The sequence below is a fragment of the bacterium SCSIO 12741 genome, from assembly GCA_024398055.1.
Taxonomy (GTDB): Bacteria; Bacteroidota; Bacteroidia; order Flavobacteriales_G; family Salibacteraceae; genus SCSIO-12741.
Genome location: CP073749.1, coordinates 1845490 through 1903160, shown reverse-complemented (window position 1 = coordinate 1903160; position 57671 = coordinate 1845490). Strand labels below are relative to the sequence as shown.

Here is a 57671-nt window from a genome sequence, read left to right as displayed (position 1 = left end):
TACAAATTGGAAATTTCACGAGCTGCCAAATCACCAAAATTCGGAGCCAGGTTCTTTTCAAAATCATCTGGAGCAAGTCCAATAAACTGGACGGGCTTACCAATTTTCTCCGCTATAACTTCCGCAATTTCTTCTCCGCTAAGCAAGTTTCCTCCAATAGGTAGGGTTTCACCGGCCAACTCGGGCTTATCTAATGCTGCCATTACAAACCGGGCAAGGTCAACGTGGCTGATCCATGGAATTTTTTGCCCATTCTTAACTGGGTAAGGTAAAATTCCCTGTTCCAATACAAGCGGAATGCTCCAGGGAGCAGCCAGATTATCGATATATACATCGGGTGCCACGGTAATTACTTTCAAACCGGAATCATCCAACAAACGCTTTACGGCGACTTTAATATCCAAAGCCAATAAACCCGTGTTTTCGAGCGGCAGATCAAAGCTGCTGTTGAAAACCACCAATCCTACATTTTGAGCCTGGGCTGCCTCAATAAAATTTTGAGCCATAACCTGGGCCTGCTCCAAATCAAAAACAAGTGGGAGGGTAAAAACCGCGATCTCCACTCCTTCAAGAGCCTGGTTCACGGCATCCAAATTTTCAAAACCTCCGGCTACATTTTTGATGCGATTATCCGACACTTCTTGTCGGGTAAGGGTAACGACCTGGTCGCCTTTTGAGGCTAACCCATCAGCGATTGGTCTTCCTTGAAAACCGGTTGCCCCTGATACGAATACTTTTCTGCTCATGATCTTAGTTTCAATATTTTGAGTTCAAAACTATGACCACACATTACTTTCTACAAGTACCTACAAATAAGTAGGGTACAAACTAAAAAGTTAGATTAATTGATTAACAATCAATTACAGAAAACAAATAAACGTTAAAGCCTTTTACCGCATTAGTCAACCTTGAGAAAACGATGCGTACCTGACTCCTCTGAGCTCGAATAATGAATCAAATACAACCCAGAAGGGAAGTTGGAAATATCCAGCTTCCGGGACTCAGGAAGAGTTTCATTAAACCAAGTTTTCCCATTAAGATCGATGATATGAATCATGACTTCAGAAAGATGGGAACTAAGGCTTATTTCAGTACTCGCCGGATTTGGAAAAATGCTAAGTCCACTATTCTCCTCATTCCAGGACATGGTGGAATTCACTTGCGAACCAACTCCTACTTTCCAAATTCCCCGACCATCTATTTGGGCATAAGTCACACCGTCGAAATGAAATAGGTCGAGTACCGCATCTTCGTCATTTACCGGGGCCTGTGTTCCAGGAATCAACTCCCATTCATCCTCCGCAGACTTGTATTTGTACAATCCGCGTGGAGACTCGTAAGCATTGTAGGTTACCAATGCACCTCCACTATTCCAAACTCCCCAAAGGCCGGAATAATTGCTTCCGCCTGAATTGGGCAGGCCTTTTTGCGTTACTTCCGTCCAATTGGCACCGTTGTCTGTGGAGACTTCCAAAATCCGCTTTGGAATAGGCAATCGAGTAGATCGATAATGGTAGAGGCTATTGCCCATTGCTGTCAAATAAGACAGATCCCAGGTTCCTCCCGTATAAGTCCAAGTTTTTCCCTGGTCGGTGGAAATGGCGTACCCTGTTTGCATATCCGCGATAAATGCACCGTTGGACTCCAAGAAACGCTCAACGAAATTGCCTCCCAATCCTCCGTAACCCAAGGAGACGTTGTTGCTAAAACTGGCTTCGGTATAGGTCTTGCCCTTATCCGTAGAATAGAAAATCTTGGGAGCTCTAAAACTGGAAATATTGTGAGAACCCACCAATTTCGTATTTCCAATATAAGCCACAGCGCTTGGGGTTTGGCTGGAGAATTGAGATTTGTTTCCTTCCTTGAAAGTCTTGCCATCATCACCCGATACGTAGAATTTATCTGCCCCCATGGCAAATAAGCTATCCGAAGTCAAGGCCAATCGCTCTGCACCAAAGGCTTGATTATTCACAGTGGAATCTTGCAAAATGGACCAGGCCGTTCCATTGAATTGGAAAACTCCAGAACCATTTGCGGCCAAAATATTTCCATTGGCCAACTTCACAAGACCCGAAGAGGATGCTACGGTTCCATGCTTTTTGATCAGCGTTCCTTCACCGTAATTATCAAACTCACAAACTCCATCGTCCGTACCCACCAGCAAATGGTTTTGATTGAAAATGGCCATGGTTCTGATTTTGGTGATCGATTGAATCTGGGTCCATGTTTTTCCCTGGTCCGTCGATTTCCAGAGACCTGCCAGGTTTACCGAAATCAAGTGGTTATCATTTACACGGATAAACTTGGTTCCGTAATCGGACCAGGAGGTGGATTTCAAATCAGCAGCCTGCCAGGTTGACCCATAATCGTCGGTGTACAATACCGGAAATCCATTGAGATTGCTGTAAACCAAAATGCGGCTCCCCACTTTAGCCATGTCTTGTGCTTCGGTGGTCAGGACAACTCCTCCTCCAACATCGGTTTGAGGTTCGCTGGTTACGTCAGTCCAAGTGGCTCCATTATCGTGGGAATAGCTGGTGGTTTTTCCTCTGCAGATCCAGATCGTATCTCCCCCAAGGTAACTGATTCCGTGAGTCGTGATAAATCCGGTGCCGCCGGTGGAAGTCCAGTCGTTGGTATTAAAATCAAATACATAGGGTTGAAACAGGGTACCACCGATCATGCTGTTTTTCGGCCCGGAAGAACTGGCTGTAGGTACGGCAATACTGGTAATAACCCCCGTTCCACCCGTAAAGGTATTCCCAAAATCATCGGATTGATAGATTCGGGCATCTTGATTGGTTCCCACAATGAGCTTGTTATTGGAGTATTCAATGGTTCGAGGGTCTGAATCAGCAGGAATTCCGTTGGTCAAATGCTCCCAAACGGCTCCACCATCGGTGGTGCGATAAAGTCCTTTGTTAAACCCAATGAGCGCCGTGTCTCCGGATGCCCAAATCGACCAGCATTGGCCCGCCGTGCTCATCAATCCACCGGTAAAAGTCATTTGCCCCCATGTCGGTTGCATCAGGGACGCCGCCACTACAATCAAAAACCACTTCTTCATTACGTTCATTTTTTTGAAAAGAATAGAACGACAAAGTTCCCCAGTAGCAGAGGGATTCCCAATAGGTCATCTGCACCATTTGGTGAAGCAGAAAATCGTGAATGGCCTGATGTAGCCGGGATTTCGAATCAGCACAACTTGTTCCGGTAGGCCTTTTGAATGGCTTCGGCCTTGTTGGACACTTCAAGCTTTTGGTAAATGTTTTCGATGTGGCGGCGGACCGTATTCGGGCTAATGATCAAATTGGATGCAATTTCTTTGTAGTTCAACCCTTTGGAAAGTTGACGAAGTACTTGCAATTCCCGCTCGGTCAAATCAAACTGTTCGGTGTCCTGATGAACCGATTCCGGATTCTGAATCATTTTCATGGCCTTGAGCGCAATACTTGGCGACAGCGCAGCGGCACCCGAAACGGCCTGTTTAATTCCATTAAAGATTTCCTGAGGGGAGCTTTCTTTTAGTAAATACCCCACCGCTCCAGATTGGATGGATTCATAGACCTTTTGATCCGTATCCAATACGGTAAGCATGATCACCTTGATATGCGGAAAACGCTGCGTTACCTCTTTGGAAGCTTCAATCCCATCCATTTCAGGCATTTGAATATCCATGAGAATGACATCCAAATTTGAATCTTGAGTCAATCGATCCAAAAGGTCTTTTCCATTCAAGGCATGAAAACTCACCTTAAACTCCTCAAACAAGGCCAATTTGCTCATGATAGAGTCGGCCAAAAATCCGTTGTCTTCTGCAAGGGCTATCCTAATCATGTATGAAAGGGTATTGTGATTTTAATGGTTGTTCCTTTTCCTTTTTTACTCGTGACGCTGAGCGAAGCGGCCACTTCAGTTGCCCGGTGGCGCATACCTCGCAAACCAGAACCATGGGTTTGAGTTGCGGCATCAAATCCCATTCCGTCATCGCTGATTTTGATTTGCATCTGATGGTCTGCCTCTTCTACCGAGACTTCTATTTGTCGGGCTTCGCTATACTTAATGGCATTGTTAATGGCCTCTTGAGCAATTCTAAAAAAATTGATGACCTGTGCCGAGTTCAATTCAAAATCAGATTTGCTTGCGTTGCGGTAGGTCAACTGAATCGGTGTTAATTGATTCGCCTGACTCACATATTGATCCACGCGCAACAAAAGCTCCGAAAAAAAGATGGACTGATCACTCACTGCCCAAATAGTTTCCCGTAACTGACTCATCGTTTCACGGGCAAAAGAATTGATCGCTTCCAATTGATTTTGGTCCCCCGCATTTCGGTAGAGCTCAACATCTATACTGGAAATAATATGGGTTAATCGGGCTCCAATGTTATCGTGTAGTTCACGTGAAATTCGAAGCCGCTCTTGAGAAATTTTCCGGTGTTCCTCCTCCTGCTTGAGAAGCTTTCGAGTCTTGAAATAACCATACAAAACATAAAACCCGAGAACCACCATCAATCCACCCAATCCAAGTAGAATTTGAAACCAGGTTTTCAGCCAAATGGGCTCAGCTCGATAAAAGTGGTAAGCATAGCTGTTTTTTGCCCCTGTCAACAGGTTCTTAATTTCAAACACAAGTTTCGAATCACCATAGTTCAAATCCAGTAAGAGAGGAACCCCATTTTCAAAATCAAACCGGTTTCCATTTAAGGTATAGGAAAGGTCAAATCGGTTTCTATCGGTGGTAATTATGGCTCGGGGAAGCAATTGAACCACGGATACATCATAGTTGAGCAGAGTAGAGGATTGAGGCGGTAAAAAGGTATCTTTTTGAAGCAGGTGCCATTGGGGCATCAACACTTCCTCTTCTTGCCCATTGCCGTTGTATTCGAAAACACCTTCAACCCCTGAAAATAGGATCAAAGAATCCTGGTAGTTGTACAAACCTCCCTGTGCATATTCGGTGATTGGAAACCCATTTTCAAGACCAAATTCTGTAAATACCGAATCCCGATAAAGCAAGGCTCCGGAAAGTCCTGTAATCCACAGATTATTTTGAAAGGACCGGATTTTTAGCAGTTGATTTTGGGGAGTAGGAACTTCCACCAGAGAATCCTGCTCCAGCCTGTACACACCTCCATCCAGGGAGGTAATCCACCAGGAATCCTGGTAAAAAGTCAAGTCTGAAAAAACCCGGGCATCCTTGTATTTTCTACTCTGGGGCACGAAATTCTGATCATACTCAACGATCCCAATGGTATTCGCCGACAAGTAGGAGGAATCGAGCTTAACCAGTTGCATGGAATAGTCTTTTTCATGGTACTTTTTGAAAGGGTAGCTGTTCTTGACCTTTCCCATCCGGTCTATCCGATGGATGGCATATTTGCTACATACCAGGTAATCCTGGCCATCTTCCAGAATTTGAACAATGGTGTTATCCAAGTATTCCTGCGAATTGAAATAAATGGGTTCAACCCGTCCATTTACATATTTGTAAAGCCCCTTTTTCGCTGTTCCAATCCAAACAAACTCATCGGTTTCCAAAAAGGAAAAACAAGTCAAATGGGCTGTAGCCTTCTCTATCGCGGTTGCCTCTGAATTTGTTGCGCCCAATTCGCGAATGCCGTGAGACGTGGTGTAATGAATCCTTCCATCAATCGAACCAATGGTCCAGCAAGGATTGAGCGAGCCATCAGGTAAACTTTCCTTGTAATAGTTATGGAGAATCATGTTTTTATGGAACTGGAGCAATCCATTTTCAGCCGTACCTACCCATAAATTTTGATAGCGATCCACCAAAATATTCTCTACCCGATCAGATTGGACGTGTACATTTTTAATCAGGTTTCCGTGGTGGTCCAACGCATATTCAATCAGCCCTTCGTGGGAGGCAACAAACACATGGTTTTCGTCAAACTGAACGACTCGGCCCGTTAGCGCATGGGAAGTTGCCAAAGTATCTTCCGGCCCCATGACATACTCATTGGTTATCACGTAAGCGCCCAACACGGCTGTATCCTGCCGTTCATTTATCCTCTCACTTTGCCCGTTTTCGATAGGACTGAGCTGATAATCGAGAAGTAAGGTGTCTTTAAAATCTCTGGATATGGTGAGAAACCCATGCTCCAACGCTTGGATATTACGGTAGTCTGGATAGGGAAAATCATACGATTCAACCTCCATCGAGTACACATTGATTTTGTACAAGTAGTTCAGCTGAAGCGCATAGATACAAGAGTCACGAAAGTGAAGATGAGTAACGTAGCCATTTTCGGTATTTGGCTTTCTCAACTTTGTGCCATCCCAATAGCGAATTCCGGTTTGGGTTCCAATCCAGATCTGGCCCAAAGAATCTTCAGCCAAAACCATTACCGTCGCTTGTTCCAATTCGGCAAAAGGCCTTAAATGAACGGATGGCTTGAGGTTTCTTTGGCCAAAAGCAAACAGGGGAAAAATCAGAGAAATTACCAGTAGAACTCTTCGCACCCTGCTAAATTAGGATAAAGAGAACCTGATTGTACCCAGGTTATCAATTTTGCTGGGGAAACATCGAAAGACCTTCCTTGGTTGAATTTTGGTTAATTTGGATCGAGTCTTCAAGCTGTCCTTTGCAACTTTGGCGGAAAGATCCCAATAATCATGGAGGAAAACGAAAAACCGAGGCTATCCAGATTGACGGCCATCATAACTCAGCTGCAATCGAAGAGAAACGTCACTGCTCAGTACCTGGCAGAAAGACATCAGGTTAGCATTCGTACGATTTACCGCGACATCCGGACCCTTGAAAAATCGGGAATTCCCATTGTATCCAAAGAAGGCAAAGGATATTCTCTGGTTGAGGGATATCACCTTCCTCCGGTACTCTTTACCGAAGACGAGGCCAACGCGCTCATTACCGTTGAACGACTCATCACCCAAAACAAGGACCAATCCTTGAGCGATAGCGTTTCCAGCGCGATGGACAAGATCAAGGCCATTTTGAAATATTCGCAGAAGGGCAATGCTGACTTACTTGCCAACCGAGTCTTTTTCGGAGAAAATCGGACCGAAGAAAAATCGAGTGACAACTTAATGCAAATTCAATCCGCCCTTATTCATTACAAGGTTCTAAAAATTGAATACCTCTCTTCCCAAGGCGCCTCCACTACCCGACTCATTGAGCCTTTTGGTATTTACAGCATCAATGGAAATTTTCTCTTCATTGCCTTCTGCCGGCTAAGAAACGATTTCCGGGTCTTTCGGATCGATTTTATAGAATCCATGGAGACATTGGATGAAACCTTTGAGCCGCATAACATGACCATGGAACGTTTTTTTGAAGAGTATATCAAAAACCAAAATCATTCCTGACACACCTCTGTCACTAGCTGCCATTAATCTTGCATCAAACATTACAAAAGCAAGAAAAAATGGAAATCGTAAAAATGGCAACCTTGGGACTTTCAGGAACCTTATTGGTATTTGTAGGCAGCATGCGTCTGTTCAATCCGATAAAGACTTACTTAAAAAATTCAGGTATCACCATCGACAACAACGTGGATCTTCTCAATGAAATGAGAGGAGTTAGTGCCGTTATGCTGGTAGGTGGATTGCTCCTGTTTCTCGGCATCCTTTTGCCTCAGCTCGCTCATTCGTCCTTTATGGTAGGTGCACTTATTTTCTTGGGATTTGCCGTGGGTAGAATATTTGGAATGATGACAGATGGTAGGCCCAATAAGCAAATTGTTCAGGGACTCGGCTTCGAGATAGTACTAGGTTCTGCCAATTTGGTTTGCTGGATTATGGTTGCGATGGGTTAATTAATTGGCTCTCATCACCACCGGTCCTCAATTTATGGGGAGTGCCGAATTTGTCCGTTAGCCGGGGCTCAACAGGAGATCTGAAGGAGGAATAAAATTGTACCTTCCGCTTGAACTCCGTTGGGAGCAATCAGGAAGTCAAAATAACACCCAATAAATTCGGCATTCCCCGTATGTCTAATCTGAAAGGTCCAATTTCTCAGGATATTGCCAACATGGTTCGTATCCTAAATGAACCCTTGCAATCGGATGAGTTGCATGTGTATGAGTTTAAGAATTCTGACCAGGACTTACTCTGCGCAATTCCACCTTTCCGATCGAAGTACTTTTCTATAGCCTTTGTGATCTCTGGAAATTTTCAGATTCAGATGGATTTAATGGACTACCATTTATCGAACAATGACGTGGCCATAATTACAGCGGATAGCCTGGTTCAGATTAAAAAGGTGAATACATTGGAAAAAATGGTGGTCATCAACTTTATGCCCGAACTATTCACCCGCTACCAGTTTCAAAACAAGGGCTTGAAAGTTTTAGAGTCGCTCGTCTTTAAAACTCCAAGCCACATCACCCTAAATAATAGCGAGACCGAAAGCCTCAATTGCATTGCCCTGGAACTGAAGAGACGAAACAAGGAGGACTTTAAAAATGCCTATAAGGCTGAAGTTACTTTTCATCTTTTTATGGCCATGGTTTATGAGCTGGCCAATACCGAGCAATGTCAGCAGAACTTTACGGGTAAAATCTCCCGATCTCAACACATCGCCTATGCCTTTTTAAAATCGGTCAAGCAAAATTGCCAAACCGAGCGTACCGTAGGTTTTTATGCCAAGGAGCTTTTTATTACACCTAATCACCTCAGCGAATCAGTAAAAAAGACGTTTGGAAAAAGTGCCATGAAGTTGATTAACGAAACCACAGTGTTGGCGCTTAAAATTCAATTCTCCAATCCCAATTTGACCATTGAGCAAATTGGATTTGAATTTTCCTTTAGTAGCCTACAGCACTTAAGCCTATTCTACAAAAAACACACAGGGCTTTCTCCCCGGCAATACCGCGATCAGTTGAATTCCTGAAAATCTATAAGCTAGCCCGTTTTCTGTATAACACCTAGGCCTTTGCCTCTATTCACCTTTGTATCGATAAACAATCGTTACTAAAAATTTAGAATCATGGCAAAGTTTGAACCCTTAAAGTTTGACGTAAAGAATCCCGAATCTACAATGAGAAGCATTTGGGAAGAATGGACTCCGCACGAAAGAATGAGTGCGAAAACTTTTGAATGGTGGTACGTAACCACTGTGGTACACGATGCAGAAGGCAACCCCTACTTTATGTTCCTTTCGGTATCAGGATTTAGAGGAAGCAATATTCAGCAAGGTCTTTTGGGAGAAGTTTTACCGATGGAGAAGGCAGTGATCGGACTTACTGCTACCATTACCGACTACAACCAAAAAAAGGTAAGAGTGCCGATGGGGCTTACCGTTATGGACATGCAGGATTATTATGATCCGGATGAGAACCGCATTACAGCCGATGATGGTAAAGGTGCTTCGGTGGATTGGAACTTCGATGAAGACACCATGCATTTGAAATTCACTTCCAACGATTCGGATTGGGACTTCACCCTAAGCAACTGTAGTGACGCATTGTGGCACAAAGACAAATTGGGTATTGAAGGATTTATCCAACAAGGTGCTGAAGACGATTTTAGCTATTACTACTCTCTTCCAAACTGTAATCTATCCGGAAAGTTGACCTTGAAAAATGAGGATACTTCCATCGAAAAGGTGTTGGATGTACACGGTCGTGCCTGGGTAGACAGACAATGGGGAGATTTTAGTACTCTATTCTGGGAATGGGCTTCCTTCCGTTTCAACAATGGTGCAACCATGCACTTATACAACTTCTTCAATGGTCATCAGGAAGGATTGTACCGCGATGCTGATGGAAACGTACAGTACTTCTCAGGAGTAAAGGTGATTCAAAATGGTTACGTACAGTCTGATGTGACCAAAACCTGGTGCTCTTGGGGATGGACCTACGAATTCCCAATCGAAATTGAGGGGTCGAAAACATTTACGGTGGAGCCTATGAACAAAAAAGAGTTCATGCAATTTCCAACTCTTAATGTACCGATTGAAGGTGGGTTGATTGAAGGCTATGGACTTTTCGAAGGAGCCGGTAAACTTATCAATGAGGAAACCGGTGAAGTGGTTGGAATCTCTGTGAACGAATCGGGAGATATTCGAGCCATGCAAAATGCACCCTACGGCCCGAATCAAAATTAGTGGGATAGAAACCCATGTGCGAAAGCCCGAGCAAAGTTATCCGCTCGGGCTTTTTTATACCGTGCCTTGGTGGTTGCTAAAAGTATGGCAACTCTTCTCGAGCCAGGATGAGCTCATCTATTAGGAAAGCACCTTAGTTTTGGATCGGGAAAAAGCGAATGCGGAAAACAATAACGCCATCCGGATCTGAGGCCAATAAGGCTTGAGCCTCGTCACTCCATGGATACATGGCCAAAGTTCTTCCATCGTAGTATTTGTTGGGACTATTTTCCGCCAGGTTCAACTCCATCAAAGGCGATCCCTGCAAGAGGTGCTCGGTGGAAAGAACCAAAGCATATTCGTTTTCTGAATCCAATTCAATAGACTGCTGAGGAAGCTCAAACATGTTCCCATCATTTAAGAGGGGCATTGCCGCGTCTCGCAGAGGTCTAACCTTTACAAATCGAGGGTCATTCATAAAATCATGGTAGAAATCCGGATTTTTAAAATAGGTGAAGGCTCCTTGCTCCGGCTTTATTCCCTCTAAGTTGGTTTCCAATACTGCAAAGGATCGTAGAGAACGGATCTCCAATTCTTTTAAAACTGCGCCAACCGCCGGAAAGTACTCTTGAAACACCTGTTCTTCCATTCCCTTAGTCACTTTGCCAACTGCAAAATCCATAAAACTGTTCGCTTCTAAGTTCAATTCTAATTTCATCTTTTTTCTGTTTTGGAATTATTTCGAGGACAATATTAGAAATGACTATTTCCGGGAACAAGCATTTCCGTAATTATTTTTAGAAATTTAGATTTCCGTAATTAAATTTGGACTCTCATTTTATCTTGAACATGCCGAAGCATTTCCTATGAAAGAACAAGACACGGATTCCAAAGAGACCAAGGTACCTGCTGAGAACACAAGGGGCGCAAACGCGACCAAAGCCGAACAGATGCCATATTAAAAGCAGCAGCCAGTTTGTTGGTTGAAGTAGGGTTTGACCGTTTTCGGGTTCAAGACGTGGCCACCAAGGCCGGATGTGGAACCGGTGCTATTTATAGACGCTGGCCCACCAAGGAGAACTTGATCATTGAAGCCATCAAAATTATGCCCACTCCGGTTGCTCCAGTCACCGAGGACCCCATTTCCGATTTACGGGCACTGGTAGCTCCCCGATGTAAAAGCGCACAGGAAAAGCCCGACTTGGTGCCCGGACTTATTTCCGCCATGCGTTCCGATCCAGGAATAGAAGAAGTGGTAAAAGCCGGCTACACGATGGAAAACTTTCGAGAAGTGATTATCAGAATCGTGGGTGAGGATTACCCCCACATCTCCCTTCTGTGCGAAATGACTTCCGCAATCACCCTTCTTCGCTCAGCCTTCATTCCTCAAGAAATAAATGCCAAAAAATTGACCGAAGAGATTGTTTCCTTTATTGAGAGTCAAGGGAAATTGAAGGGTTGAGCACCAACGGAATACCCCGGTGCCCATACGTAGCAATCAGCCAACCCATGGAAAATTGCTGTTGTTAATTTAGTAAACCAAACCTCAAAAACCTCAGCCATGAAAGGATCCATCTTTACTTTTCTATTCATTTTATTACAAACTGTTGCCTTTACCCAAACCCACCGTTACATCCCACTTGACTTAGACACCACCAGCTTTTGGATTATAAAAGAGGGTAGATACTACGGCGGCGATGAATGTTTCGGAGAAAAGCTCTGCTATGTAGAAAAGGACACCACCATCCAATCCCATAAATACTGGAAAATAAATTCATATCTCACCAAAGCCGGAAGAGGGAACGATCCCCTGAAATGCAGTCAGGTAAATGGCTCAAGGTTCATCGTATATCTTCGAGAGGATACCACCCAAAGAATGGTTTACCGATGGAAAAACAACAAGGATGTTCCTTATTTGAATTACAACCTCCAAAAAGGGGATAGTGTCCTCGATCCCAATACTTTGAAATACGCTCAGGTATCCATTGAATATGAAACCATTATGGGTGTTACAAGACGAATTCAAACCATCCATTACCCCAATGGTGTGCATCAAAGAATCGTTGAAGGAATTGGCGCCTTCAGCAATTTCCCCTATGAAATATTTGGGGAATGGGGACGGCAAATGGTTCAATTGACCTGCTACAGCAAACAGGGCCAAACACTTTTTTGCAATGAATGCCCTTGCTTACGAAAAGCACCGGTCCCACTGAGCAATCAAGATTTAAATCCGGTCAAGTCCTCTCATTCGATCCACGTTTTTCCAGAAAGAATTGAAATCTCAAACCAGGGGCATCAAGAATTGCACATAACCCTCCTAAGCACAGATGGCCGTGAGCTAAAAAGCTTTGATACCCAAGAGGAGTCCACAAGTTTATCCACTTCCAACCTACAAAATGGGCTATACTTCATCCTGGCAACCTCTCCCGAAGAAACCGTGTACCAGAAAGTTTATGTGCGGTAGTGGTCAGCTCACCAGAAAATAAATACCGAAAAATTGACCGGGGAAATTGTCTCTTTTATTGAGAGTTAAGGAAATACCAGAACTCTAAATTGCGAATAACACCCCAAAATGACCATTCAGAACGAGGATGTGGACAAGTACAAAGAAAAACAGGTCCGAGTCTTCGTACTACCGCACTCGTTCTCGAACCTGTTTTGTGGTGTCTCTGGGATGGTTGTCTATTTAATACTCAAAATTAGCGCACCATCAATTTTCTACTGAAGACTGATTGATCTTCAAAATGGAGCTGTACAACATACATTCCCTTGGGAAGAAAACTTAAATCATACATCTTACCATTCCGAGAAACTTCTAATTCTCGCCCATTCATATCCAAAAAACTTGCGTTGGATAGTACCACATCTCCTTTTTCGAAAACAAAGACATTGCGGTCTATTTCCTTTACCGCAATTTCTATACTTATCATTTCTGGCGAAATATCTTCTGCAGATGTGACCGTCTTATATGAAGCGGAAGGAGTTCTATATTCAACACAATCGAAAATCTCTCCATGTGCGTCGGTGACAAGGGCGCCGGTATAATTAACCATGTTTCCAATCGGATAGCGTGAATTATTCAATTGAAGCCACTTGACCTCGTTTTCATGACTTTCTTCTGCATAACAAACTGGATTCAATACGGCTTGAAAATCCTCATGACAAACCGCATCAAAATCCTGATTACTAATACCGTAAATATGATCTCTCGAATAATCAGTTCTTGTGGACAAACCATCGGCTATGTAATAGTCCATTTGATCGTTGGGAGGAAGGGTTCCAACCGCAGTTACATTTGTCATGGTGCGTATATTGGTACTCCAATGACCATAGTCTTCCGAAAACAATTGAATAACATTTAAGGGAGAAGTTTGAAAGCTGGTCTTCCGAACATCAATTAATCCCATTGAACCAAAATTTTTTTGACCCAAATCACCCACGATATTAACGACTAATTGGGCATGAGTATTCTTGTCAGTCCATTGAAATGCTGAACTTACAATATTCTGATTGGGCTCTACCTTAATATCCATGAATGAAGAACCACTTAGGTCCAAATCATATTTTCCAATAACGGAGTAATTATTGGCACCAATTGGAAAAGTATTAAAGGCTACAAACGTTTCATTCGCCATACCCTGCATAATGGTTGGGTGATCAATAGTATTAGGAAAACTACGGTTGATTTGAAATTCTGGCATATAAGAAACTCGATAGGAGCCAATCCGAGTTTCATTCATCGATTTCAGGTATTTAAAATTAAAAACACCCAAACCAAATCCAGCAGAAGGATACCCTGAACAATTGGTACTATAAGGAGTTGGTGGTTTATAAGCTCCTACGGAAACGGTCCCATGGCCCGTTAGGAATCGGTCTACTTCGGTTGGTGCATATTCAAAATCAAATGCCTCTTTTTTAATGATGTTTATCGCTCCTTTGGAATCTACCTCAAATACAATAGCAATTGGATTTTCCTTGTAGAAGGTATTTGAGTTTTGGTAATTCATGGTAACACCAATGGCATGATACAATTCATGTTCTGGCAAATAATTGACTCCCTTACCACTAGAATGTATATGATAGGTATTGCAACTAGCAAAGCATACCACTTTTGTTGGACTGTCTAAGTACTCAAGTTCAATCTGATTTGTTGCCAGGTTGTAGGTTCCTACCACCATCGTTTCGTACTTAATAGGAGAACCACCGGATGGAATATTATTAGAATTGTATTCAAAACCAGTAATACTTCCGGTAAAAACTAAAATATCGTTCCGATCGTAGCGCAGACTATTTATCGTCAAAAAATCTCTATGAGTACGTGAAAAAGCACCTGAAGGAGGTTGGAAGGAATAAAGAAATGAAGTCGGCAGCTCTACTCGCTTCGACATCAAAAGTTTTCCATCAGGGTCTGTTGCCTTAAACCAAACACTATTTAATTGAGCAATCGGAAACAAAATCCCCCCTAAATCTTCATTAAAATCTAATGAATACGCGGAGTACAAAGTCCCAAAGGGGTAAATCGAACTTTGATTGGTCTCATTTATAACTGCAGCATCTGGTTTAATTTCAAAAGCACTTACCTTATACGTAGTTGTTTGTCCTGGAAGTCCAATGGTACCGGCGTAACCGGTCGGAATATTATCGGCAGTAGTTGTTTTACTCCAGGATTGTCCCCATATGAGACCGGCATAAAACACAAAACCTATAGACAATAGGGTGATTTTCTTTTTCATAAGATTATTGATTTAAAATTTCTCTTGAATTTACTACTCACTATAAGGCTGCTTTCATGAAAATTCACAGTAGGCCAATGCGATTTCATAGATGTTCAAATGCGTTTCATAGTGTAAATACAGACTAAAGAAGCTACACGTAGATGGTCGTTTTGGAAGTCAGTACTTTGAAAGATCCCCAGCCTCGGCGCAGTCTAACACCTCCGGATCTGAGTTCGTTTTACTTAAATTGGAGCTACGACAAAACTACCTCTACTCCAAATTCCGAATCATTTTGAAGAGCATTCGGGAGAGCTGGTCGGCTTGGTTGAATAGTTCCTGGTACTGCTCTCCAGAAATAGATCCTCGATTTAGTAGAATTTCAGAAACGGCAACGCACTCAAACAACGAACCTCTTGCAATTACGATAAAGTTTCTTCTGGATTTGGGTGTAAAACGACTGCTGCTTTCAGCAATATTCAAAGCCACACTTAATGAAGCTCGCCCTAATTGATCCCGATAATAGGGCTTAAGGTTGTTGGGTTCAAGAATTTTTTCGTGAATAAAAGAATGAAAGAGCTTAGCCTTTTGATAGACGGTCAGTTTCTGAAAATCAAACATGGTATTGATAAGGTTGATTACCAAACAAATGTAGGGATTCAGACGCGAGTTTGAGAGTGAGAGTGAAGAAAAACAGAATGAAAGTCCTCGCTCTCGCTCGCACTCTCACTCTGTTTTGTGGAGAAGATGGGAGTCGAACCCACGACCTCATGACTGCCAGTCATGCGCTCTAGCCAGCTGAGCTACATCCCCAACTCACGACGGAAGCGTACTTCCAAAGTGGCTGCAAATCTAAAACATATTTCTCCAACACTCCAAACAGATTTGCAAATTGATTTGGTAACCTTTCAGAAACCATTTCCTAACGAACTTAAAACTGGGATCACAACCGCTTCAGAGACTGTTTGCAAAGCATTAAAACCAATTCTTTGTTGGCCGCCAAGAGGACTGGTAATTTAGTTGCTCCAAACGGGTAGCCTTCTGGCCGCCTCGGGATTGATTAAACTTTTAGTGATTGCTCTTTTCTTACTGTGTGTTTATCCGAAACTTCCCAGGAAGAATTGCTCGCAACTTTCCGGTTCTTTTTGAATTGCGCAATTGAATAGATCCATTTTTCGGATCATCCCACCTGGAACCGGAAAATCAACACTGACTTCGCCATGAAGCAGAAAACAAACCCTGAAGACGCCCTTTCGCTCCTTTCCGAATAGGCGTTTTTTCGGGTTGTTTGGGGTGAGGCTCAGCCCACAGCATTCGTTATATTTGTATCATGCACGGAGCTCCAGAAATTCGTTTAACCGAAAACGAAACGGCCACAGCCTTGGTGGATTCCTTTGGTCGTCAACATACGTACCTCCGTATTTCGCTTACCGAAAAATGTAACCTCCGCTGTACTTATTGCATGCCCGCTGAGGGCCTTCAATTAAGCCCTTCTGATCACCTCATGACGGCTGATGAAGTCATTCAAATCGCTCAGGAGTTTGTGGCCATGGGCGTGCAAAAAATCCGATTAACTGGAGGCGAACCACTACTACGCAGAGATGCTGCAGATATACTCAAAAGGCTTGCGGAATTACCGGTAGAGCTTGCTATTACTACGAACGGACTACTTCTTGACAAATTTCTACCGCTCTTCCATGAACTGGGAATCAAACAGATTAACCTGAGTCTCGACACCCTCGATCCGGAGCGATTTCACCGATTGACCCGAAGAAATCAATTTGACCGGGTGATGAACAACATTCAGCTCGCTTTGAGAGAAGGCTTTCGCCCTGGAATTAACGTGGTGCTTCTACGCGATCAAAATGACGATGAGATTACCCGCTTTATTGACTTGACCAGTGAGTGGCCTTTGAAAATTCGCTTTATCGAGTTTATGCCTTTTAGCGGAAACTCCTGGGACCGAAGTCGTCTGGTTTCTTTGGCCGAAGTACTCAAAAAAGCAGGGGAAGAATTTGGCCCTGACCGGCTGGAGCGACTCCAGGACAAACCAAACGATACCAGCAAAAATTTCAAAGTGAAAGGGTTCGCCGGCTCCTTCTCGGTAATTAGTACCGTAACCAATCCTTTTTGCGACAGCTGCAACCGCATTCGGCTCACCGCAAACGGCCGATTAAAAAACTGTTTGTTTTCAAAAGGAGAAACCGATCTCCTATCTGCGCTTAGACAGGGGCAATCGATTCGCGAATTGATTCAAGAAAACCTCCGAGCCAAAAAATTCACCCGAGCCGGGATGGATACGATGAACTCATTTGCCAATCCAACTAACAACCAAGACAATCGCAGCATGATCCTGATTGGTGGATAACTCCTTGCCAAAATCAGCTAGCTCCTGCTGAATATTTTCTTCTTTTGTAGCCCAAATTGCGTAACTCATGAATGTACTTCTGATTGGCTCAGGTGGACGGGAATATACCCTCGCCTGGAAATTGGCTCAAAGCTCCAAATTAGGACAACTTTATATAGCTCCTGGAAATGGCGGAACGTCTGCCTTTGGAATCAATGTTCCCCTTAAGGTGAATGACTTTGACGGAATCAAGAAGTGTGTTCTGGAGAATTCTATTCAATTGGTTGTAGTTGGTCCCGAAGCTCCTTTGGTGGAAGGAATTACCGACTTTTTTAAAGCAGACGCTGAGTTGCAAAACGTGGCTGTTATTGGTCCTGATCAGCAGGGTGCTACGTTAGAAGGAAGCAAGGAGTTTGCCAAGGCATTTATGGCCAAGTATGATATTCCTACCGCCAAGTACGAAAGCTTTAAAGCCGAAACGTTGGAACAAGGAAAGGCCTTTTTGGAAACCTTAAACGCTCCGTACGTATTGAAGGCCGATGGCTTAGCTGCTGGAAAAGGAGTTCTCATTTTGGACGATTTGGAAGAAGCCAAATCCGAATTGAGTCAAATGCTTTCCGGTAAATTCGGTGCGGCAGGAGATACAGTTGTTATCGAAGAATTTTTGAGCGGCATCGAACTTTCGGTATTTGTATTGACCGATGGAAAGGATTACGTCATTCTTCCGGAAGCCAAGGACTACAAACGAATTGGCGAAGGTGACACTGGATTAAATACCGGTGGTATGGGTGCCGTTACACCGGTTCCATTTGCCCAAGGCGACTTCCTGAATAAAGTGGAAGAGCGTATTGTTAAGCCTACGATTCAGGGAATTTCCGCTGAAGGCATGGACTACAAAGGATTTGTATTTATCGGCTTGATGAATGTAAATGGTGATCCTTATGTTATTGAATACAATGTACGCATGGGAGATCCTGAAACAGAAGTTGTGATTCCTCGGGTAAAATCAGATTTACTGGAGCTGTTCCAGGCTACGGCCAAGGGGGAATTATCTCAGTGCACCTTGGAGCTCAATCCGGATACCGCGGTAACCGTTATGCTCGTGTCAGGTGGATATCCTGAAGCTTATGCCAAAGGAAAAGTCATTGAAGGAGCGGATGTTTCCGTTGAAAATGGCTTAACTATTCATGCTGGAACCACAGAAAAAGAAGGGAATCTTCTTACCTCAGGTGGACGCGTAATTAGCTGTACAGCTTACGGAAAAGACATTGAGGAAGCCCGAAAAAGAGCCTACAATAGGGTTGATCAAATCAAGTTTGAAGGAATGTACTACCGAAAGGATATCGGCTTGGACCTGCTGTAAGTTATTTACTCAGCAGAGCTATTAGATCCGGCTTGCTTGGAGAACTTAACCAATTGCAAGGTCCACCAGGTAGCCATGATAAATCCAACAACGATCAATACTGTGTTGAACTCATTGCCAAGAACACGCAAAAGAGCGAAAGAATCTAGCAACAAATCTCCAAGACCATAAATAATTCCATTCCAAGTCATCGCAATTGTGTTTAAGTACGTGGACAAAAGTATTATTTTATCCAATTCAGGTTCTATCCCGAATCACCTTTTTACATTTGCCGCATGATCCGCTCTATTCTTGGCTCAGAAAGGCCTTCAGCCGTGTTTTTTAGCGCTGTATTGGGAGTGGTTTTATTGATACCAATCTTATTTTCTTCGGACTCCTTCTCAGCCAATTCGAGTTTTCTGCTCCCTTATTTAGGAATTCTTCCCACTTGGCTGGATCGAACTTTGGCTCTCCTTGTGGTCATTTCATCGGGGATTTATGGCAGCTACTTATTCAACAAATACGAGTTTTTTCCTCAGCGAAATCTGTTTGCCAATTTTTTTATTCCGGCCATGATCGCCTTGGGAGGAGTCCTTTCTTTACAAGCTCCATGGGTCATTGGAGCGCCTTTACTTTTGCGATTTGCGGACCGCTGCCTGGCTATTCAACGCAGTGGCAAGCCCAATCACCTCTTGTTTGATGCGGCCTCGCTTACAGGCCTGTTGAGTTTGATCTATTATCCTTTTATTGGTCTACTCGTTTTGATTTGGGTGGCCTACCTCTACTCCGGTAGCGCCAATATCAAGGGCTTTGTAATCACCTTGATCACTCCTTTGTTTGTAGGCTATTTGGTGGGCGGAACTCTCTACCTTTTTGGCCTTCCACCGTGGCCTGAATGGCAAAATTGGAGTCGGTCGGCACCGGCACCGCTCGCTTGGAGCGACTGGCTGATGGTTTCATCTGTGCTGGTTACCTGGATATTTTCTTTACCGGTTTATTTAGGATCATTTGCCTCTAATAAGGTAGTGGTAAAAAACCACCTCATCTGGACCGGATGGTTTTGGTTAATTCTAACCGCAGCAGCTGTAATCGGTCCTTTTGGATGGGCCGCCACCATATCCATCGCCTTTGCTCCAATCGCTTTTTTCTTTGCCAATCTACTCATGCGGCTCCAACGAGCTTGGCTCAGCAATGCCCTGTTTATCCTGCTTTTTTCTTGCTGGATGGTGTATTTGTACGCCAATGGCTTTTAACCGTTTATCCATTCCTAAAGACCCAGCTGCAAAATCGGCTAACTTTGTGACCATGAAATGGAATTACGCACTTTTTCTAATCAGCCTTACTCTTCTTTTTTCCCTCAACTCTTGTAACAAGGAAACTTGCGATGATGGCGAACAAAACCAGGACGAGACCCGAGTAGACTGCGGTGGTGTTTGTGGTGCTTGTGAAACCTGTTATGATGGAATTCTCAATAACGACGAAACACAAATTGACTGCGGAGGCCCCAACTGTGTTGCCTGCGAACCCAGGTGGGTTTCCATTGCAAGCCCGACAAGCCAGGAGTTGACCGCCGTTGACTTTTTCAACGAAACCGGAATTGCAGTCGGAAAAAACGGCACCATCATCAAAACTACCGATGGTGGCAGAACCTGGAATAGCTTGTCCTCAGGAGTTAGTACCCACTTAACTTCAGTAGACGTCATTTCCGAAAGCCATTTCTGTGTAACCGGAACTGGCGACGTTATCCTGGTATCGGAAGACGGAAACAGTTTTTCTGATTACTCCTTCGGTTTGGGATTGGACTGGAACGATGTTCACTTCATTTCCGATCAAAAAGGAAGCATTTGTGGAGGAAATGTCCATGTGATTTATACCGAAAACGGCGGCAAGAACTGGACGGTTAAGTACCAACGGCTTTTTACTTCGAATCAGTTAACCTGCATTTCTTTTTTGGACGATGAAGAAGGCTATGCAATTGGAGATCAGCGCCAACTTCAAACCTTGGATGGTGGCCTGAATTGGACTGACATGACCCTTTCGTCAGACTTTGTGAGTTTCCGAAACTTCACCGATCTTTATTATTTGCGATCCAACAGAGCGTTTATGACCAAAGATGAAGGGCTCTTCTTCTCCACCAATTCCTTTGACTGGTACCACAAATTTCTTCGTACCTCAAATGGAAAAGTCGATTTTCTGGATGACCTGGGCATATATGCCGGTACCCATTCTGAGACAAAACATGGTAAAATCATGATATCCAAAGATCTTGGAGTTCAATGGAAAGAAGAGAAGCTACCTTCGCCCACTTCTGTTACCTTTGGCGGCATAAGTATAGTGGATAACGTTCATGCCATCGCGGTAGGCACGTCCGGAACCATTTTAAGAAGACAGTATTGAAAAGCAACCCGAGAATTGGAGTAATAGGTGGTGGTAGTTGGGCGACTGCTCTGGCCAAAATCCTGAGTGAAAACCTGGACAGCATTAACTGGTGGATGCGCAACCCTGCTGCGGTTGACCATTTTAATACTTATCACCGAAACCTTAATTATCTCAGTTCGGTTCTTTTTGTGGGAGACAAACTTCGGGTAAGCAATAACCTGGAAGAAGTGGTTAAAGATTCTGACATCTTAATCATGGCCACTCCATCTGCATTTTTGTACGATGTGTTCAATGATTTTCCGAAAGACCTAATGAAAGGAAAAATCATTTTTACCGCCATTAAGGGAGTTGTTCCCGAATACCACGCTATCCCTGCGAAGTTCTTTCACAAACAGTTTCGCACTCCCTACAATGAAATGGGAATTATCTGTGGACCATGTCATGCCGAAGAGGTAGCCATGGAACGCTTGTCCTATTTAACCATTGCTTGCGAAGACACTTCCATTGCCGAAGATCTGGCCGAAAAACTGGCTTGCCGTTATATCAAGACTACCGTTTCTGATGATCTATTTGGATCCGAATTATCGGCTATTCTTAAAAACGTGTATGCAGTAGGAAGCGGCATTTGCCATGGTATTGGCTACGGCGATAACTTCCAAGCTGTACTTATTTCGAATGCACTTCAGGAAATCAAACGATTTGTAGACGCCGTACACCCGATTCACCGGGATGTGATTACCTCCGCTTACTTAGGAGATTTGCTGGTAACGGCCTATTCACAATACAGCCGCAACCGGACTTTTGGTAACATGATTGGTCGGGGTTATTCAGTGCGTTCAGCTCAATTTGAAATGAACATGGTCGCAGAAGGTTATTATGCTGCCAAGGGAATCATTGAAATCAACAAGAAGTTTCAAGTGGATATACCCATTTGCGAATCCATTTACCGCATCCTTTACGAACGTATGTCTCCAGCCATCGAAATGAAGTTGCTGGCGGATCGTCTTTCGTAAATCAATCGTATAAACCGAGGTACCGGTTAAACAGATTCATTTTTTCCCATTCACTTTCCTTTTTTGGCAGGACAAATAAGGCAAAGGAAAATCGCTCTTTTTCCTCCTCCGACTTCCATGGAACTCTGTGATTCAGAGCTTTTAGATCCGGATTAAGGTATTCGGAAAAATACCCATTGAATGCCACAGGGGAACTACCGGCCGGAATTCTCTTCCAATCCCCATCTTCTTCGTACTCCAAACCTCCATCGGAACCAAAAGGAAGAATGGTCAAAAATGAACCATCCGGATGCTCATCCAATCTCAATGGAGTATCCCGTTTAGCCTGGGCCGGGAAATAATTGCAAGACAACGAATAACCCCATTCCCGAGAGTCAAAGGAATCTATTTTGGAAGCCAAACCCTCAGCCACTTTTCCGATCAACCCATCCCAATGACGGTTTAAAACTTCCTGAAACTCCTTTGGAAATTCCTCACGACGTGTTTCTGAGGAAATGACCATAGAGTGAAGCGCATCTTCATAACCTTGATTGAGGCTATCTTCCTGGCCCGGAAATGAATACCCATCATATCCATAGGAATAACGCTTTTGCAACCACTGGAGCCTATAGGATTGGGGCAGACTTACCCATTCTTTTAGTACCATTTTAAAGGGTTCCGGATTCAGCAATAGTCCGTCTAATAAAACAAAAGGCGTTGAGGGGCTTAAATGGGGAAACTTATTCATTCTATACTTGCACTGAATTGCCAAAAATAATTTGCGCTCGTGGAACTCAACAGTTTTCTGGAACTACTTTCTGCCCTTTTTAGCCTGGTCTATGTCATTCTCGTAATCCGCCAAAATATTTGGTGCTGGATCAATGGAATTATGGGCTCTGGTATTGCCATCTACCTGTTCATTCAATCGGGGCTGTACAGCGAGGCCCTGCTCTATGGATTTTATGTGCTGGCCGGGATTTATGGCTGGTTGGTTTGGAGCGGTGTATTTAGTAAGGGAAAACCTAAACAGGTCCAGCAGTGGAATTGGGTAAAACACCTTGTCTTTAGCCTCGCAGCTCTGGCTTTAGCAGTGGCTTTGGCCGTTTTCTCAAACAACCTGGATGGATCCAAAAAGGTGTGGGCAGACGGATTGTCCACTGCCTTTAGTTTCTTGGCCACCTACATGGAAGCTCATAAAGTATTAACGGCTTGGGTCTACTGGATTGCCATAAATGCCTTTAGCGTATGGCTCTATCATTCTCAAGGCTTAAACCTGCTGGCGCTCAATATGGTGGTGTATGTACCTTTAAGTATTTATGGGTTGTATTCCTGGCGGAAAGCTATGTTGGCCCAAAAGGCTCAAACAGCTCTTTAAGAACGGGCCTCGCCTAATCGAGCACCCAAATAAGCCATCGGGACAAAGACTGCCAGGTCAACAGCCATAAACCAGGTAGGATGGGGTACCATTACCAGGTTGACAATCCCCATGAAAAGCACCAAAAAACCAGTAACTACTCCCAAGCGAATTTTAGAACTGGGTACGAATAGACTGGTAATCACACCAGCACTAAAACTACCTAAGGCATGGGCCAGCATAATGATGAAGAGGGCCGCCATTGGAATCTGGCTCATGGCCTCTGCAATCTTTTGTTTGTCTTCGATTTCTGTTAAATCGGGTAATTCAGGAAAAAAGGCATAATTGAGCGCTTCAACCAGTACAATTACGATCCCGCTGGTCAAAAAGCCCAAACCAATCCCACTGATGCTTTTCCACATAGACGCAAGTTTGAATCTAATTTAGCCAATTAAATGGATGGTGTGGTTTGCGTTCTATCTTTGAGCCAAACATTTATACCATGCGGCGACTTACAATCCTGTTTACCTTATTCCTTTTTTCCTCTTTCCTAAACGCTCAAAAAGTAATGACTCCGGAGCTGCTCTGGAAACTTCAGCGCGTAGGATCTCCCGTTGTTGGACCCGAAGGAAACTATGTTTACTTCACGGTAAGAACTTACGATTTGGACTCCAATCGTGGAAACAGTCAGGTCTATCGAGTGGCCCTGGCGGGTGGAAATGCGGAAAAAATTTCTAAAGAAGATCATAGCTATGGCGCTCTCGGTTTTATGCCTGGAAGAGATAGGCTGACTTTTTCTTACGGTGGGAATTTATGGTCTATGAAAACGGACGGTACGGATGAAAAAAAGGCTCTTGAAGCGAGCATTCCAATGTCTAACGCCAAGTTTTCTCCGGATGGAAATCAAATCCTATTTACCTCGGATCAGGAATTGAAGAACCAAAATGCCGTATTCAACAAGGAGTACCCCAATGCAGAATACCGTCTTTATGACGATTTAATGTTCCGCCATTGGGATCATTGGACGGATAAAAAATACTCCCATCCTTATGTGGCTACACTGCCCATCGATGAGTCTAAAATGACCCCAAAGGATCTAATGCCTGGTGAAACGTTTGATGTTCCCATGCAGCCTTTTGGCGGAAGCGATGACTTGATCTGGAGCCCGGATGGAAAACAAGTGGTTTACCAAAGCAAAAAGCTTAACGGTGTTGAATATGCTCAAAGCACTAACTCTGATCTGTACTCTTACGACTTGGCCACCGGCAAAACCGCCAACCTAACTGAAGGCCGCAAGGGCTATGATTCTCACCCCTTGTTCAACGGTTCAGGCACCCACCTCACTTGGCTGAGCATGGCCCGTGATGGATACGAATCCGATAAAAACGATCTGATTATTCGCACATTGGAAGATGGCAAGACCTATAACCTGACCGAAAAATGGGATAATACCGTATCCAGCTATATCTGGAACGAAAATGGCAAATCTCTTTTCTTTCTGGCTACGGTAAATGCTACCTATCACTTGTTTGAGCTTACCCTGCCCAAGAAATTGGATCAAATAGATCCGGCCAAGCACATTCGCCAGATTACCACAGGAGACTTCAACTACCGCTCTCCTGTTCAGGTTGGGAAACACCTGGTTTGTGGCCGCCAGGACATGAACAATGCTACCGAATTGTTTAAAGTAGACATCAAAACAGGCGAAGCCACCCAGCTTACCCACTTCAACGATGAATTGTATGCACAAATAAGCCGCGGAAAGATCGAAAAGAGATGGATTAAAACCACCGATGGCAAAGACATGCTGACCTGGGTAATCTATCCTCCAAACTTTGATCCTGCTAAAAAATACCCGACCCTGCTTTACTGTCAAGGTGGGCCACAAAGTGCCGTTTCTCAGTTCTATTCCTTCCGATGGAATTTCCAACTTATGGCTGCGCAGGGCTACATCGTAGTGGCACCTAACCGCCGCGGACTTCCAGGATTTGGCACGAAATGGAACGAAGACATCTCCAAAGATTGGGGCGGTCAGGCCATGCGTGATTACCTCACAGCGATCGACACGTTGGCCCAGGAATCTTACGTGGATGAAAATCGCCTTGGAGCTATTGGGGCGAGCTATGGTGGATACTCCGTTTATTACCTCGCCGGAATTCACAACAACCGATTCAAAACCCTGATAAGCCACTGTGGTTTGTTCAACCTGGAGAGCTGGTATGGAAGTACGGAAGAATTGTTCTTTGCCAACTGGGATATTGGGGGCGCTTACTTCAACAATCCACAACCAGAGAGCTATCAGAAATATTCTCCGCACAATCTCGTTGAGAACTGGAACACGCCTTTATTGGTTATTCATGGAGGAAGAGACTATCGTGTGCCAGACACGCAGGGAATGGAAGCATTTACCGCGGCCCGCCTCAAGGGAATAAAAAGCCGGTTTTTGTACTTTCCTAATGAAGGACATTGGGTACTCTCTCCACAAAACGGTTTGATCTGGCACCGGGAATTTTTCCGCTGGCTCACCGAAACCTTGTAAGAAAGACTTGTATGATTAAAGACATTGAATTTCCGGAAGTCAAGAACATTGTTGTAGCCGTCGTGCTCAAAACTGATCTTCCGGATGTGCGGGAATGGGAAGTGTATGTCATCAATCAAAACGATTTTGCCATCGATCAGGTATTGGTTACCAGTCGTGGTTATGGCGAAATTGATGGTGAGAGCAAAAAAACGAGTACCTTAAGGCATTACCTGGAGCGTGTGGAAGCTCATAGCTATGCTATCATTGAACCCATTCAGGAAGATGTATTTGTGCTGAACAACGAGTATTGGCTAAGCTTTTACCACAACGGAAAAATGTTTGATAAGAAGTTCTTGTTTACCGCTGGAGCCTTGGATTCTAATTTCTTGAGCGATGTACCCCTGATGGAAAAGTCAGGCATTGTTCACCCCTGATGGTCGGCGAGACCAGAAGTAGTATAATCCGGTAACAACCAGCATTAGGCTGGCTAACACCATCCACCATTGTCCATCGTGGGCACCAATGGTTTCAGTTTCCTCGGGAATACTTTTCCGACTAATGAGAAACATGAGGTATACGGCCAATCCATTGTTGATGAAATGGGCCCAAATGGAATAACGCAACGATCCCCCATACACCACGAGGTAACCAAAAACAGCACCCAAAATCATTCGGGGAACAAAACCATAAAACTGGAAATGGATGGCACTAAACAACGCCGCGGTGACCCAGATTCCGGTATGAACGTTTCCAAATCGCCGAATTAAGATAGGCTGCACCGTACCCCGAAAAAGCAGTTCTTCAGCCAACGCAGGGAGAACAGCCATGACCACCAAATTGATCATTAAATCTCCCGAAGAATTATGCTCCAAAAAAGCTTTGATCAATCGCTCTGCGCGCTGCTCAGAAGACAACATCAACTCTTCCAGCCAAGAAAAGCTATCAGGCAAAACCATGCTCTGATTCCATTCACTCAGCGCGCCAATTAAAGGAAAAGCACCCACCGTAAGAATGGTCACCACCATCATTCTGTTGGGCTCCATGGGCTGAGAAATTAGCGTGAGCTTACCAAAATCATACTTCCTCAGCTTCACAAAAACAAAAACCGGTGCCAGAAAGCCCCCCAAGGAAACCAAGGCCTGCTGAAACTTAAGGGACTGCAGGGTGCGGTAGTTGGAATAGTCTGGATCGGCGGTCATATCCACTCCAAAAAGCAGGGAAGACAAGCCCATTCCTATCAGGCTAAAAACGAACATAAACCCCAACATGAGCACCAGGAGCAGAGCCAGTTCAGACCCAGTGGAACGACGAGGATATGTAGCTGCGGAAGTAATTTGCTAATTTTGCGCCAAAGATAGCAGAAGGATTTGGTTAAAATTCGGGACATAGAATTAGGTGAATTTCCGCTTTTGCTCGCTCCCATGGAAGATGTGAGCGACCCTCCATTTCGGGCTTTGTGCAAGGAAAATGGAGCGGACCTGATGTATACAGAATTCATTAGTAGTGAAGGATTGATCAGGGATGCGGTAAAAAGCGTTCAAAAGCTTGACATCTACGAATACGAGCGCCCAGTAGGCATTCAGATATTCGGAAATGACATCGAAAGTATGAAAGAGGCCACCCGTATTACGGAACGGACTCAGCCAGATATCATTGACATCAACTACGGGTGTCCGGTTAAAAAAGTCGCCTTAAAAGGTGCCGGAGCCGGAATATTGCAAGACATTCCGAAAATGGTGCAAATGACCGCCGAAATTGTCAAAACAACCAATCTGCCTGTCACGGTTAAAACCCGATTGGGCTGGGATGAAAAGACCCAATACATTGTGGAAGTAGCTGAACGCTTGCAAGATGTAGGTATTGAAGCAATTTCCATTCATGGTCGTACCCGTAAGCAGATGTACAAAGGCGAAGCAGACTGGTCTCTCATCGCTGAAGTAAAAAACAATCCTCGCATGCACATCCCTGTTTTTGGAAACGGCGATGTGGATTCCCCGGAAACGGCTTTGGAAAAAAGAAATCGCTACGGTGTGGATGGTATCATGATTGGTCGCGCAAGCATTGGTTACCCTTGGATTTTTAACGAAATCAAGCACTTTTTTGAAACCGGAGAACACCTTTCCAAACCTGGCTTAAAAGAGCGCCTGGAAATGGCCAAAAGGCACGTGGAACTTTCCTTAAAATGGAAGGGAGAACGTTTGGGCATTGTAGAAACCCGACGTCACTATGGCAACTACTTCAGAGGAATTCCTCATTTCAAAGAATTCAGATCCAGATTGGTTACGGCCGAAACTCGTGAAGCGCTTTTCGAGACCTTCCACGATATTGAACATTCTGAAAAACTGCACTTCGCCGACTAATGAATCCGGAAGAAATCCGAATTGCCGACTTCCAGTACCCCTTACCCGAAGATCGGATTGCTAAATACCCGTTAGAGAAGCGAGATGAGTCTAAGCTTCTGGTTTTTGATCACGGAAACATTGTGCACAAACGATTTCCAGCTATCGTGGAAGAAATTCCGGAAGGCACGCTGCTTCTATTCAACAATACTCGAGTCATTCACGCTCGCCTGAAATTTTACAAGGAGACCGGAGCGCGCATCGAAATATTTTGCCTGGAGCCTCATGGTGAGGACCCCGTAACAGCTATGGCCCAGGTTGGGAGCTGCTCCTGGAACTGCTTGGTGGGCAATGCGAAGAAATGGAAGTCTGGCACACTGGAACTCAAACTTCCAAGTGGCATGGTGCTTCGAGCCACCTGTGAAGATCGTAGCCCTGGAAACTTTCTCATTCGTTTTGACTGGGATGGGGACGTTTTATTTTCAGAAATCCTGGAAGAGGCCGGAGAGATTCCCTTACCGCCCTACTTGAATCGCAAAGCCGAATCAGAAGACAAGGATCGCTACCAAACCGTGTATAGCAAAATCGAAGGATCCGTGGCTGCTCCTACTGCCGGCCTACACTTCACACCGTCCATTTTGGAGCAACTGGGCAAAAAAGGAGTGGAAATTGGAGAGCTCACTCTTCATGTGAGTGCGGGAACTTTTCAACCCGTAAAAGCGGATCAGATTGGAGATCACCCCATGCACTACGAGTACTTTACGGTACAGGAGGAGTTCATACAAAAGCTCATTCGAGCGGTAGAAAACGGACGCCCCATTATTGCGGTGGGAACGACATCCTTAAGAGCACTTGAAAGTTTGTTTTGGTTAGGTGCCAAGGGAGGCGATTTCTCCCAGGTAGATCAATGGGATCCCTATCGTTTTGCTACAGAAAACACTCCCCTCGATTCGCTAATAGCCCTTTCCGATTATATGGCAGAATCAGGAAGTATTACCGCTCAAACAGGAATCATGATTGCTCCCGGTTATACCTTTCAACTTGCCCAAGCCATTGTTACCAATTTCCACATGCCCCAAAGCACCTTGCTGCTCTTAATTTCGGCCATGGTGGGTGGACAATGGAGGAAAATCTATGAGGAAGCACTGGCTCATGATTACCGCTTTTTGAGTTACGGAGATAGTTCTTTATTATGGCACTCTCCCCCACATTAATAGCTGAAATAACCCGAGTTCTTCAAGAAGAGCAAAACCTGGATTTGAAGGTTGAATCGGTTTCTCACGTTTCTGGAGGATCGATCAACGAAGCTTATCGCCTATCCACGCATCAAGGAGATTTCTTCCTCAAACATTTCCATAATCCCAGTCATAATCATTGGTTTCAGACTGAAGCCCAAGGCCTGCAACATCTAAAAAAAAATGGGTCTTTACGTATCCCCGAAGTTTTAGCAGTTGGCTCTAATTTCCTCCTGCTGGAATGGGTAGAAGAAGGCAGACCAAATCCAGAATCCTGGGAACAATTTGGGCGACAGTTGGCTCAACTCCATCAAGTAAGTGACGATCGCTTTGGCCTCGATCACAACAACTTTATTGGAAGCCTTCCACAGCGAAATGATCAACGGAGCACCTGGGTCGAATTTTTCGCCGAACTCCGATTGGAGCCTCAACTTAAGATGGCGATTGATTCGGGCCAAATTAGCACCCAGGAAATGCCCATTTTCAGTCGCATATTCGATCGACTCGAGCAATGGTTTCCTGCCGAAGCCCCTTCTCTTTTGCATGGCGATCTGTGGAGCGGCAACTTCTTAATCAATGGACAAGGCCATGCTTATTTAATTGATCCGGCAATCTACTATGGCCATCGGGAGGTTGATATTGCCATGACTCAACTTTTTGGAGGATTTACTCAAGAGTTTTACCGCGGTTATCAGGAAGAATTTCCTTTAGAGTCCGGTTTTGTGGAAAGAATTGACCTGGCCAACCTATATCCCCTGCTTGTTCACGTCAATTTATTTGGTGGCGGATACGTTCATCAGGTGATTCAGGCGGCTAAAAAATTCGGTTGATCGACGGATTTTCCGGATAAGAGGGTCCAAATTGTTCACAATTTGGATCAAAATGCACCAAAAATCGACAGGCGTATCATTTTTAAGGAAAGTTAGGGGTTGTGGAATGGTCTGCTTTCCTATTTTTATCTCTAAGACTATGCTTGCCTTTGTATCAAACTATGAACTGGTACTGAACAGCCTTATTCGGATACTTGGTAGTCGCTATCCGACCAAAGGCTATTCCACATGGACGGATCTCATTGATTCCGGAAACTTGTTGGACAATGACCTCATTGTCTTCGACCTTCCCGAACATTTGGAGAAGGAACACGGGTTTGTGGAATTTCTTCAGATGACAGATCGCCCAAAAATTCTGTTGCTTGCTCTCGACAACTCACAAAGTCTGGCCCACTATCAAGACCGCTATAACGTGGAGGGAATTGTGGACTATACCTGTGAATTGGTCACCTTAAAGGAGTGCATCGAAAAGATTCTGAACAACGAACAGGTCCGCTACCTGAATCACAATTTCCGTCAAACCGCTCAAAGTCCTTATCCCTTTGAACTAAAAGATGAAGAATGGGAATGCCTGGTTCTGATTTTTAAAGGATGGTCGGAAGAGGAAATAACAGAAGAACTTGGATTGAGCCCGATGGAACAAGAAAGCGTTCGAACGGGAATTAAGAAAAAGTTGGGCGTCACCAGCGATTTTGACTTAATGAAATGGTGTATTAACCGTCGTCTGTTTGATTAGCCTCTTTTTTAGACTGCCATTTCAGGCGGTGATCGTATCCCTTTAAATGAATCCACACCTGACCTCCAAAGGTCGGCTCTGCAAAGGTGCTAAGGTCATAGTAAATGTCTTCTACATGTGGCGTCCCGCATCGGGAACTATCCTCTGTCACCAAAAACAACGACACTTGAGGCGGGTAACTTTTCATCATCTTTTGATCCCAATATAACTTCCAGTCAACACGATCGCAGGCACTGTAAATCACCTGGGCGTGAAGGCAATTATCCACCACTTTGGCCATTCGAACCACTGGTGGCTTAGCGGATTGCGGCACTTCGGCTTGAACCTGCATGGGTAAACAATTCATGGAATTTTTAGACGTTCCAGCCTTTTCGGTGTTAACGCAGCTGGAAAAGAGGAGAGTAGTCAGCCCTCCAAGAAGCACCCCGTGTAGTCGGATCATTTGATCTGTATTTTGTGATACGTCTCTGGAGAAGACAATAATCGTACCACATAAACACCAGATGTTAAATCATGCAAAAAAATTCTTTGGTCGAATTGCGTCAATTTCACCTCCTGCAAGGGCTTGCCTAACAGGTCGTAAAAGACGAGTATATCTTCACCGGCCCATGATGTTTCAGGAATGTTCACCTGCAATTCTCCTTCCGTTACCGGATTTGGAAAAAAGATAGGACCATCAACAGATGCAGCGATTTCTTCCTGTCCTACAGGACCTTCAGCACAAGGCCAGTTAATCCCGTTTAATTGCGCAATCTGAGAGCCACCTTCATCTAACCAGTTGTACAAATTGGCTGTACTGTCCTGAGGTTTGAACGTCCAATTGTAGCTCATCTTTCCAAAGTAATCAGGGAAGAATGGACTTACTCCAGTAGCCTCCTCACAGGCCGATGCTCCGCCGGTCAACTGACCTACCACACGTCCATCCTTGTTCCACAATGCTGCACCAGAAGAACCAGGCTGGGACACACTGTGTCCATTTTTAGTTTGGCTCCAGAATATTTTCCAATGGGTATCCTTAAATGCACCTTCCCATTCAGAGCTTTCCGCTTTAGTCAGGTAGGTGGCTACTTTCTTAATATCTCCACGTGGATGGTGCATCATCACTCCACTAATACTGGCCACATTTCGATTGTCCCAGCCCGCAAAATGGGGATTAAAAAACTGAGGAACAGCATCATTTAATCGCAGCAGCAGAAAATCGGGCCCTCCCGTTCCACCTCCACCAGAAGCTGCCTTGAAGGTACATCCTGTTAGCTTTCCAACCGGTACGTCAGATTCTTTATTAGGGTTGTCACAACGGGTTGATTCATAAAGAAAATAGAACTCAAAATTCTGGTATTCCTGATCTGTAGCCTCCGTTCCATCCTGCAGGCGACGGCAGTGATCAGCGGTGAGAATATAGGGAGCACAATCCTGAAAGGTGTTGTTCATTAAAGTTCCGGTGCACCAGCCTTCAAACCCACCATACCTGAGTTTGATGCGTACAGCGGCCCGTACCTGGTTGCTCCAATTATCTCCCTCTTCACATTCCACATTTACCTGGCAATCGTCTGAGTCTCCAAAACCTCTGGATCCATTGGCTCTCTGGTGATCGAATTGGTAGCCGATCTGGTGAATTCGGATGTTGGGCTCCAGGGATACCTTGGCTGGAATACGCAACTCCAATCCAATTTTATCTCCATGCACGGTTCCCGACCCGACCCATTCTCCATCTGCGTTATCCAAAAATGTATAGGGGCCAAACTGATCTTTAAATTCCGGGTCAAAGGCGAAAAGCTCACACCCAACAGGAAGAAATAAGTCTTCAAAATAGAGGGATATTCCTTGAGCACCCTCCATATCAACCCACATGCGGCAAACACGATCCCCATTTTTTTCCAGGGTCCAAACCCCCACTTCTAAGGGATTGATAGAAACGGGAACGATTTTTCCAGTTGGGTAAAAGGTACCTGATGCCAAGCTCTTTTGCTGAGCTTCCAACAAATCATCCATTAAAGGCTGATCTAAATGGACATATCCTGATTGAGGGGCATCCTCCCAGGGTAGAATTCGCTCAGGTTGAGACAGCTGTGCTAAAGCCGGAAGAGTTCCGTTAATCAAAATCAATACGAGTAGCCAGATTCTCATCAGAAAGGATTTAAAGGGTAAAAATAACGAATCGACACATCTGTCTGCCGACCCTTTTATATTTGTAACAAAATTGGACAGAATGGACGGAAAGATCGATGCTAAGAATGCTCCAAAAGCTGTAGGAGCCTACCCTCATGCCCGCAAAGTTGGCGACCTATTATTTCTAAGTGGCGTAGGTCCTCGTGTGGCCGGAACGGGAACCCATGATAGCCATGTACCCGGACTCAAATTGGACCACAATGGAAACTTTGAGGAATTTGATTTCGAAGCTCAGGTACACAGCGTTTTTAGCAACGTAAAAGCGATCCTGGAAGAATCCGGTTCCAATTGGGAAAACCTGGTAGACATTACCGTTTTTTTAGTAGATATGAAAAGAGACTTCAAAACCTTTAACCGTATTTACGCCGAATATTTTCAGGAAAATCAGCCTTGCAGAACAACGGTGGCTATTAATTCGCTGCCCACACCCATAGCCATTGAGCTGAAGTGTATTGCGACTGTCTAAAGGTTGAATGCTGAATTCTGAAATGGTATCAGAATTCAAGATTGACATTTCAAGATTCAATTTTCGTAGAGAATATCTCGGATTCGTTTAGGCAGGGTCAGAGAGTGGTCGGTATTGGTTAAGGCAATGATCGTGTAACGTTTGTTTTGGAACCTCATAACGCAGGTTTTAAATCCATTCCACCAGCCATAGTGGTATACCAAATCATCTTTTTCGAAGGCTGAGATTCTCCAGCCGAAACCGTAGTTGTCTCTTCCCTCTTTAATCTCGGGACTACCCGGCTTAAAAGCCTCTTGAATGGTAGTAGGTTTCAATAGTACTGTGTCATACAGCGCCTGATCAAATTTGAGCAAATCGTAAACATTGGAGTAAACTCCTTTGTCGCCAAATACCCCATTGATATAGTTCTCACCAGGATCCATAGGCCGCCTACCTCTCCGAATATGCCCCCAAACGGCAGCTGGAATATCACTATCCTCGGCGCCTGAATACACTTTCGTGTCGTTCATTTCCAAGGGTTCAAATACGCGATCTCTTAAAAAATCAGGTAAGGATTGTCCCGAAATCTTTTCCACCAATAGACCCAAGTAGGCATAGTTACTATTTTGGTAATTGAAGCGGTGATCGGGTGGATAATAAGGATCCGGACAATGAGCAACCATTAAATTGTGCATCTGCTGATTGCTCATCATGGTATCTCTCGGCCAATACTGGTCAGAAGTCACCATGTATCGAGGCAGGCCCGAGCGGTGATTGAGTAGGTTTCTAATCGTGACCCCTTCGTAAGGAAAGGATATTAAATGTTGAGTCACGGTATCATCATAATTCAGCTTTCCGTCTTGCTCAAGCAACATGATGGCAGTAGCAGTAAACATTTTGGAAACAGAGGCCAACTGAAAAACTGAGTATTCATCAATCTTAGCTTTCTTCCTGCGATGCGCTTTTCCTGCGGCTTTAGAGTACCAAACATGACCATTTTGAGCCACGAGAACAACCCCATGGAAACGACCTGCACGTATTTGTTGTTCTACTTCCCGCTCGATTTTTTTGACCAACTCCTCCTCTTCGGGGCCAATACAAATTCAAGGTCATCGGGACTTAGACCGTCAGGTTTTCTTTTTTCAGGAAATTGACAAGAGGTGGCCAGCAGCAAACTGGCTACGATTCCCCAGAGAATTGGGGAAAACAGATGTCTCAGCATGTTTATTTAACGCGGATCCAGTTTTGGGTTCGAAACAAGAATCCAATATAACCCCGAACATATAGGGTGTTTTTGTCATCCTCATCCAACCAGATTTTGCAATCGTATACCGAGCCTTTGTTGGGATCTAGGATGGTTCCATCGTCCCATTCGTCATCGTCCCACTCCATATCGTTGACGATAACCATCCCTAAAATGGGCTTATCCTTCAATTCTCCTTCGCACTTATCGCACTTGGCATCCACCTTATCGGGGTTGAGAATTTTAACGACCTTGCCGTAGAGCTTTCCATTTTCCTTGTACAGTTCTACGATAGATTTTTCCTTACCGGTCTCATCATCAATGGTTTTCCAGCGTCCTAAAACCTCATCAGGGGTTTGCGCAAAAGAAGTGATGGCCAGTAAGTTGATTAACAGAATTAAAAGACAGTTCCTAATCATTGTTAAATGCTTTTCTCAAAAATAACATTTCTCGGTTTCCAAACGTTATTTATATGCAAGCATACGAAAAAGGGCGAGACCGTGCAGTTGATTTCATAAGCAGATTTTGGGTGTTAGCAGTTTACGAAGTGGCGAGTGAATCTCGCCCTTTTTCTTTTAAACGTGTGCTATTCTGCAGGTAACGGAGCGAAACGGTACTTGTAGAAAATCTGTCCTACCGTTTTCCGAATATCTTCACTGTGATCGATCTTGTTTTCGTTGATCGTTTTAGTTCCGACTCCTTGCCACACCAATAAATTCTTCTTAGCATCTACGATATCGATGATCAAAGTTCCTTCTGTGTATTCAATGGTAGAAACATCGGTATACCCATAGTTGTATCCGTAATAAGGTCCATAGTAATAAGGGTTACCACCGTAGTATCCGTAGGAAGTGCTTCGCAACTCCTGTTTGGTATCTACTTTTACATAATAAGAAATCCAAAGGTCTGGATTGGTGCTTTCGGTATATCCCTTCGCCAGCATATTTTCCTTGATATTCCGGTTAATGGCTTCGAGGTTTCTTTTATTGATTCGCTCTGGGTCAACGGTTTGCTCAGTAACCGATGGCGATTTCACATTAAAGGTTTTGTACTCGGAAAAGTCTATCGTCTTGTCATAGTCTACAGCAACGGAAACGGAGCTACAGGAAGAAACGATCAATGCAATAGCAATTAGGGAGGCAAAAAGGCGCATATCAGCTGTTTTAGTAATCAAAAGCGGTAAAATTAATCACTATTGCCCTGCCCAAGCCGGTTGAATCATTATTTCTTTACACGGTTGCCTGAAACCGATAACTCAGCTAGGCAGCAGGACGAAATTTCTCATTCGGAATCCAAAGCTCAAACTCGCCATACACGTAGGGAGCAATTTCATAAGCATTGAAATGGAATAAAATACCATCCTCCTTCAGCACAAAATTGTCGTTTAGCACAAACTGGTCATCCGGAAACCAAAATCCAGCTTCAGCGAAACTCGAATCTGCCGCAATTTTGGTCTGTTTTCTAAGTTCGGCCTCCGCTGCTACTTTAATTTTACTCAATTCTTCATCCGAAAGAAGTTCGGTCAAAACCATTCGACTGCCATCTTCTTTGCTATAAGTCGTATAAATGCGAAAAGTATTGGGGTGCGCACCTCCCAAGAAACTGGATTCATCGAAACGAAAACTAATGTACTCCCCATTCTCATGAGAGACTTCCACATCTCGATTCACGTACCACTCTTGCTGAATCTCCGGAAAATCTTCCTCGAACTGCAGGTTTGCTTTTTCCATTTCTTGATTTAAGACATCTAGGCTGGCCAAACGTTCACCTCCAAATGGAGATCGAAGAAATTGAGACTGAATGCTATCCTGAATAATTTGAGCCACCGTGTCCTCTTTTGGAGCTTTGATTTCCACCCCTTTAAAGTCCACCTGAAGGCATAGTCCCGCAGTGGAATCGCAACCCGTTCCCACCTTTTTTTCAAAATTGGAAGCTTCGATTTTATAGAATTCTCCGAGGGGTATTTTTTTTCCACCAGAACCACTATCACACCCTCCTAAAAGCGCCACGAAAGTGACCAGGGGCAAGGATTTGAGCAAAATTGACTTTATCATTCCTCAAAGGTAGACAGATGTCGATTAAACGCTAACTTTGGGGCCTTTATTTATCCAGAGCATGTCAAATACAGAAACTTCAAAATTCGGAACACGGGCCATTCACGGAGGCCTTGAACCTGATTCTGCAACCGGAGCGATCATGACTCCGATTTATCAAACCTCAACTTATGTGCAAACCGAACCTGGTGGGCATAAAGGATATGAGTATTCGAGAACATTGAACCCCACTCGTCACGCCCTGGAAAAAAACCTGGCCAGTATCGAGAATGGAAAATATGGTCTTTGTTTTGGAAGTGGGCTGGCTGCCATTGACGCAGTTATCAAAACCCTTAAACCAGGTGATGAAGTTATTTCAACCAATGACCTTTACGGAGGATCTTACCGGATCTTCACCAAAATATTTGAGAAATATGGCATCCGTTTCCACTTTACAGGAATGGACGATTTCTCCAAACTGGAACACCTCGTTAACGAAAACACCAAGTTGGTTTGGGTAGAAACTCCAACCAATCCTATGTGTAATATCATCGATATTGAAGCTGCTGCCGAGTTTGCTCACCGTCACGGATGTTTGCTGGCTGTAGACAACACGTTTGCCTCACCTTACCTGCAAAACCCACTTGCCCTGGGTGCTGATATCGTTATGCACTCCGTAACCAAATACTTGGGCGGACACTCCGATGTGGTAATGGGAGCTTTGGTATTAAATGACGATGCTTTGGCTGAAGAGCTTTATTTCATTCAAAATTCCTCAGGAGCTGTTTGTGGTCCTATGGACTCGTTCTTGGTATTGCGTGGTATCAAAACCCTTCACCTAAGAATGCAACGCCACTGTGAAAACGGAAAGGCCATTGCCGAATTCCTGAAGGCTCATCCAGCTGTGGATAAGGTGTACTGGCCTGGTTTTGAAGAGCATCCAAACCATGATGTAGCCGCTAGACAAATGCGCGATTTTGGTGGAATGATTTCGTTCACTACCAAGGACGATAGCTTTGAAAAGGCAAAAACGATTGTTTCCTCCGTTAGGATTTTTACCTTAGCTGAATCGTTAGGCGGTGTTGAATCACTTTGTGGACATCCAGCATCCATGACTCATGCGGCTATTCCAAAAGAGGAGCGTGAAAAAACAGGAGTTAAGGATTCGCTGGTTCGATTGAGCGTTGGAGTAGAAGATGTAGATGATTTGATCGCTGATCTAAAACAAGCGTTAGAACAGTAAGTCCAGTTTATGAATCTGTATTACATTACCGGAACTTCCCGGGGAATTGGAAAGGCTTTGGCCGAAGAATTGCTCCGTGAAGAAACAAATGTGGTTATTGGATTGGGGAGAAGTGCCTCCCTGTCCAACGCCAATTATTCGCATAAGGTCATCGACCTGTCCAATCTTTCAGAAGTTATGCGTTTTCGCTTTGGAGAACACCTCAAAGCGGATCGGGTTTGCCTGATTAATAATGCAGGAACTTTGGGTGAGATTAAGCCCGTTGGAAAGATGAACAACGATGAGCTAATCCGGGCCTATAATGTCAATTTGATAGCTCCAACTATCTTAATGAACAACTTCGTGAAGACGTACAGCGATAAGAGCGAAACGGATAAGTTGATCTTAAATATTAGCTCTGGAGCTGCACAATCTGCTTATGATGGTTGGTCGGTATACTGCTCGAGCAAAGCAGGGCTCACCATGTTTGGAGATGTAATACTGGCTGAAAACAAAGTCCATCCTGAATCAGGGCTACGCATATTATCCGTTGCCCCAGGAGTTATCGAAACGGAAATGCAACAGCAAATTCGTTCGAGTAGCGAGGAAGATTTTAGCACCATCGATCGCTTTGTAGAATTGAAAGAAGGTGGACATCTAAAATCAACTCAGCAAACCGCTCTAGAGTTAATTCAATTGATGGAAAACCTTCCGGAAGAAGGCGACACGTCCTTTATGGATTTGCGGTCTTAATAACTGGAATCATCACGGGGTTGTGATCATCCAACTCCATTCTCAAGTAATAGAACCCTGCTGGCCATTCGGTTAGATCCCACTGAACAGGGAAGCTATCATCCTGTGGCTTTACGGAAAGAGGCTGCCCCCAGGCATTTACCCACGTGAATTGAGAGGTAACGGGAAGCTGCTCTGCCCGAAGCGTAAAAATGGATTGAGCTGGATTAGGACCATAACTCAAACCAAAAGCGCGGCTCAATTCTTCCAAGCCGGTGTAGATCACATTGATAGTATCACTCTTGGAACAACCATTGGAATCGGTTACCGTAACGCGGTATTCCATTTGAAGGGTTACCAGGATTTTCTGAGTAGACTCTCCGGTTGACCATTTATAAGTCTTAAAGCCAGGACCGGCATCCAAAAAGAATGTATGTCCATCTGGCACGACCGTGTCATTGCCAATATTCAAATCAATAGGCGTGTGCTCCTGGATAATAATTGTATCAGATCCGCGGCAACCGGCACTATCTGTCACCCTCACCCAAGTAGTACCTGCCCCTGCATTGAGGGTGCTATCAAAAGTGGCATTGGACCACAGGTAAGTGGAAAAGTCGCCCGGGTAAAGCAATAACTTATCACCACCGCAAATCGTCGTATCCGGGCCTAAATCCGGATCGGGGTTTAATCGTTTTGTCAAATGAACGGAATCCATCCAATGGCACGAATTGCTATCGCTCACCACTACCTGATAACTGCGATTTTGATTTACAAAACTGCGAACTTTACTCCCGGTGGTATCCGAAAGACCATCTGCCGGCGACCAGTGGAAAAGGGTCCCACCAGATGCACTCAATTCGATAGAATCTCCATCGCACACCAGGGTATCAGACGTGAGTGCATAGGGCCCGTTGCCATGCGCTCCGTTTTTACCGACGAGCTTGAAGGTCATGCCCAAATCATCCCAAAACGAGGTAGCAGGACCGGTCATTCCATCGTCCAAATGAAAAATGAAACGGGTAAGCTGATCAATGTTGTGCGGGGCTTGAGGAACCGGGAAATTTCCAGCATAACGAGGCACATCCGAAAAACGATACTCATCTATGCTTCCTGGAAAAAAGTGCTTAGGACTCTTACCTATAAATAGCGTATCCAATTTAGGCAAGCGCTCTTTCAACTGCCCTAAAAAGGTTCCATTCAAAAACAAGGTTACCGAAGTATCCGATAAATTATATACCAAGGCCAGGTGCTGCCATTTGGAATACAGGAAGCCAGGAGAGTTAAAAGACTGAGCCTGATTGCCGGTAAACAGGTTAAAAGTAGCCAGGTTAAACTGATGCTGTACGCTCAATTCCAAACCCAATCCTGAGCTAAAGTGGAAAAGCCCTGCGCTATCTAAATCAGCACCTTCGTTACAGGTTTCAAATGCAAATTCCAGCGTAAAAGATCCGGTTTGGGTCCAAAATGTATCATTCATCGTCACATAGTCGTTTTTGCCATCCAACGATAAAAAACCGTCAAAGCTTTGAGCCGAGAGTTCAAAGGACGAAAAACAACCGATAACAATTGCGAAAAAAAAGCTGAATAGTGGCCTCATAGCTGCATAATTAGAGAAAATTATTGAATTTTTACCACGTCAAAAAACCGATTGAGGGAATGGCAGCTACAACGGACAGAGGGATCTTTTTATGGAAAACCCGTTATGGGGATTCCGGTTTTGTGGTACGCGCATACACCCTAAATCATGGAATGACCACCTTTCTCATACAAGGCCTAAAAGGCAAAAAGAGATCGAGAGCTGCCCTGCTCTATCCCCTGGCGGAGCTGGAGATTGAATTCTCCTCAACGGTCAAATCAGAAATGAAACGAATTAAGGAAGTTCATGCCCTACATCCGGGGCAAAGTTTAAGACACGACTTGTCTAAGAGCGCCCAGGCCTTTTTCATCGCCGAAATGCTCTACCGCACCCTTAATGAACGTGAAGCGGATCATGCCCTGTATACCTTTTTAAACACCTCCATTGAGTGGCTCGATCACCATCCTGACACCAGTAACTTTCACTTGGCCTTTTTAGTAAAGCTTACTCGTTTTTTGGGTTTTCATCCTCAAGGAGAGCCCTCTGCCAGAACTTTCTTTGATCTCCGAGAAGGACTGTTTACCACCCTCCGACCCTCCCACACGGATTATGTGGAACCTTTTGTTTCGGTTCTTTTAGGAGTACTGCTGGAAAAAGGGTTCCAAACTGGTAAAGAAAACTTGCATCGTGAAGATCGCCAGCACCTACTGGAAACTTTGTTGCTCTACTACCGCATTCACCTGGACGGCTTAGGGGCTATAAAAAGCCTGGACGTACTAACTGAGATGTTTCGTTAAGAAGAAGCCTTTTGAGGCACGGGAGTCGGCTTAATAGATTGAATCATGGCCTCCACCTCTCTTAAGTATTCCCGCTTTTTGAACTGTGGAGCGTAGACATAGCCAATCGCATAAATGATTCTTCCTCGGGGTTCGTCCAAAAAGGTAAAGATGTACAAGGGCCCGCCCATAAAGTTGCCTTCCATTTTCCAAATTCCTCGAAACTCACGAGCATATTGATCATGGAAGTTTACTTCTTCTCCGATTACCGGAATGTAGCGCTGATCAATCTGCATATATTGCCCTGTATCGGGGCCAGCAAGGTGTTGAGCCATCATTTCATTGGCCGTCTGAATCACCAGTGAATCGGAAAAATCGCTTTTGCTCATGTAGGGTTTGGAAAACAACAATATTCCCTGAGAAATTTGGTGCTGGAATCCTCCAGACGTCCGTTCCCTTTCCGCTCTTACCCAAGCCAGACCAGATTGATTCTTGTCCAGGAATACATCTTTGTGCACCTCCATGGTGTACTGCTGAACGGCAGCCAGCTCCTTGCTAATTTCTGGATCACCAAACTTCTTGTTGCGTTGAATATGGCGATTGATTTCAGCCGATTGAAAAACCGAACGAATATCCTCCTCATGTTCTCCAATAACTTGAAGGAGGTGATCATAGCTTTTCGCATTCAGATTGAGTACATATTGCCCCTTCGACCATTTGTTACGCTCCAGTACCAGTGGTTCTTTTCCCGCATTTCCCGAAGCAGCATTAATTCGAATAATGTTGCGGTGAGTTCGAAGAACACTTTGAAACTTAGACGGAGATACCTGGATTACATTAAAATAGGACTCCGGTTGTGGAAATCCATGTTGCTCTCCGGCCAACACTGAAAACAAACTATCGCCTGTTGGACCTTCCCAAATGGCCTTGTCCAAAACAACCACCAATTCTCCAAAACCTCCTGAGTACCCAGGGAGGAACTCCCCTTCTTCCGATTCACAGCTGATTAGAAAAAAGAGGGCGAAGGTCGATAGAAGTATCCAGGCAGTTTTTTTCATTATCCGTTTTTACGAATGACGATTTTATCCCCAGGCTTGAGGCTTCGTGCATTCAGGTTTTGGTTCATGGCTTTAAGCTCGCTGGTGGAAATACCTTGAGCCTTGGCAATATCCCATAGGGTATCGCCCTTTTGAATTTCATAATAGACCAGGTTACCTTGTACCTGAGATCTCTGTTCGATTTTTTGTTTCGTTGGCTTCGGGGTCGGCTTGGCAGGAACTCGGGCATAAATCGTTAAGCGTTGCCCTACTCTTAGATTATCCGATCGAAGGCCATTCCAATCTTTAATTTGGCGTACGGAACATCCGTGCTGGTTGGCAATCTTACCCAAATAATCGCCACTGCGAACTCGATAAACCTGCACTTTTTCGTGCTCAGCCAGCATTTCATCCGAACGATCCTGTGGAACCTCGTACTGCTCGTAAATGGATTTTTCGTTTACGATAAATAGGGCCAATTTATCCTTTGGCAACTTGAGCACATAGTCTCTAGTGTTATTCGGGATAATTCCTCTTTTAAAAGTAGGGTTGAGGTATTGAATTACTTCAGAATCTACTTCCAATACGTCAGACAAGTGCTTCAGGCTAATTCTTTCGGTGATTCTTACCGTATCATTTTCAAAATGAGTGGTTGGCGGAATGGCTGCAGAGATACCATGCTCTTCAGCATGATTGAAAATATAATTCACGGCAATAAAAGCCGGAACATATCCACGAGTTTCTCGAGGCAGGTAAGGATAAATTTCCCAGTAATTTCTTTTTCCACCCGAACGTCGAATGGCCTTGTTCACATTCCCCGGACCACAGTTGTAGGCAGCCAGTGCCAAGTTCCAATCGTCGTACATACCGTGCAAAAATTTCAGGTACTTACAGGCTGCTTCGGTAGACAAGTAAGGATCATAGCGCTCATCCACATAGCTATTTACTCGAAGCCCGTATATCTTACCGGTACTGTACATAAATTGCCACAATCCGGTAGCACCTGCACGAGAACGAGCCGTAGGGTTCAATGCCGACTCCACCACAGCCAGGTACTTCAGTTCATAAGGCATATCGTGACGATCCAATGCCTCCTCGATAAAGGGAAAGTAAAGTTGACTCAGGCCCAAAGTCTTTGCTGTTAAGTCAGGCTTTTTGTTGGCATATAGGTTTATGAAAGCTCGAACTCTGCGGTTGTACGACAAGTCAAATGGAGTCATTTCATCCAAGGCCGTCATACGCGACTTCAAAACCGAATCATTGGGCATAGGCTCCGGATCAGCCGCCACCTCATCGTTGAAGGGCAATTGTTCCAGCTGCCACATGCGTTGAATCTGGGTATACAAACTATCCTGGATACGGGTAAATTCATAGTCCGCAGCCCAGGTACTTGAGTCTGCTTTTACCAAACTCAAACTGTCTTTTGTTTCGCCTTCCGGATTTCCCGCAGAAAGGCCTGTAGCCATCATCAAAGACAGCAAAGCAAATATCCACTTTCTCATAACCAACATACCTAACACACAAAAATGTCTTTTATTAATGTGCAAACCGCCTGAATATTGCATTCATTTGTACACGAATTCGTGTTAATTAGTGAATAAGACAATGCTAAGCTTGAGCAAAAATCTGGCCGTAATTTTTTTAGTGGTGGCCTTCTTTTCCTGTTCGGAAAAAACCGAGAAGATTTCTGAGATCTATCCCAATGGCAAAACGAAGGTGCTAACTACCGTTGATTCAGACCAAAGGGTAGTGGCAAAAAAAGAATTTTACATAAACGGTAAAGTCAAAATTGAAGGTAGTTTCGACGGAGCCGGAGAGCGACAAGGCCTTTGGACCTATTACTACGAAGATGGAAAAGTGTGGAGTCGCTGTGAATATACCGCTGGACTTAGGGATGGGAAGAACGAAGTATATTACGAAAACGGTAAATTACGGTATTCGGGGAGTTTCAAAAACGATGAGAAAACCGGAGAATGGACCTTTTTTGATGAAGAAGGCCAACTGATCAAAAAGGTAAATTTCTGACCAACTACCCAACCCTTTATATTTCACAGCGTTAAAGCAATGAAATTATTCCTATATTTACGGCCCTTTTTTGGTCAAATTCAATAACAAATAATTAACATTATGAAAAGATTTACTCTTTTGTTTTCGGCACTGGTAGCCTCGGCTGGTCTTAGTGCTCAAACATTTGTGAGTACCTCTCCTGCCAACAAGAATGTGGTGCTGGAGGAGTATACGGGAATTTACTGCGTTTATTGCCCCGATGGACACCGTTTGGGTAAGCAGTTATCCGATAACAACCCAGGACGTGTTGTACTGATCAACATTCACACGGGTGGTTACGCAAATCCTAACGGATCTGATCCAGATTTCAGAACAGGTCATGGAGACGCTGTTGCTGGACACGCCGACGTAAAAATTTCAGGGTACCCTGCTGGTTCTGTAAACCGTAGAAGTTTCCCTAACTCTCAAAATGGTGGTACTGCTTCTAGCCGTGGTAACTGGGCTACTGATGGTGGCGCTGTAATGGGAGAAGCTTCAGTTGTAAACGTAGCTGCTAAAGCTGACTACAACGACCAAACTGGTGAAATCGATATCGTTGTTGAAGCCTATTATACTGGCGCTGGTAGCGGTACTGACTACTTGAATGTTGGTATCCTTCAAAACAACGTACCTGGACCACAAACTGGTGGTGCTACTTACAACCCATCTAACATGCTTCCAAATGGTGACTACAACCACCAGCACATGCTACGTGCAAGCTTGACTGGAGACTGGGGAGTTTCTATTGACACTACTACTGCTGGTACTTTTGTATCTAAGACTTACTCTTGGAAAGTTCCTGCTGACATCAACGGTATTCCTGTTGAAGTTCACAACTTGGAAGTTTACGCTTTCATGGCTGACAATCAGCAAGACATATTGACTGGTGCTGTTACTCAAGTAACTCTTCCAGCAAACATTACTACTGACTTGTCAATGACTGCAAACTCTGCTTTGCCAGCTGACATGTGTACTTATAAAGTAACTCCTGAAGTTACTATCACTAACGAAGAGAACAACGCTGTTACTTCTTTCGACGTATCTTACGGTTTGTCTGGTACTTCTGGTGGAATGGAAAGCTGGACTGGATCTTTGGCTAAAGGTCAATCTGCTACCATCAAATTCCAGGAAGCTACTGTAATGGCTGGTGCTTCTACACTTTCTTACAGCGCTCCTAACAACATCAACATGGGTGCTTTGTTGGATATCAACTCTAGCAATGCTGCTATTCCTTCTGAGAACATCTACACAGTAAACTCTGCTGCTGTTGGAACTTCTTTCTCTTACGATTTCGAAGGTTTGAACACAGGTACTGAAGTACCAGGAAACGCTTACTTGATGAACGAAGGTGGTCTTCGTGTATTCGTTGTAACAAACGCTGTTACAAACCCTCCTCTTTCATGGCAATTGGGTGGACACGGAAAATCTGACGGTTGCTACCGTTTTGACCTTCCTACTTGGTCTGCTGGCGATCAAGCTTCTATCTACTTCGATAAAGTTGACTTGAGCGGAATGAACGGAAGCTTGGAGCTTTCTTTCGATTTGGCTTACGCTGGATGGGATGCTAACAGTAACGCTCGCATCAAAGTAGAAGCTTCTACTGATTGTGGTAAAAACTGGACTATCTTGTTCAACAAAGACGGTGATGACATCGAAACTGCTGCTGACCTTAACGGACAGCGTTTTTACCCACAGCCAAACCAATGGCAGACTCATACTGGAGATGCAAATGCATTGAAAGGATCTTCAGAAGTTATCTTCAAGGTAACTGTTAGTGCTCCAAACGTGAGTAACGCTATGTACTTGGATAACTTGATGATTACTGAAAAAGCTGATCAAACTTCTATCGCTGAAGTTTCTAACAAGCTTGGAATCAATGTTTACCCTAACCCAGCTGTAAACGAAGCTAAGATTGACATGAACCTTCAAAATGGTGGTGATGTTGCTCTTAACGTTTATGACTTGACTGGTAAGCGTGTAATGACTGCTACTGAAAATGTAGTAGCTGGAAGCAACACTTTGACTTTGAATACAAGCTCTTTGGAAGCTGGTATCTACAACGTTGAAATCGTTACTGCTGAAGGCGTAGCCGTTGAGCGCGTAGTATTGGAAAAATAAGATTCCACTACATAAAACATTAGAAGTGAAAAAAGCCCTGTTGACGACAATAGGGCTTTTTCACTTTTATTACCAACCCTTAAGCAATTTAACTCGTTATCTTTGAAAGATCATAATTTTAGAGTCCCATGAAAAAACTATTACTTGTCCCTGTATTGATGTTGGCCTTCGGTCTAAGTGCCGTTGCCCAAATCTCATTCGAGAAAGACACCGTACTCCACTACTTGGTAGAGGGTGAAGAAACTACCTCTAAGGTTCTTGTGCTCAATTCAGGTCAAACCCCGATTAAGGGTATGTACCGCATTTTCTTTGACGATGTAAAGTCTCAGACTGATTGGGCCGTACAATTTTGTGATTGTGATGTATGCCGGGTTAATTACCCAAATTCATCTACTTGTGCAACCGACGTAACTTCTGAAAATCCTTATTTGTTTAAGCTCTACGTAAACCCTGCACAAAACATTACTACTGCCTACTTCAAAATGAAAGTAATGGACAGTATGGACACGACTCAGGCAGACACTGTGGTTTTCAAAACAGTGATGTCTACTTCCGTGCCTCAAATCAATTTGCACCACAGCGAAATCCGTTTGGTACCAAACCCTGCGGAAGGAAACACTCGCTTGAACTTCTCTCTGAATACCACTGCTGATGTAAAAATCAATGTGATTAACTTCTTGGGAGAAACGATCTCTGAGTACTCTATTGACAGTGCTTACGGAGACATTGAGCAAAACATTGACCTGAACGAACAAGAGTCAGGAATTTATTTCGTGAACATCATCGTGGGAGACAAAGTATACTCCAAGCGATTGAGTTTGCGTTAAGCCTCAAAAGACATTTTATAAAGAAAGCCCGTTGGACATCCAACGGGCTTTTTTGTTACCTTTAACCTGCTAATTCCCACGGTCATGAAAAAACTATCTCTCCTCGCTCTGTTTCTCTATTTGTCAGTTTCCCTATCTGCTCAAATCATTTTCGATCATGACACCGTTTACAACGATTTGGTTTTGGGCGTAAAAACCGAAGTCAAGGTGTGGGTTCGAAACGGCAGCACTTCACCTATAGATGCCCAATACCGCATTTATTCCGACAATGTAGTAGACCAAACAGATTGGGACGTTCAATTCTGTGACTGCGACCTGTGCCGGTCACCCTACCCCACTACAGGAGTTTGTGTTTTGAGCAACCCAATGACCGGTGAAAAACCCCATAGCTATACCTTGTATGTGACACCACAATCAGTGATTGAAAACAGGGAGTTGAAGCTTATTGTAATGAGCATGGCCGACACTACGGTTCGGGATACAGTAGTTTTTAAAACTCGTTTAGCCACTTCAGTAGAAGAAAAATCAAGAGTAGAACAGTCGCTGCAACTCATGCCTAACCCGGCAAGCAACATGACACACCTGCAATTCGAAAACACCCAAAACGGACCTACTACAGTTGAGCTGGTTAGCCTTCTGGGAGAAACCGTAAGATCCTATACCCTCGATGCACCCATTGGCCCGGCTGATGTACCCATCGAACTATCGGGATTGAACTCAGGTATCTATCTCGTGCAGATTCATTTCCAAGATTTTTCGGTTTCCCGCAAACTACAGGTAAGGTAAGCCCACTTTTCCCTTCAATATTGTGATTCCGGAAGCCCCGGAAATTTCGCTAATTTGTAGCTTTGTAGTCTCTCATGATCCCAAGGCACAAAGTTGACGAAATATTACAGGCTACCCTGATTGAAGAGGTTATTGGAGAATTCGTAAACCTCAAGAAATCGGGAAGGCAGTACAAGGCGTTGAGTCCATTTACCAATGAAAAGACTCCGTCCTTTTATGTTGTGCCTGAAAAGCAGATTTTCAAAGACTTTAGTTCTGGTAAAGGAGGAAATGCAGTAACCTTTCTCATGGAGGTGGAGCACTTCTCCTATCCTGAGGCGCTGAGATGGCTTGCCCAGAAATACAACATCGAACTTGAGGAACAGGAACTAACTCCTGAGCAAAAGGAAGCGGAAAACGAACGGGAAAGCCTGTACATCGTTAGCCAGTTTGCCGAGCAGTATTTCAAAGAGCAGCTTCATGAAACAGATGCGGGAAAATCGATTGGCCTGAGCTACTTCAAGCAACGTGGTTTTTTACCAGAAACCATCGAAAAGTTTAAGTTGGGTTATAGTCCCGATGAATGGAGAGCCTTTACCGATGCCGCCTTTGAACAAGGATACCAGGAAAAATTTCTGACAGCTACCGGACTCACCAAACCTTCTCCCAAACGGCAAAACGAGTTTTACGATGGGTTTAAAGGACGGGTTATATTTCCCATTCACAGCTTGTCTGGACGAGCTATTGGTTTTGGTGGCCGTACGCTGATTAAGGATAAAAAGGTTCCCAAATACCTGAACAGTCCTGAGTCGCTCATTTACAACAAGAGTGCCTCACTCTACGGCATCTACTTCGCCAAAGGCGAAATCATAAAAGAAGATCAATGCTATTTGGTAGAAGGCTACACCGACGTTATTTCCTTCCACCAGGCCGGCATTAGCAATACAGTGGCTTCGTCGGGTACCGCTTTGACCCGCGATCAGATCAAACTCATAAAGCGCTATACCCCCAACATTACCCTTCTCTATGACGGCGATGAAGCCGGTATAAAAGCTTCTTTCCGCGGAATCGATATGATTTTGGAGGAAGGGATGAATGTGAAAATGGTTTCTTTTCCTGAAGGGGAAGATCCTGATTCCTTCGCGCTAAAAAACACGCCCGAGGACATTCGCTCTTACCTGGCGGATAATGCCCGCGATTTTATCGTGAGTAAAACTGAAATTCTACTCAGAGACTCGGGTAAGGATCCCATCAAACGGGCCAGCGTTATCAAGGATATTGTAGCCAGTATCGCCCTCATCCCAGAGGCCATTTCCCGATCTGTGTACACACGGGAATGTGCCAATCTGCTCGAAATTGAGGAGAAAGTATTGGTGAACGAACTGAACAAACTTCGACGAGATCAGTTCAAACAAAAGAACCGTCAATCCCCCCAACAAAGCCATCAAGGGCCGCCACCTGATTTCCCACCGCCCGACTTTTTTGAGCCTCCTTCAGGTCCACCACAAGAAGGTGCACCGCAGCAACAAGCTCCCATTAAAAAAGATCACAATCTTTCTCAAGAAAGAGACTTGATGCGCATTCTGATTAACTATGGTGAGAAAACTATCATTTTTAAAGATGGTGAAAATGGGGATGTCGAAGTAGAGATCGCCCCTTTCATCTTTCATGAATTGGAACGGGATGAAATGTTTTTTGAAGACAGTGCCCACCTGAAGCTTTCCAATGAATTGGTTAAGCAAGTGGAAGAAGGCATCTGGGATGTTCAGAAAATGGTTCACAGCGAAGACAAGGAAATTGCCTCGCTCATGGTCGACCTCATGACTCAACGCCACGAATTGCATGACTGGGATTCCAGGCAAATTTTGGTGATGGGTGAAGAAACCAAACTCAAGCGTGCCGTAGAAGGTGCCCTATATTCTTTCAAATTTGTGAAGATCAACAACCTCATTCGGGAAAACCAGGAAGCCATCAAGCAGGCCTACGAAAACAACCAACTGGAAGAGGCCTTGAACTACCAAAAAAAGCAAGTCATCTACGATAAGATCAAATCATCTTTGGCTGCACCGAGTGGACGTATTATCTTAGGATGATGGACCGTTTTCAACATATTCTCGATTATACCTTATTCAAAACTTCTTCCCTCGACATAACCATTGGGAGCCTACTCACGGTACTTATCATCGCTTTGGTCTCCCGGTTGTTGGCTTTTGTTACCTCCCGTGTGATTCATCGGGCAATGGATCGACACGACCACATTGACGAAGGTAAATCCTACGCCATGGCCCGCCTGGCGGTTTACTTTATCTATGTTATTTCCATCGTAGTGGCTCTCCAAAGCCTGGGGATTGATCTTACCATCCTGGTAGCCTCATCTGCTGCTCTTTTCGTTGGAATTGGGCTAGGCATCCAAAACATCTTTAATGACATTGTATCGGGCTTGTTTTTGCTTTTTGAGCGCAATGTAGAAGTTGGCGATATTGTACGGTTTGATTCTACCATTGGCAGGGTCATGCAAATAAACATGCGAACGTCCATCCTCCTCACCCGAGACGACATTCGAATCATTGTACCCAATTCCCGATTGATCTCCAATTCCATTGTCAACCTCAGCAAGGAAAACCGCAATACGCGTTACGAAATAGAGGTAAGTGTAGCCTACGGATCCGATACCAAAAAAGTGAGCCAATTGCTACTCGAATCAGCACAAGGACATAGTCAGGTTACCAAGACTCCAGCTCCTTTTGTCAAGTTCTCTGATTTTGGGGACTCAGGTCTCCATTTCAAACTGATCTACTGGACCACAGAATTGTGGCAGGCTGAGGTGGTAAAAAGTGATATTCGATTTAAAATTGATGAAGTATTTCGCCAGGCCAACATCACTATTCCGTTTCCTCAACGGGATATTCATGTGGTTTCAGGCTCTATACCTGGACCAGGTCAGTCGTCAACGTCGTCGTAAAAGTCCTTCAATTTCTTGCGGTACTCAGAAAAGAGCTTGGATTTGGAAACGAATCCAATGTATTTTCCTTGATCTACAACTGGTAAATTCCACGCCCCACTCGATTCAAACTTATTGACAACGGTTTCCATATTGTCATTGATCTGAATTTGCTCAGGTGCCATCGACATGAGTTGGTGAACTTGAATGGTGTCATACTTCTCCCGGTCAAACATAATGTCTCGAATATCATCGAGGGTTACCACCCCAATAAAGCGTTTTTTATTATCAACCACCGGGAATAGGTTTCTCGAAGAAACCGTTACTTTTTTCACCAATCCACCAAGGGTATCATAGGGCTCAATTACCTCAAAATTTGTTTCGATTTCCCGCTTCAAATCCATCAAGGTAAGCACGGCTTGATCCTTATCGTGGGTAAGCAACTGTCCTCTTTTCGCCAACTGCATGGTATAAATCGTGTGAGGCACGAAATACTTCATGGTCAAGAAACTGATGGAGGTAGTTACCATCAATGGAATGAAAAGATCGTAACCTCCAGTAATCTCAGCAATTAAGAATATGGCCGTCAATGGTGCCTGAAGAATTCCAGCCATCAGCCCAGCCATACCTACAAGGGTAAAATTAGATTCTGACAGTTTACCCAAATGCAGCAAATTGATGGCCTTGGAATAAACATACCCCATTACACTTCCCATAAAGAGTGTAGGTGCAAAGATCCCCCCAATACCTCCTGCGTAAATTGTAATGGTGGTAGCGAAGGCTTTGAAAAAAACCACCAAAGCCAGGAAACCCAGAATAACCCAGATGTTGTCATTGAAGGCCTGAAACTGGCTATTGGCCAATACATCTCCCGTGGTACCCTCAATCAGGTGGTTAATGGTATCGTAACCTTCCCCATATAGTGGCGGGAAAATAAAGATGATTACCCCGATTAATGCACCACCGACCGAAACCCGCAGCTTGTTGTTTTTGATTTTATTGAATACACGGGAAACCAGGAAGTAAACCCGGGTAAAATAAACTCCGGTAATTCCCGCCAGAAGTCCTAATCCGATGTAGTAAGGCATATCCAGAATGCTGATATCATCCAGGATTTCAAATTCAAACAGCAAATCGCCTCCAAAAAACAAACGGGAAAAAAGCGCCGCAGTCACCGAAGAAAGTAGAAGCGGAATGAGCGAAAAGGTGGTGATATCGAGCATGATTACCTCCATCGCAAATACGATGGCCGCAATAGGAGCCTTAAAAATAGCCGAGAGCGCTGCCGCTGCCCCACAACCTATCATAAGTTTGCGGGTTTTAGGATTTAACCGCAGCATCTGACTCAGGTTACTACCCAAAGCTGAGGTAGTGCCCACAGCCGGTCCCTCCAGTCCTACCGATCCACCAAATCCAACCGTGAAGGCAGAAGTCATGATGGCCGAGTAAATCTTTTTGATCGAAATGATTCCATTTCCCTTAGAGAGGGCAAACAAGGTATTCGGCACACCACTACCAACGGGCTCCTTAATAACGTAGCGAATGATCAACTGAGTGAGCACAATCCCAATAAAGGGCAGCACGAAATAGAATGACTTACTTCCTTCAGCCACCACCGTGTTTTCGAAAAAAGATTCTACCAGGTGAACCCCTTGCTTCAGGCAAAATGCGGCTACGGCACACAGGAATCCCATAAGGACACTTAGGACCAGAATAAAGGGCTTGTTGCGAATGTGATTCATTCGCCAAACAAGAAAGCCTTTGAGATAGGATTGGAACTGCGTTGTGAGAGACCCTTTCACGAAGCAAAGGTGTCATTTTTGGTGGTTTGGCACAAATCCACAAGCCGATTCTTTTACCGATATTTGTGCCCCTCAAAATTAACGGAATCAAGTCCAGAGCAGAATGAAGATTCAGAACTACATTAATGGAGAATTAAAAGCACCGGCAGGTGGAACTTATCTTGACAACTACGACCCATCCAAGGGCGTTGTTTATTCCCAAATTCCCGATTCTGATGAAAGGGATGTTCAAGAAGCGGTGGAAGCGGCTCATACGGCCTACCCAAGCTGGTCGGTAACATCTAAGGAAGAGCGTTCTCGAATCATTCTAAAGATCGCCGAATTGATCCGTGAAAACCACGATCGATTGGCAGAGGCTGAATCTCTGGATAATGGAAAACCCTTGTGGTTGGCCAAAAAAGTGGATATCAACCGGGCGGCAAGTAATTTTCATTTTTTCGCTACGGCTATTCTTCACTTTGCCTCCGAAGCTCACGTGATGGAGGATCGAGGATTCAACTACACGCGAAGAGATCCATTAGGAGTTGTAGGCTGTATTTCTCCCTGGAACTTGCCTTTGTACTTGTTTACCTGGAAAATTGCTCCTGCCCTGGCTGCCGGAAACTGCGTTGTTGCCAAACCCTCTGAGGTTACTCCTATGACGGCCTACTTGCTTTCAGAAATCTGTATTGAAGCTGGATTGCCTAAAGGAGTATTGAACATTGTTCACGGGTTAGGACAAAAGGTAGGGGCTGCCATCACCAACAACGATGATGTTTGCGCCATTTCCTTTACCGGTGGAACCACCACAGGTGCTGAAATTGCTCGTATTGCGGCTCCAAAATTCAAAAAACTGTCTCTCGAACTGGGTGGAAAAAATCCCAATATCATTTTTGACGACTGCGATTTTGACAAGGCTCTACGGACTTCGCTGTCCTCTTCTTTTGCCAATCAAGGTCAAATCTGTTTGTGTGGATCGCGCATCTTTATTCAGAAAGGCATCTACGAAAAATTTAGAGACGCATTTGTAGAGAAAGTAAAACGGATGAAGGTGAGCAACCCGCTCGATCCGGAAGTAAAAGTGGGCGCCGTGGTAAGCGAACCTCACATGAATAAGGTTTTATCATACGTAGAGCTGGCCAAAGAAGAAGGCGGTACCGTATTGTGCGGTGGTGAACGTGTGATCCTCGAAGGCGAACATGCCAACGGATACTACATTTCGCCTACCGTTATTGAAGGTTTGGAATATACCTGTAGAACGAATCAGGAAGAAATTTTTGGCCCGGTAGTTACTCTTACTCCCTTCGAAACCGAGGAAGAAGTATTGACCATGGCTAATAGCACCGATTATGGTTTGGCCGCCACCGTGTGGACCGAAAATCTAAACCGTGCGCATCGCGTAGCTCAAAACCTGGAGTCTGGAATCGTTTGGATTAACTGTTGGTTGGTTCGTGATTTGCGCACCCCATTCGGAGGAACTAAGAATTCAGGAGTTGGTCGTGAAGGTGGATTTGAAGCCCTTCGTTTCTTTACCGAGCCCAAAAATATTTGCGTCATGCACGGCGCCTAAAAAGGGAATACATGCAGGTGGTTGTCATTGGCGGAGGCGCCGCAGGTTTTTTTGCTGCAATTTCATGCCGGCAACATCATCCCGATGCCCACATTCGGATTTTGGAAAAGAGCACCAAGTTGCTTTCCAAGGTTCGCATTTCCGGAGGTGGACGGTGCAATGTGACCCACGCCTGCTTTAACCAAAAGGAATTGGCTGCCCATTACCCCAGGGGAGAACGGTTTTTACGCAAATCTTTTTCGAAATTTTTCACCCAAGACACGGTTGACTGGTATGAATCCAGAGGTGTTCTGCTAAAGACTGAATCCGATGGCAGAATGTTTCCGCAAAGCAATCGATCGGAAACCATAGTTGATTGCTTAATGAGTGAGGCGGAAAAAGGAGGCATCCGCATCGATTTGAATTCACCGGTAAAAGCGCTCACTCCAAAGAATGATAAAATTCTATTGACCCTAGGAAACGATGAATCGCTTGAGGTAGACCAAGTTATTATCGCAACGGGTGGAAGCCCTAAGAAAGAAGGGTTGCATTGGCTCGAAAAATTGGGTATTCCTATTCAAAATCCAGTGCCTTCCCTGTTTACCTTTAACCTGCCCGGTCAGGCCATCACCTCGCTTATGGGGCTTTCCGTTCCTGATGCTTGGGTTAGAATATCTGGAAGCAAGCTTTCCTCTTCAGGTCCGTTGCTCATCACCCATTGGGGCGTAAGCGGTCCTGGCGTATTAAAACTATCCGCGCTTGGGGCTCGGGAGTTGGCCGATCGCAACTACCAGTTCAACGCACTTATTAGTTGGGTGGGCAGTATTCGGGAAGATGATCTGCGACAACAACTCAGTAGCTTCAAACAGGAGAACCCAAGCAAAAAACTGCACCGACAACCCTTGGGACTTCCTAAGAGACTTTGGTCCTATTTACTCGACCGGATAGACCTTCGAGAGGACGAAAATTGGGGCGACTTATCCCGCAAAAAAATGAATCGTTTAGTGAATTTGCTGCTGAATGATGAATACGAAGTTCGGGGCAAAACCACTTTCAAAGAAGAATTTGTTACCTGCGGTGGAGTGGACCTAAAAAGCGTTTCACCTTTCACCTTGGAAAGCAAAACGGTGCCGAACCTATATTTTGCCGGAGAAGTCCTGGACATCGATGGTGTAACGGGTGGATTCAATTTTCAAGCGGCCTGGACAACCGGCTTTCTGGCAGGAAAACTTCAAGGAAAAAACGACCCCGAGAAATAACGAAAAGTTCAGTCTCATTTCAAGACAATGAAGCATTTTTGAATTTCTCACGTATAAGTAAACTCCACCCAGGGAAGGGTTAGAATAAATTCAACAACAATTTTGGGCATCTTGCTGAACAAGATGCATTTAATTACTTTAGCAAGCAAATCACGCATTTTCCGATATGATAGGCATCCTTAAGAAAAAACCGAAGAAGTTTAAAATTTCCTATTCTCAGCAGGGTGAGGATTTGATTATTGAGTTCCTCCTTCAGCAAAGAGGAATCACCAATCCTTATTATGTTGACATTGGATCCAATGACCCGATTCGGTTCTCCAACACTTACTTATTGTACAAAAACGGAGGCACCGGAATTTGCATTGATCCAAATCCGGTTTTCAAAAAGATGTTTGCCGCAGAAAGACCCAATGATGTGTTTATCAATGCAGGCATTTCAGGAAAGGAAAGCGGCAAGGCCATGTTTTATGATATGGACTGGCACGAGTTCAGCACCTTTGACAAAGAACAAGCACTCGCTGTTCAGGAGAACTACAAAGGAAAAAACAACATCAAAGCCGAAATCGAATTACCCATTATTTCGGTTAAGGAACTTTCAGGTAAGTTCAAGTCTGCTATCGACGTGCTCAATCTGGATGTGGAGGGACTGGATTTAGAAATCTTAGAAGGCTGGGATTTTGACAACCATTCACCAAAAATCATTTGTGTGGAGTGCAAAGACTTGAAAACAGGTGAGGTTGACGAACGAATTGACACCTTGATCAAAAGCAAAGGCTATAAGCTGAGCGGATCGAATCCAATAAACAGGATTTACACACTATAGGATCGTACTTAGTCGCAAGGCTAGCTGTTTAGGAACCCAGTAACAGAACGGAACCCCACCATGGAAAAGGGAATAAGCAAGGATAACATCCTGGCTCTATGCTTGTCAAAAATCGAGGACAAGATTCATCGGCTGCAGGAGGAAATTTCTGGCCTGCAAAAGGCGAAGGAAGAAGAAACCAAAAGCAGTGCCGGAGACAAGTACGAAACAGGTATGGCCATGATCCAACTCGAGGAGGCCAAACTCAACCGTCAACTGGAACAAGCCCGGAAAGAAAATCAAGTGTTGCTCCAAATTCAGGATCCCGGACCAGCTGGATTGCCTAAATCTTTAGGTCGCCTTTACCATACCTCATCTGGTGTGTTTTTTACCGCCATTGGCTTGGGTGCTATATCCATAGATGGAACTTCCGTTTTTGTATTATCTCCCGGGTCTCCCATGGGCCAGCTACTCGCTCAACAAAGCGAAGGAAGCTCCTTTCAATTCAACGGCAAATCATTTCAGGTAAACATCTGCGAATGAGGTTTTTGCGCGGATGAAATATTTATCCATAGGGAAGGCAAGTGCCTCTCTTGGGCAAATTGATCAAGGATTTTGAAAGCGGGTGACGTATCTTACTGTTTTCATTATTAACCTTAAACATTCATCCAAATGAAAAGCACCTCTATTTTGCGTACCCTTTTACTAAGCTGTTTTCTAACCGCTTTCGCCTTTATGGCAAGCGAAGAAGTAAAAGCCCAATGTGGCCCGAACGACTTTTTCATTCACAACTACACTACCTGTGATTACGACTGGAACCTTCAGTACACGTTTGCTCCAGGCACCTGTAACTATGCCGGGAATTTGGCCGGAACTGTTCCTGCTGGCGGTGTACAGTGTATTACTCTTCCCGCCGGAGCCCATGGTTATGCCATCCGTGTATATGGCAACCCTTATGGACCCGTTGATGCTACGGTAGGATTACCTTGTGTAGCACCTGGGACTGTACAACCTGTTTCCGATTGCAACATTCCTGGAAATACCAATACGGTGAGCTATACCTCCTGGATGAACGGAGGAATCAAAATCTATTAGACTTTACACTATCGGCCAGATGCCTCTTTTTCCTGAGAGGCCTTGGCCAAGTTTGTTTTATCCCAAAGGGTCCATTTCGGACCCTTTTCTTTTTTCCGCCTCTTCCATTTGGGCGGTTTTCAGCACATTAGGGATATATATCTCTTCCTTGGGGAGGTGAACTGCTGCTATAGGGTAATTTCAAATGGCAGATAAAGGCACCCATGTTACCTTGCTCGTCCAATATTAACCTCTAATCTATATCCAATTATGAGCAACTTTACTTTGCGAGCCCTATTCCTCGGGTGTTTCCTAACCGTTTTCTCGCTACTGGTAAACCTCGATGCCAACGCCCAATGCGGCCCTAACGATTTTGTATTACACAACTCTACCAACTGTCCCTACAACTACAATATGCAATACA

Annotated in this window: 55 protein-coding genes and 1 tRNA gene (2 of these 56 only partly in view); 34 read left to right on the top strand and 22 right to left on the bottom strand. The window is 44.4% G+C overall.

From position 1 onward, the window contains the following. The 4 genes from KFE98_08035 to KFE98_08020 all read right to left on the bottom strand — a co-directional run. Nucleotides 1–746, bottom strand: partial view of an NmrA family NAD(P)-binding protein gene (locus KFE98_08035; protein UTW64077.1) — the 5' portion only. 121 nt of this gene lie to the left of the window's left edge; 746 of the gene's 867 nt are visible here — the first part of the coding sequence; the start codon lies at nucleotides 744–746; the stop codon falls past the left edge of the window. 152 nt (nucleotides 747–898) lie between these two features. Beyond that, a complete protein-coding gene (locus KFE98_08030; protein ID UTW64076.1) occupies nucleotides 899–3067 on the bottom strand; it encodes a T9SS type A sorting domain-containing protein in 2169 nt (722 codons plus the stop codon). A 128-nt stretch (nucleotides 3068–3195) separates the two neighbouring features. Then, complete coding sequence (locus KFE98_08025) at nucleotides 3196–3837, bottom strand: response regulator transcription factor (protein ID UTW64075.1); 642 nt, start codon at nucleotides 3835–3837, stop codon at nucleotides 3196–3198. Next, nucleotides 3834–6482, bottom strand: a complete 2649-nt coding sequence (locus tag KFE98_08020) for a sensor histidine kinase (protein UTW64074.1) — start codon at nucleotides 6480–6482, stop codon at nucleotides 3834–3836. The genes KFE98_08025 and KFE98_08020 overlap by 4 nt, the downstream gene beginning before the upstream one ends. 153 nt (nucleotides 6483–6635) lie before the next feature. Here KFE98_08020 and KFE98_08015 point away from each other — a divergent pair, with 153 nt between their 5' ends. From KFE98_08015 to KFE98_08000, 4 genes are all read left to right on the top strand, one after another. Continuing rightward, nucleotides 6636–7346 carry a YafY family transcriptional regulator gene (locus tag KFE98_08015; protein UTW64073.1) on the top strand — a complete coding sequence of 237 codons (711 nt, stop codon included), beginning with the start codon at nucleotides 6636–6638 and terminating at the stop codon, nucleotides 7344–7346. Nucleotides 7347–7405: 59 nt separating this feature from the next. Beyond that, nucleotides 7406–7795, top strand: a complete 390-nt coding sequence (locus KFE98_08010) for a DUF4345 family protein (protein UTW64072.1) — start codon at nucleotides 7406–7408, stop codon at nucleotides 7793–7795. A gap of 173 nt (nucleotides 7796–7968) precedes the next feature. Then, complete coding sequence (locus KFE98_08005) at nucleotides 7969–8871, top strand: AraC family transcriptional regulator (protein UTW64071.1); 903 nt, start codon at nucleotides 7969–7971, stop codon at nucleotides 8869–8871. Between the two features lie 96 nt (nucleotides 8872–8967). After that, nucleotides 8968–10086 carry a hypothetical protein gene (locus KFE98_08000; GenBank protein ID UTW64070.1) on the top strand — a complete coding sequence of 373 codons (1119 nt, stop codon included), beginning with the start codon at nucleotides 8968–8970 and terminating at the stop codon, nucleotides 10084–10086. Nucleotides 10087–10219: 133 nt separating this feature from the next. Here KFE98_08000 and KFE98_07995 read toward each other — a convergent pair whose 3' ends face one another. After that, a complete protein-coding gene (locus KFE98_07995) occupies nucleotides 10220–10783 on the bottom strand; it encodes a hypothetical protein (protein UTW64069.1) in 564 nt (187 codons plus the stop codon). A gap of 258 nt (nucleotides 10784–11041) precedes the next feature. On the opposite strand from KFE98_07995, the gene KFE98_07990 reads away from it, so the two are divergent. Both KFE98_07990 and KFE98_07985 read left to right on the top strand, forming a co-directional pair. Beyond that, entirely contained in the window at nucleotides 11042–11527 is a 486-nt protein-coding gene (locus KFE98_07990) for a helix-turn-helix transcriptional regulator (GenBank protein UTW64068.1), read from the top strand. A gap of 99 nt (nucleotides 11528–11626) precedes the next feature. After that, nucleotides 11627–12529 (top strand): T9SS type A sorting domain-containing protein, encoded by a 903-nt coding sequence (locus KFE98_07985; GenBank protein ID UTW64067.1) that lies wholly within the window; start codon nucleotides 11627–11629, stop codon nucleotides 12527–12529. Nucleotides 12530–12764: 235 nt separating this feature from the next. Here KFE98_07985 and KFE98_07980 read toward each other — a convergent pair whose 3' ends face one another. From KFE98_07980 to KFE98_07970, 3 genes are all read right to left on the bottom strand, one after another. Continuing rightward, on the bottom strand, nucleotides 12765–14798 hold the full coding sequence (locus tag KFE98_07980; protein ID UTW64066.1) for a hypothetical protein: 2034 nt from the start codon (nucleotides 14796–14798) through the stop codon (nucleotides 12765–12767). Between the two features lie 252 nt (nucleotides 14799–15050). Then, nucleotides 15051–15398, bottom strand: a complete 348-nt coding sequence (locus KFE98_07975) for a four helix bundle protein (protein ID UTW64065.1) — start codon at nucleotides 15396–15398, stop codon at nucleotides 15051–15053. Between the two features lie 118 nt (nucleotides 15399–15516). Beyond that, nucleotides 15517–15590: transfer RNA gene (locus KFE98_07970), tRNA-Ala, on the bottom strand. Nucleotides 15591–16107: 517 nt separating this feature from the next. Here KFE98_07970 and moaA point away from each other — a divergent pair. Next, nucleotides 16108–17145: a GTP 3',8-cyclase MoaA gene (moaA, locus tag KFE98_07965; GenBank protein ID UTW64064.1), complete on the top strand. Its 1038-nt coding sequence runs from the start codon at nucleotides 16108–16110 to the stop codon at nucleotides 17143–17145. A gap of 67 nt (nucleotides 17146–17212) precedes the next feature. Then, nucleotides 17213–18487, top strand: coding sequence for a phosphoribosylamine--glycine ligase (purD, locus tag KFE98_07960; protein ID UTW64063.1), 1275 nt, complete (start codon nucleotides 17213–17215; stop codon nucleotides 18485–18487). 5 nt (nucleotides 18488–18492) lie between these two features. Here purD and KFE98_07955 read toward each other — a convergent pair whose 3' ends face one another. Next, entirely contained in the window at nucleotides 18493–18705 is a 213-nt protein-coding gene (locus KFE98_07955) for a hypothetical protein (protein UTW64062.1), read from the bottom strand. Between the two features lie 57 nt (nucleotides 18706–18762). Here KFE98_07955 and KFE98_07950 point away from each other — a divergent pair, with 57 nt between their 5' ends. From KFE98_07950 to KFE98_07940, 3 genes are read left to right on the top strand one after another with little or no spacing between them, the layout of a single operon-like run. After that, a complete protein-coding gene (locus KFE98_07950) occupies nucleotides 18763–19719 on the top strand; it encodes a hypothetical protein (GenBank protein ID UTW64061.1) in 957 nt (318 codons plus the stop codon). Next, complete coding sequence (locus tag KFE98_07945) at nucleotides 19709–20863, top strand: hypothetical protein (GenBank protein UTW64060.1); 1155 nt, start codon at nucleotides 19709–19711, stop codon at nucleotides 20861–20863. Before KFE98_07950 ends, KFE98_07945 begins: the two co-directional genes overlap by 11 nt. Then, entirely contained in the window at nucleotides 20860–21858 is a 999-nt protein-coding gene (locus tag KFE98_07940) for an NAD(P)H-dependent glycerol-3-phosphate dehydrogenase (GenBank protein UTW64059.1), read from the top strand. The genes KFE98_07945 and KFE98_07940 overlap by 4 nt, the downstream gene beginning before the upstream one ends. A 1-nt stretch (nucleotide 21859) precedes the next feature. Here KFE98_07940 and KFE98_07935 read toward each other — a convergent pair whose 3' ends face one another. Next, complete coding sequence (locus KFE98_07935) at nucleotides 21860–22585, bottom strand: 2OG-Fe(II) oxygenase family protein (protein ID UTW64058.1); 726 nt, start codon at nucleotides 22583–22585, stop codon at nucleotides 21860–21862. Nucleotides 22586–22624: 39 nt separating this feature from the next. On the opposite strand from KFE98_07935, the gene pnuC reads away from it, so the two are divergent. After that, complete coding sequence (pnuC, locus tag KFE98_07930; protein ID UTW64057.1) at nucleotides 22625–23212, top strand: nicotinamide riboside transporter PnuC; 588 nt, start codon at nucleotides 22625–22627, stop codon at nucleotides 23210–23212. Here the strand turns inward: pnuC and KFE98_07925 are convergent. Then, nucleotides 23209–23613 (bottom strand): hypothetical protein, encoded by a 405-nt coding sequence (locus tag KFE98_07925; GenBank protein UTW64056.1) that lies wholly within the window; start codon nucleotides 23611–23613, stop codon nucleotides 23209–23211. The two genes, pnuC and KFE98_07925, sit on opposite strands and share 4 nt — an antisense overlap. Before the next feature lie 80 nt (nucleotides 23614–23693). Here KFE98_07925 and KFE98_07920 point away from each other — a divergent pair, with 80 nt between their 5' ends. Then, the gene (locus KFE98_07920; GenBank protein UTW64055.1) at nucleotides 23694–25730 is read left to right on the top strand and encodes a S9 family peptidase; all 2037 of its coding nucleotides are present in this window, start codon (nucleotides 23694–23696) and stop codon (nucleotides 25728–25730) included. An 11-nt stretch (nucleotides 25731–25741) separates the two neighbouring features. Next, nucleotides 25742–26146, top strand: a complete 405-nt coding sequence (locus KFE98_07915) for a hypothetical protein (GenBank protein ID UTW64054.1) — start codon at nucleotides 25742–25744, stop codon at nucleotides 26144–26146. Here the strand turns inward: KFE98_07915 and KFE98_07910 are convergent. Next, nucleotides 26126–26980: a CPBP family intramembrane metalloprotease gene (locus tag KFE98_07910; protein UTW64053.1), complete on the bottom strand. Its 855-nt coding sequence runs from the start codon at nucleotides 26978–26980 to the stop codon at nucleotides 26126–26128. The genes KFE98_07915 and KFE98_07910 overlap by 21 nt on opposite strands. A 99-nt stretch (nucleotides 26981–27079) precedes the next feature. Between KFE98_07910 and dusB the strand changes: the two genes are divergently transcribed. From dusB to KFE98_07890, 4 genes are all read left to right on the top strand, one after another. Continuing rightward, entirely contained in the window at nucleotides 27080–28072 is a 993-nt protein-coding gene (dusB, locus tag KFE98_07905) for a tRNA dihydrouridine synthase DusB (protein ID UTW64052.1), read from the top strand. Further along, a complete protein-coding gene (locus tag KFE98_07900; protein UTW64051.1) occupies nucleotides 28072–29265 on the top strand; it encodes an S-adenosylmethionine:tRNA ribosyltransferase-isomerase in 1194 nt (397 codons plus the stop codon). Before dusB ends, KFE98_07900 begins: the two co-directional genes overlap by 1 nt. Continuing rightward, complete coding sequence (locus tag KFE98_07895) at nucleotides 29244–30116, top strand: fructosamine kinase family protein (GenBank protein UTW64050.1); 873 nt, start codon at nucleotides 29244–29246, stop codon at nucleotides 30114–30116. The genes KFE98_07900 and KFE98_07895 overlap by 22 nt, the downstream gene beginning before the upstream one ends. 139 nt (nucleotides 30117–30255) lie before the next feature. Next, the gene (locus KFE98_07890; protein UTW64049.1) at nucleotides 30256–30852 is read left to right on the top strand and encodes a response regulator transcription factor; all 597 of its coding nucleotides are present in this window, start codon (nucleotides 30256–30258) and stop codon (nucleotides 30850–30852) included. Here KFE98_07890 and KFE98_07885 read toward each other — a convergent pair. Next, nucleotides 30830–31294, bottom strand: a complete 465-nt coding sequence (locus KFE98_07885; protein ID UTW64048.1) for a hypothetical protein — start codon at nucleotides 31292–31294, stop codon at nucleotides 30830–30832. The genes KFE98_07890 and KFE98_07885 overlap by 23 nt on opposite strands. Beyond that, nucleotides 31291–32979, bottom strand: coding sequence for a T9SS type A sorting domain-containing protein (locus tag KFE98_07880; GenBank protein UTW64047.1), 1689 nt, complete (start codon nucleotides 32977–32979; stop codon nucleotides 31291–31293). Before KFE98_07880 ends, KFE98_07885 begins: the two co-directional genes overlap by 4 nt. An 82-nt stretch (nucleotides 32980–33061) precedes the next feature. Between KFE98_07880 and KFE98_07875 the strand changes: the two genes are divergently transcribed. Continuing rightward, nucleotides 33062–33487 (top strand): RidA family protein, encoded by a 426-nt coding sequence (locus KFE98_07875; protein UTW64046.1) that lies wholly within the window; start codon nucleotides 33062–33064, stop codon nucleotides 33485–33487. A gap of 56 nt (nucleotides 33488–33543) precedes the next feature. Here KFE98_07875 and KFE98_07870 read toward each other — a convergent pair whose 3' ends face one another. The 4 genes from KFE98_07870 to KFE98_07855 all read right to left on the bottom strand — a co-directional run bounded on the left by KFE98_07870 (nucleotide 33544) and on the right by KFE98_07855 (nucleotide 36763). Further along, nucleotides 33544–34542: a beta-lactamase family protein gene (locus KFE98_07870; protein ID UTW64045.1), complete on the bottom strand. Its 999-nt coding sequence runs from the start codon at nucleotides 34540–34542 to the stop codon at nucleotides 33544–33546. Between the two features lie 148 nt (nucleotides 34543–34690). Beyond that, nucleotides 34691–35128, bottom strand: a complete 438-nt coding sequence (locus KFE98_07865) for a DUF2147 domain-containing protein (protein UTW64044.1) — start codon at nucleotides 35126–35128, stop codon at nucleotides 34691–34693. Nucleotides 35129–35295: 167 nt separating this feature from the next. Further along, nucleotides 35296–35862 carry a DUF4136 domain-containing protein gene (locus KFE98_07860; GenBank protein ID UTW64043.1) on the bottom strand — a complete coding sequence of 189 codons (567 nt, stop codon included), beginning with the start codon at nucleotides 35860–35862 and terminating at the stop codon, nucleotides 35296–35298. Nucleotides 35863–35968: 106 nt separating this feature from the next. Then, on the bottom strand, nucleotides 35969–36763 hold the full coding sequence (locus KFE98_07855) for a DUF3298 and DUF4163 domain-containing protein (GenBank protein UTW64042.1): 795 nt from the start codon (nucleotides 36761–36763) through the stop codon (nucleotides 35969–35971). Nucleotides 36764–36824: 61 nt separating this feature from the next. On the opposite strand from KFE98_07855, the gene KFE98_07850 reads away from it, so the two are divergent. Then, nucleotides 36825–37985 carry a cystathionine gamma-synthase gene (locus KFE98_07850; GenBank protein UTW64041.1) on the top strand — a complete coding sequence of 387 codons (1161 nt, stop codon included), beginning with the start codon at nucleotides 36825–36827 and terminating at the stop codon, nucleotides 37983–37985. A 9-nt stretch (nucleotides 37986–37994) separates the two neighbouring features. Beyond that, nucleotides 37995–38717: an SDR family NAD(P)-dependent oxidoreductase gene (locus tag KFE98_07845; GenBank protein UTW64040.1), complete on the top strand. Its 723-nt coding sequence runs from the start codon at nucleotides 37995–37997 to the stop codon at nucleotides 38715–38717. Here the strand turns inward: KFE98_07845 and KFE98_07840 are convergent. Further along, nucleotides 38698–40293 (bottom strand): LamG domain-containing protein, encoded by a 1596-nt coding sequence (locus KFE98_07840; protein UTW64039.1) that lies wholly within the window; start codon nucleotides 40291–40293, stop codon nucleotides 38698–38700. The genes KFE98_07845 and KFE98_07840 overlap by 20 nt on opposite strands. A gap of 59 nt (nucleotides 40294–40352) precedes the next feature. Here KFE98_07840 and recO point away from each other — a divergent pair, with 59 nt between their 5' ends. Beyond that, nucleotides 40353–41069 (top strand): DNA repair protein RecO, encoded by a 717-nt coding sequence (recO, locus tag KFE98_07835; protein ID UTW64038.1) that lies wholly within the window; start codon nucleotides 40353–40355, stop codon nucleotides 41067–41069. Here the strand turns inward: recO and KFE98_07830 are convergent. Together KFE98_07830 and KFE98_07825 are read right to left on the bottom strand one after the other, a co-directional pair. Then, a complete protein-coding gene (locus KFE98_07830) occupies nucleotides 41066–42106 on the bottom strand; it encodes a DUF4837 family protein (protein ID UTW64037.1) in 1041 nt (346 codons plus the stop codon). The genes recO and KFE98_07830 overlap by 4 nt on opposite strands. Further along, nucleotides 42106–43587 (bottom strand): LysM peptidoglycan-binding domain-containing protein, encoded by a 1482-nt coding sequence (locus KFE98_07825; GenBank protein UTW64036.1) that lies wholly within the window; start codon nucleotides 43585–43587, stop codon nucleotides 42106–42108. Before KFE98_07825 ends, KFE98_07830 begins: the two co-directional genes overlap by 1 nt. A gap of 91 nt (nucleotides 43588–43678) precedes the next feature. Between KFE98_07825 and KFE98_07820 the strand changes: the two genes are divergently transcribed. The 6 genes from KFE98_07820 to KFE98_07795 all read left to right on the top strand — a co-directional run bounded on the left by KFE98_07820 (nucleotide 43679) and on the right by KFE98_07795 (nucleotide 50803). Continuing rightward, complete coding sequence (locus KFE98_07820; GenBank protein UTW64035.1) at nucleotides 43679–44110, top strand: toxin-antitoxin system YwqK family antitoxin; 432 nt, start codon at nucleotides 43679–43681, stop codon at nucleotides 44108–44110. Between the two features lie 102 nt (nucleotides 44111–44212). Next, nucleotides 44213–46249, top strand: a complete 2037-nt coding sequence (locus KFE98_07815) for an Omp28-related outer membrane protein (GenBank protein UTW64034.1) — start codon at nucleotides 44213–44215, stop codon at nucleotides 46247–46249. Between the two features lie 128 nt (nucleotides 46250–46377). Beyond that, nucleotides 46378–47076: a T9SS type A sorting domain-containing protein gene (locus KFE98_07810; protein ID UTW64033.1), complete on the top strand. Its 699-nt coding sequence runs from the start codon at nucleotides 46378–46380 to the stop codon at nucleotides 47074–47076. A gap of 84 nt (nucleotides 47077–47160) precedes the next feature. Beyond that, the gene (locus tag KFE98_07805) at nucleotides 47161–47862 is read left to right on the top strand and encodes a T9SS type A sorting domain-containing protein (protein ID UTW64032.1); all 702 of its coding nucleotides are present in this window, start codon (nucleotides 47161–47163) and stop codon (nucleotides 47860–47862) included. Between the two features lie 74 nt (nucleotides 47863–47936). Continuing rightward, on the top strand, nucleotides 47937–49934 hold the full coding sequence (gene dnaG, locus KFE98_07800; GenBank protein UTW64031.1) for a DNA primase: 1998 nt from the start codon (nucleotides 47937–47939) through the stop codon (nucleotides 49932–49934). Next, nucleotides 49931–50803, top strand: a complete 873-nt coding sequence (locus tag KFE98_07795) for a mechanosensitive ion channel (GenBank protein UTW64030.1) — start codon at nucleotides 49931–49933, stop codon at nucleotides 50801–50803. The genes dnaG and KFE98_07795 overlap by 4 nt, the downstream gene beginning before the upstream one ends. On the opposite strand, the gene KFE98_07790 is transcribed toward KFE98_07795, so the two are convergent. Continuing rightward, complete coding sequence (locus tag KFE98_07790; GenBank protein ID UTW64664.1) at nucleotides 50782–52524, bottom strand: chloride channel protein; 1743 nt, start codon at nucleotides 52522–52524, stop codon at nucleotides 50782–50784. The two genes, KFE98_07795 and KFE98_07790, sit on opposite strands and share 22 nt — an antisense overlap. A gap of 163 nt (nucleotides 52525–52687) precedes the next feature. On the opposite strand from KFE98_07790, the gene KFE98_07785 reads away from it, so the two are divergent. From KFE98_07785 to KFE98_07760, 6 genes are all read left to right on the top strand, one after another. Then, on the top strand, nucleotides 52688–54133 hold the full coding sequence (locus KFE98_07785) for an aldehyde dehydrogenase (protein ID UTW64029.1): 1446 nt from the start codon (nucleotides 52688–52690) through the stop codon (nucleotides 54131–54133). A gap of 11 nt (nucleotides 54134–54144) precedes the next feature. Next, entirely contained in the window at nucleotides 54145–55371 is a 1227-nt protein-coding gene (locus KFE98_07780; protein ID UTW64028.1) for an NAD(P)/FAD-dependent oxidoreductase, read from the top strand. A gap of 166 nt (nucleotides 55372–55537) precedes the next feature. Further along, complete coding sequence (locus tag KFE98_07775) at nucleotides 55538–56194, top strand: FkbM family methyltransferase (GenBank protein ID UTW64027.1); 657 nt, start codon at nucleotides 55538–55540, stop codon at nucleotides 56192–56194. Between the two features lie 60 nt (nucleotides 56195–56254). After that, nucleotides 56255–56716, top strand: a complete 462-nt coding sequence (locus tag KFE98_07770; GenBank protein ID UTW64026.1) for a hypothetical protein — start codon at nucleotides 56255–56257, stop codon at nucleotides 56714–56716. A gap of 129 nt (nucleotides 56717–56845) precedes the next feature. Continuing rightward, a complete protein-coding gene (locus KFE98_07765; GenBank protein ID UTW64025.1) occupies nucleotides 56846–57268 on the top strand; it encodes a hypothetical protein in 423 nt (140 codons plus the stop codon). A 249-nt stretch (nucleotides 57269–57517) separates the two neighbouring features. Beyond that, nucleotides 57518–57671: the beginning of a hypothetical protein gene (locus KFE98_07760; GenBank protein ID UTW64024.1), read on the top strand. 287 nt of this gene lie beyond the right edge of the window; only the first 154 of its 441 coding nucleotides appear in the window; the start codon lies at nucleotides 57518–57520; its stop codon lies off the right edge, out of view.

Coding starts and splice junctions, on each gene's coding strand:
- KFE98_08030 (UTW64076.1), bottom strand. CDS start 3,067: ATGAAGAAGTGGTTTTTGATTGTAGTGGCGGCGTCCCTGATGCAACCG.
- KFE98_08025 (UTW64075.1), bottom strand. CDS start 3,837: ATGATTAGGATAGCCCTTGCAGAAGACAACGGATTTTTGGCCGACTCT.
- KFE98_08015 (UTW64073.1), top strand. CDS start 6,636: ATGGAGGAAAACGAAAAACCGAGGCTATCCAGATTGACGGCCATCATA.
- KFE98_08010 (UTW64072.1), top strand. CDS start 7,406: ATGGAAATCGTAAAAATGGCAACCTTGGGACTTTCAGGAACCTTATTG.
- KFE98_08005 (UTW64071.1), top strand. CDS start 7,969: ATGTCTAATCTGAAAGGTCCAATTTCTCAGGATATTGCCAACATGGTT.
- KFE98_08000 (UTW64070.1), top strand. CDS start 8,968: ATGGCAAAGTTTGAACCCTTAAAGTTTGACGTAAAGAATCCCGAATCT.
- KFE98_07995 (UTW64069.1), bottom strand. CDS start 10,783: ATGAAATTAGAATTGAACTTAGAAGCGAACAGTTTTATGGATTTTGCA.
- KFE98_07985 (UTW64067.1), top strand. CDS start 11,627: ATGAAAGGATCCATCTTTACTTTTCTATTCATTTTATTACAAACTGTT.
- KFE98_07980 (UTW64066.1), bottom strand. CDS start 14,798: ATGAAAAAGAAAATCACCCTATTGTCTATAGGTTTTGTGTTTTATGCC.
- KFE98_07975 (UTW64065.1), bottom strand. CDS start 15,398: ATGTTTGATTTTCAGAAACTGACCGTCTATCAAAAGGCTAAGCTCTTT.
- moaA (UTW64064.1), top strand. CDS start 16,108: ATGCACGGAGCTCCAGAAATTCGTTTAACCGAAAACGAAACGGCCACA.
- purD (UTW64063.1), top strand. CDS start 17,213: ATGAATGTACTTCTGATTGGCTCAGGTGGACGGGAATATACCCTCGCC.
- KFE98_07950 (UTW64061.1), top strand. CDS start 18,763: ATGATCCGCTCTATTCTTGGCTCAGAAAGGCCTTCAGCCGTGTTTTTT.
- KFE98_07945 (UTW64060.1), top strand. CDS start 19,709: ATGGCTTTTAACCGTTTATCCATTCCTAAAGACCCAGCTGCAAAATCG.
- KFE98_07935 (UTW64058.1), bottom strand. CDS start 22,585: ATGAATAAGTTTCCCCATTTAAGCCCCTCAACGCCTTTTGTTTTATTA.
- KFE98_07925 (UTW64056.1), bottom strand. CDS start 23,613: ATGTGGAAAAGCATCAGTGGGATTGGTTTGGGCTTTTTGACCAGCGGG.
- KFE98_07920 (UTW64055.1), top strand. CDS start 23,694: ATGCGGCGACTTACAATCCTGTTTACCTTATTCCTTTTTTCCTCTTTC.
- KFE98_07915 (UTW64054.1), top strand. CDS start 25,742: ATGATTAAAGACATTGAATTTCCGGAAGTCAAGAACATTGTTGTAGCC.
- KFE98_07910 (UTW64053.1), bottom strand. CDS start 26,980: ATGTTGGGGTTTATGTTCGTTTTTAGCCTGATAGGAATGGGCTTGTCT.
- KFE98_07900 (UTW64051.1), top strand. CDS start 28,072: ATGAATCCGGAAGAAATCCGAATTGCCGACTTCCAGTACCCCTTACCC.
- KFE98_07895 (UTW64050.1), top strand. CDS start 29,244: ATGGCACTCTCCCCCACATTAATAGCTGAAATAACCCGAGTTCTTCAA.
- KFE98_07890 (UTW64049.1), top strand. CDS start 30,256: ATGCTTGCCTTTGTATCAAACTATGAACTGGTACTGAACAGCCTTATT.
- KFE98_07885 (UTW64048.1), bottom strand. CDS start 31,294: ATGATCCGACTACACGGGGTGCTTCTTGGAGGGCTGACTACTCTCCTC.
- KFE98_07880 (UTW64047.1), bottom strand. CDS start 32,979: ATGAGAATCTGGCTACTCGTATTGATTTTGATTAACGGAACTCTTCCG.
- KFE98_07875 (UTW64046.1), top strand. CDS start 33,062: ATGGACGGAAAGATCGATGCTAAGAATGCTCCAAAAGCTGTAGGAGCC.
- KFE98_07865 (UTW64044.1), bottom strand. CDS start 35,128: ATGATTAGGAACTGTCTTTTAATTCTGTTAATCAACTTACTGGCCATC.
- KFE98_07860 (UTW64043.1), bottom strand. CDS start 35,862: ATGCGCCTTTTTGCCTCCCTAATTGCTATTGCATTGATCGTTTCTTCC.
- KFE98_07855 (UTW64042.1), bottom strand. CDS start 36,763: ATGATAAAGTCAATTTTGCTCAAATCCTTGCCCCTGGTCACTTTCGTG.
- KFE98_07850 (UTW64041.1), top strand. CDS start 36,825: ATGTCAAATACAGAAACTTCAAAATTCGGAACACGGGCCATTCACGGA.
- KFE98_07845 (UTW64040.1), top strand. CDS start 37,995: ATGAATCTGTATTACATTACCGGAACTTCCCGGGGAATTGGAAAGGCT.
- KFE98_07840 (UTW64039.1), bottom strand. CDS start 40,293: ATGAGGCCACTATTCAGCTTTTTTTTCGCAATTGTTATCGGTTGTTTT.
- recO (UTW64038.1), top strand. CDS start 40,353: ATGGCAGCTACAACGGACAGAGGGATCTTTTTATGGAAAACCCGTTAT.
- KFE98_07830 (UTW64037.1), bottom strand. CDS start 42,106: ATGAAAAAAACTGCCTGGATACTTCTATCGACCTTCGCCCTCTTTTTT.
- KFE98_07825 (UTW64036.1), bottom strand. CDS start 43,587: ATGAGAAAGTGGATATTTGCTTTGCTGTCTTTGATGATGGCTACAGGC.
- KFE98_07815 (UTW64034.1), top strand. CDS start 44,213: ATGAAAAGATTTACTCTTTTGTTTTCGGCACTGGTAGCCTCGGCTGGT.
- KFE98_07810 (UTW64033.1), top strand. CDS start 46,378: ATGAAAAAACTATTACTTGTCCCTGTATTGATGTTGGCCTTCGGTCTA.
- KFE98_07805 (UTW64032.1), top strand. CDS start 47,161: ATGAAAAAACTATCTCTCCTCGCTCTGTTTCTCTATTTGTCAGTTTCC.
- dnaG (UTW64031.1), top strand. CDS start 47,937: ATGATCCCAAGGCACAAAGTTGACGAAATATTACAGGCTACCCTGATT.
- KFE98_07795 (UTW64030.1), top strand. CDS start 49,931: ATGATGGACCGTTTTCAACATATTCTCGATTATACCTTATTCAAAACT.
- KFE98_07790 (UTW64664.1), bottom strand. CDS start 52,524: ATGAATCACATTCGCAACAAGCCCTTTATTCTGGTCCTAAGTGTCCTT.
- KFE98_07785 (UTW64029.1), top strand. CDS start 52,688: ATGAAGATTCAGAACTACATTAATGGAGAATTAAAAGCACCGGCAGGT.
- KFE98_07780 (UTW64028.1), top strand. CDS start 54,145: ATGCAGGTGGTTGTCATTGGCGGAGGCGCCGCAGGTTTTTTTGCTGCA.
- KFE98_07775 (UTW64027.1), top strand. CDS start 55,538: ATGATAGGCATCCTTAAGAAAAAACCGAAGAAGTTTAAAATTTCCTAT.
- KFE98_07770 (UTW64026.1), top strand. CDS start 56,255: ATGGAAAAGGGAATAAGCAAGGATAACATCCTGGCTCTATGCTTGTCA.
- KFE98_07765 (UTW64025.1), top strand. CDS start 56,846: ATGAAAAGCACCTCTATTTTGCGTACCCTTTTACTAAGCTGTTTTCTA.